Annotated in this window: 53 protein-coding genes and 1 pseudogene (2 of these 54 running past the window's edge); 21 read left to right on the plus strand and 33 right to left on the minus strand. The window is 68.3% G+C overall.

Annotation, left to right across the window (positions count from 1 at the left end):
* Positions 1-900: the 5' portion of a dTDP-glucose 4,6-dehydratase gene (gene rfbB, locus HWX76_RS04090; protein WP_176015548.1), read on the minus strand. 162 nt of this gene lie to the left of the window's left edge; the window shows 900 of its 1,062 coding nt (coding positions 1-900); its start codon is at positions 898-900; its stop codon lies off the left edge, out of view.
* Positions 901-1,238: 338 nt separating this feature from the next.
* Between rfbB and HWX76_RS04095 the strand changes: the two genes are divergently transcribed.
* Positions 1,239-2,078 (plus strand): symmetrical bis(5'-nucleosyl)-tetraphosphatase, encoded by an 840-nt coding sequence (locus tag HWX76_RS04095; RefSeq protein WP_176015549.1) that lies wholly within the window; start codon positions 1,239-1,241, stop codon positions 2,076-2,078.
* Between the two features lie 31 nt (positions 2,079-2,109).
* On the opposite strand, the gene HWX76_RS04100 is transcribed toward HWX76_RS04095, so the two are convergent.
* From HWX76_RS04100 to HWX76_RS04135, 8 genes are all read right to left on the minus strand, one after another.
* Entirely contained in the window at positions 2,110-2,967 is an 858-nt protein-coding gene (locus tag HWX76_RS04100) for a lysophospholipid acyltransferase family protein (protein ID WP_176015550.1), read from the minus strand.
* A gap of 19 nt (positions 2,968-2,986) precedes the next feature.
* Positions 2,987-4,264, minus strand: a complete 1,278-nt coding sequence (locus HWX76_RS04105) for a dihydroorotase (protein WP_124593929.1) — start codon at positions 4,262-4,264, stop codon at positions 2,987-2,989.
* Between the two features lie 61 nt (positions 4,265-4,325).
* Positions 4,326-5,357, minus strand: coding sequence for an aspartate carbamoyltransferase catalytic subunit (locus HWX76_RS04110; RefSeq protein ID WP_006476735.1), 1,032 nt, complete (start codon positions 5,355-5,357; stop codon positions 4,326-4,328).
* Positions 5,358-5,430: 73 nt separating this feature from the next.
* Positions 5,431-5,943 carry a bifunctional pyr operon transcriptional regulator/uracil phosphoribosyltransferase PyrR gene (pyrR, locus tag HWX76_RS04115; protein ID WP_050011687.1) on the minus strand — a complete coding sequence of 171 codons (513 nt, stop codon included), beginning with the start codon at positions 5,941-5,943 and terminating at the stop codon, positions 5,431-5,433.
* Positions 5,930-6,379 (minus strand): Holliday junction resolvase RuvX, encoded by a 450-nt coding sequence (gene ruvX / locus HWX76_RS04120; protein ID WP_006476737.1) that lies wholly within the window; start codon positions 6,377-6,379, stop codon positions 5,930-5,932. Before ruvX ends, pyrR begins: the two co-directional genes overlap by 14 nt.
* Positions 6,376-6,954: a YqgE/AlgH family protein gene (locus HWX76_RS04125; protein ID WP_034206570.1), complete on the minus strand. Its 579-nt coding sequence runs from the start codon at positions 6,952-6,954 to the stop codon at positions 6,376-6,378. The genes ruvX and HWX76_RS04125 overlap by 4 nt, the downstream gene beginning before the upstream one ends.
* Before the next feature lie 182 nt (positions 6,955-7,136).
* Entirely contained in the window at positions 7,137-8,441 is a 1,305-nt protein-coding gene (locus HWX76_RS04130) for a hypothetical protein (RefSeq protein WP_050011688.1), read from the minus strand.
* Positions 8,442-8,545: 104 nt separating this feature from the next.
* The gene (locus HWX76_RS04135) at positions 8,546-8,716 is read right to left on the minus strand and encodes a rubredoxin (protein WP_004186709.1); all 171 of its coding nucleotides are present in this window, start codon (positions 8,714-8,716) and stop codon (positions 8,546-8,548) included.
* Between the two features lie 255 nt (positions 8,717-8,971).
* On the opposite strand from HWX76_RS04135, the gene HWX76_RS04140 reads away from it, so the two are divergent.
* The 5 genes and pseudogenes from HWX76_RS04140 (at position 8,972) to HWX76_RS04155 (ending at position 11,794) form a co-directional block, all read left to right on the plus strand.
* Entirely contained in the window at positions 8,972-9,838 is an 867-nt protein-coding gene (locus tag HWX76_RS04140; protein ID WP_050011689.1) for a hydroxymethylpyrimidine/phosphomethylpyrimidine kinase, read from the plus strand.
* Positions 9,839-10,228: 390 nt separating this feature from the next.
* Positions 10,229-10,711 (plus strand): type VI secretion system tube protein Hcp, encoded by a 483-nt coding sequence (locus HWX76_RS04145; RefSeq protein ID WP_050011690.1) that lies wholly within the window; start codon positions 10,229-10,231, stop codon positions 10,709-10,711.
* Between the two features lie 96 nt (positions 10,712-10,807).
* Positions 10,808-10,963: pseudogene (locus HWX76_RS36910) on the plus strand (N-acetylmuramoyl-L-alanine amidase); the annotation flags it as partial.
* 188 nt (positions 10,964-11,151) lie between these two features.
* On the plus strand, positions 11,152-11,340 hold the full coding sequence (locus tag HWX76_RS36915; RefSeq protein ID WP_235590023.1) for a hypothetical protein: 189 nt from the start codon (positions 11,152-11,154) through the stop codon (positions 11,338-11,340).
* Between the two features lie 43 nt (positions 11,341-11,383).
* Entirely contained in the window at positions 11,384-11,794 is a 411-nt protein-coding gene (locus tag HWX76_RS04155; protein ID WP_150123291.1) for a hypothetical protein, read from the plus strand.
* A gap of 110 nt (positions 11,795-11,904) precedes the next feature.
* Here HWX76_RS04155 and groL read toward each other — a convergent pair whose 3' ends face one another.
* The 10 genes from groL to HWX76_RS04205 form a co-directional block, all read right to left on the minus strand.
* Complete coding sequence (gene groL, locus HWX76_RS04160; protein ID WP_006476740.1) at positions 11,905-13,545, minus strand: chaperonin GroEL; 1,641 nt, start codon at positions 13,543-13,545, stop codon at positions 11,905-11,907.
* A gap of 46 nt (positions 13,546-13,591) precedes the next feature.
* Positions 13,592-13,885 carry a co-chaperone GroES gene (gene groES / locus HWX76_RS04165; protein ID WP_004186661.1) on the minus strand — a complete coding sequence of 98 codons (294 nt, stop codon included), beginning with the start codon at positions 13,883-13,885 and terminating at the stop codon, positions 13,592-13,594.
* 392 nt (positions 13,886-14,277) lie between these two features.
* Positions 14,278-14,790: an SRPBCC family protein gene (locus tag HWX76_RS04170; protein ID WP_050011692.1), complete on the minus strand. Its 513-nt coding sequence runs from the start codon at positions 14,788-14,790 to the stop codon at positions 14,278-14,280.
* Between the two features lie 44 nt (positions 14,791-14,834).
* Positions 14,835-15,467 (minus strand): hypothetical protein, encoded by a 633-nt coding sequence (locus HWX76_RS04175; protein WP_050011693.1) that lies wholly within the window; start codon positions 15,465-15,467, stop codon positions 14,835-14,837.
* The gene (locus HWX76_RS04180; RefSeq protein ID WP_050011694.1) at positions 15,464-15,883 is read right to left on the minus strand and encodes a quinol oxidase; all 420 of its coding nucleotides are present in this window, start codon (positions 15,881-15,883) and stop codon (positions 15,464-15,466) included. Before HWX76_RS04180 ends, HWX76_RS04175 begins: the two co-directional genes overlap by 4 nt.
* Positions 15,884-15,909: 26 nt before the next feature.
* Entirely contained in the window at positions 15,910-16,692 is a 783-nt protein-coding gene (locus tag HWX76_RS04185) for an anti-sigma factor (protein ID WP_124555700.1), read from the minus strand.
* The gene (locus HWX76_RS04190; RefSeq protein WP_124630622.1) at positions 16,689-17,204 is read right to left on the minus strand and encodes a sigma-70 family RNA polymerase sigma factor; all 516 of its coding nucleotides are present in this window, start codon (positions 17,202-17,204) and stop codon (positions 16,689-16,691) included. Before HWX76_RS04190 ends, HWX76_RS04185 begins: the two co-directional genes overlap by 4 nt.
* 33 nt (positions 17,205-17,237) lie before the next feature.
* On the minus strand, positions 17,238-17,597 hold the full coding sequence (locus HWX76_RS04195) for a hypothetical protein (protein ID WP_124630621.1): 360 nt from the start codon (positions 17,595-17,597) through the stop codon (positions 17,238-17,240).
* 333 nt (positions 17,598-17,930) lie between these two features.
* Entirely contained in the window at positions 17,931-19,175 is a 1,245-nt protein-coding gene (locus HWX76_RS04200) for an FAD-binding oxidoreductase (protein WP_050011696.1), read from the minus strand.
* A 67-nt stretch (positions 19,176-19,242) separates the two neighbouring features.
* Complete coding sequence (locus HWX76_RS04205) at positions 19,243-20,022, minus strand: ABC transporter substrate-binding protein (RefSeq protein WP_050011697.1); 780 nt, start codon at positions 20,020-20,022, stop codon at positions 19,243-19,245.
* Positions 20,023-20,403: 381 nt separating this feature from the next.
* Here HWX76_RS04205 and HWX76_RS04210 point away from each other — a divergent pair, with 381 nt between their 5' ends.
* The 5 genes from HWX76_RS04210 (at position 20,404) to HWX76_RS04230 (ending at position 25,736) form a co-directional block, all read left to right on the plus strand.
* Entirely contained in the window at positions 20,404-21,366 is a 963-nt protein-coding gene (locus HWX76_RS04210; protein WP_050011698.1) for an ornithine cyclodeaminase family protein, read from the plus strand.
* On the plus strand, positions 21,363-22,154 hold the full coding sequence (locus HWX76_RS04215) for a PAS domain-containing protein (RefSeq protein ID WP_124630619.1): 792 nt from the start codon (positions 21,363-21,365) through the stop codon (positions 22,152-22,154). Before HWX76_RS04210 ends, HWX76_RS04215 begins: the two co-directional genes overlap by 4 nt.
* Before the next feature lie 178 nt (positions 22,155-22,332).
* Positions 22,333-23,064: a DsbA family oxidoreductase gene (locus HWX76_RS04220; RefSeq protein WP_050011700.1), complete on the plus strand. Its 732-nt coding sequence runs from the start codon at positions 22,333-22,335 to the stop codon at positions 23,062-23,064.
* Positions 23,065-23,198: 134 nt separating this feature from the next.
* Positions 23,199-24,638, plus strand: coding sequence for a DHA2 family efflux MFS transporter permease subunit (locus HWX76_RS04225; RefSeq protein ID WP_089488200.1), 1,440 nt, complete (start codon positions 23,199-23,201; stop codon positions 24,636-24,638).
* A 309-nt stretch (positions 24,639-24,947) separates the two neighbouring features.
* On the plus strand, positions 24,948-25,736 hold the full coding sequence (locus HWX76_RS04230; protein ID WP_050011702.1) for a sulfite exporter TauE/SafE family protein: 789 nt from the start codon (positions 24,948-24,950) through the stop codon (positions 25,734-25,736).
* Between the two features lie 276 nt (positions 25,737-26,012).
* On the opposite strand, the gene HWX76_RS04235 is transcribed toward HWX76_RS04230, so the two are convergent.
* From HWX76_RS04235 to HWX76_RS04245, 3 genes are all read right to left on the minus strand, one after another.
* The gene (locus tag HWX76_RS04235; protein ID WP_050011703.1) at positions 26,013-27,848 is read right to left on the minus strand and encodes a peptidase S1; all 1,836 of its coding nucleotides are present in this window, start codon (positions 27,846-27,848) and stop codon (positions 26,013-26,015) included.
* Between the two features lie 611 nt (positions 27,849-28,459).
* Positions 28,460-30,550 carry a D-(-)-3-hydroxybutyrate oligomer hydrolase gene (locus HWX76_RS04240; RefSeq protein ID WP_050011704.1) on the minus strand — a complete coding sequence of 697 codons (2,091 nt, stop codon included), beginning with the start codon at positions 30,548-30,550 and terminating at the stop codon, positions 28,460-28,462.
* 138 nt (positions 30,551-30,688) lie between these two features.
* On the minus strand, positions 30,689-31,054 hold the full coding sequence (locus HWX76_RS04245) for a BON domain-containing protein (RefSeq protein WP_050011705.1): 366 nt from the start codon (positions 31,052-31,054) through the stop codon (positions 30,689-30,691).
* A 432-nt stretch (positions 31,055-31,486) separates the two neighbouring features.
* Here HWX76_RS04245 and HWX76_RS04250 point away from each other — a divergent pair, with 432 nt between their 5' ends.
* The 3 genes from HWX76_RS04250 (at position 31,487) to HWX76_RS04260 (ending at position 34,691) form a co-directional block, all read left to right on the plus strand.
* The gene (locus tag HWX76_RS04250) at positions 31,487-32,929 is read left to right on the plus strand and encodes a TAXI family TRAP transporter solute-binding subunit (protein ID WP_124555691.1); all 1,443 of its coding nucleotides are present in this window, start codon (positions 31,487-31,489) and stop codon (positions 32,927-32,929) included.
* Positions 32,930-33,023: 94 nt separating this feature from the next.
* Positions 33,024-33,662: a 2-hydroxychromene-2-carboxylate isomerase gene (locus HWX76_RS04255; protein ID WP_050011707.1), complete on the plus strand. Its 639-nt coding sequence runs from the start codon at positions 33,024-33,026 to the stop codon at positions 33,660-33,662.
* A gap of 81 nt (positions 33,663-33,743) precedes the next feature.
* Entirely contained in the window at positions 33,744-34,691 is a 948-nt protein-coding gene (locus HWX76_RS04260) for a LysR family transcriptional regulator (RefSeq protein WP_050011708.1), read from the plus strand.
* A gap of 45 nt (positions 34,692-34,736) precedes the next feature.
* Here HWX76_RS04260 and HWX76_RS04265 read toward each other — a convergent pair whose 3' ends face one another.
* From HWX76_RS04265 to xdhA, 4 genes are all read right to left on the minus strand, one after another.
* Positions 34,737-35,138, minus strand: coding sequence for a nuclear transport factor 2 family protein (locus HWX76_RS04265; protein ID WP_176015551.1), 402 nt, complete (start codon positions 35,136-35,138; stop codon positions 34,737-34,739).
* A 113-nt stretch (positions 35,139-35,251) separates the two neighbouring features.
* Positions 35,252-35,920 (minus strand): xanthine dehydrogenase accessory protein XdhC, encoded by a 669-nt coding sequence (xdhC, locus tag HWX76_RS04270; RefSeq protein WP_176015552.1) that lies wholly within the window; start codon positions 35,918-35,920, stop codon positions 35,252-35,254.
* A 69-nt stretch (positions 35,921-35,989) separates the two neighbouring features.
* Entirely contained in the window at positions 35,990-38,353 is a 2,364-nt protein-coding gene (gene xdhB / locus HWX76_RS04275) for a xanthine dehydrogenase molybdopterin binding subunit (RefSeq protein WP_050011711.1), read from the minus strand.
* A gap of 18 nt (positions 38,354-38,371) precedes the next feature.
* On the minus strand, positions 38,372-39,958 hold the full coding sequence (xdhA, locus tag HWX76_RS04280; protein WP_176015553.1) for a xanthine dehydrogenase small subunit: 1,587 nt from the start codon (positions 39,956-39,958) through the stop codon (positions 38,372-38,374).
* A 333-nt stretch (positions 39,959-40,291) separates the two neighbouring features.
* Here xdhA and HWX76_RS04285 point away from each other — a divergent pair, with 333 nt between their 5' ends.
* Entirely contained in the window at positions 40,292-41,506 is a 1,215-nt protein-coding gene (locus tag HWX76_RS04285; RefSeq protein WP_050011713.1) for an MFS transporter, read from the plus strand.
* A gap of 42 nt (positions 41,507-41,548) precedes the next feature.
* Here HWX76_RS04285 and HWX76_RS04290 read toward each other — a convergent pair whose 3' ends face one another.
* The 3 genes from HWX76_RS04290 to HWX76_RS04300 form a co-directional block, all read right to left on the minus strand.
* Positions 41,549-42,100, minus strand: coding sequence for an RES family NAD+ phosphorylase (locus HWX76_RS04290; protein WP_239468925.1), 552 nt, complete (start codon positions 42,098-42,100; stop codon positions 41,549-41,551).
* Positions 42,101-42,151: 51 nt separating this feature from the next.
* Positions 42,152-42,805, minus strand: coding sequence for a hypothetical protein (locus tag HWX76_RS04295; protein WP_244137945.1), 654 nt, complete (start codon positions 42,803-42,805; stop codon positions 42,152-42,154).
* A gap of 122 nt (positions 42,806-42,927) precedes the next feature.
* Positions 42,928-43,818: an EamA family transporter gene (locus HWX76_RS04300; protein WP_050011715.1), complete on the minus strand. Its 891-nt coding sequence runs from the start codon at positions 43,816-43,818 to the stop codon at positions 42,928-42,930.
* 134 nt (positions 43,819-43,952) lie between these two features.
* Between HWX76_RS04300 and HWX76_RS04305 the strand changes: the two genes are divergently transcribed.
* Positions 43,953-44,888: an AraC family transcriptional regulator gene (locus HWX76_RS04305; RefSeq protein WP_050011716.1), complete on the plus strand. Its 936-nt coding sequence runs from the start codon at positions 43,953-43,955 to the stop codon at positions 44,886-44,888.
* A gap of 36 nt (positions 44,889-44,924) precedes the next feature.
* Here the strand turns inward: HWX76_RS04305 and HWX76_RS04310 are convergent, their stop codons facing one another.
* A complete protein-coding gene (locus tag HWX76_RS04310) occupies positions 44,925-46,136 on the minus strand; it encodes an alanine--glyoxylate aminotransferase family protein (protein ID WP_050011717.1) in 1,212 nt (403 codons plus the stop codon).
* A 747-nt stretch (positions 46,137-46,883) separates the two neighbouring features.
* Between HWX76_RS04310 and HWX76_RS04315 the strand changes: the two genes are divergently transcribed.
* From HWX76_RS04315 to HWX76_RS04335, 5 genes are all read left to right on the plus strand, one after another.
* Complete coding sequence (locus HWX76_RS04315) at positions 46,884-47,867, plus strand: LysR family transcriptional regulator (protein WP_050011718.1); 984 nt, start codon at positions 46,884-46,886, stop codon at positions 47,865-47,867.
* A gap of 30 nt (positions 47,868-47,897) precedes the next feature.
* Positions 47,898-48,896 carry a 2-hydroxyacid dehydrogenase gene (locus tag HWX76_RS04320; protein WP_050011719.1) on the plus strand — a complete coding sequence of 333 codons (999 nt, stop codon included), beginning with the start codon at positions 47,898-47,900 and terminating at the stop codon, positions 48,894-48,896.
* Positions 48,897-49,068: 172 nt separating this feature from the next.
* Positions 49,069-49,806, plus strand: a complete 738-nt coding sequence (bluB, locus tag HWX76_RS04325) for a 5,6-dimethylbenzimidazole synthase (protein ID WP_124555684.1) — start codon at positions 49,069-49,071, stop codon at positions 49,804-49,806.
* 222 nt (positions 49,807-50,028) lie between these two features.
* Entirely contained in the window at positions 50,029-51,198 is a 1,170-nt protein-coding gene (locus tag HWX76_RS04330) for an MFS transporter (RefSeq protein ID WP_050011721.1), read from the plus strand.
* Positions 51,199-51,291: 93 nt separating this feature from the next.
* Positions 51,292-52,452, plus strand: coding sequence for an MFS transporter (locus HWX76_RS04335; protein ID WP_050011722.1), 1,161 nt, complete (start codon positions 51,292-51,294; stop codon positions 52,450-52,452).
* Between the two features lie 179 nt (positions 52,453-52,631).
* Here HWX76_RS04335 and fahA read toward each other — a convergent pair whose 3' ends face one another.
* The 3 genes in view from fahA to HWX76_RS04350 are tightly spaced (at most 16 nt apart) and all read right to left on the minus strand, a layout consistent with a single transcriptional unit that may run on beyond the window.
* A complete protein-coding gene (gene fahA / locus HWX76_RS04340; RefSeq protein ID WP_176015554.1) occupies positions 52,632-53,936 on the minus strand; it encodes a fumarylacetoacetase in 1,305 nt (434 codons plus the stop codon).
* A complete protein-coding gene (hmgA, locus tag HWX76_RS04345; protein WP_124555680.1) occupies positions 53,933-55,267 on the minus strand; it encodes a homogentisate 1,2-dioxygenase in 1,335 nt (444 codons plus the stop codon). The genes fahA and hmgA overlap by 4 nt, the downstream gene beginning before the upstream one ends.
* A 16-nt stretch (positions 55,268-55,283) precedes the next feature.
* Positions 55,284-56,241, minus strand: the 3' portion of a protein-coding gene (locus HWX76_RS04350) for an aromatic acid/H+ symport family MFS transporter (RefSeq protein ID WP_050011725.1). 401 nt of this gene lie beyond the right edge of the window; the window shows 958 of its 1,359 coding nt (coding positions 402-1,359); its start codon lies off the right edge, out of view; the stop codon is at positions 55,284-55,286.

A 56,241-nucleotide genomic window follows, 5' to 3' on the forward strand; every position in this document is an offset into this window, starting at 1 on the left:
CGCATCGATCGCGTAGCGGCGATCGTGACCGGGCCGGTCGGTCACATAGGTGATTTGGTCGCGATACGACCCTGCTGCCTTCGGCCGCGCCTTGTCGAGCAGGTCGCACAGCGTATGCACGACTTCGAGATTCTTCTTTTCGTTCCAGCCGCCGACGTTGTACGTCTCGCCCGGCACGCCGCGCGCGAGCACCTCACGGATCGCGCTGCAGTGGTCGCCGACATACAGCCAGTCGCGCACGTTCTGACCGTCGCCATACACCGGCAGCGGCTTGCCCGCGAGCGCGTTCGCGATCATCAGCGGGATCAGCTTTTCCGGGAACTGGTACGGGCCGTAGTTGTTCGAACAGTTCGTCGTCAGTACCGGCAGACCGTACGTATGGTGGTACGCGCGCACGAGGTGGTCGGAGCCCGCCTTCGTCGCGGAATACGGGCTGTTCGGCGCGTACGGCGTCGTCTCGGAAAATTGCGGGTCGGTGGCCGACAGTGAACCGAACACCTCGTCGGTCGACACGTGCAGGAAGCGGAACGCCGCCTTGTCGGCGTCGTTCAGGCCGTTCCAGTACTGGCGGGTAGCCTCGAGCAGCGTGAACGTGCCGACGACGTTGGTCTGCACAAAGTCCGCGGGACCGTGGATCGAGCGATCGACGTGGCTTTCGGCGGCGAAATGCAGTACCGCGCGCGGCTTGTGTTCGGCCAGGAGTGCATCGAGCGCGTCACGGTCACAGATGTCGACGCGCGCAAACACGTGCTTCGGGTTGCCGTCCAGCGACTGCAGCGTGCGCAAGTTCCCTGCGTACGTCAGCTTGTCGACGTTGAGCACGGCTTCGTCGGATGCGCGCAGCCAGTCGAGTACAAAATTGGCACCGATAAAACCCGCGCCGCCCGTAACCAGGATCATGAGGCTCCCTCAAGTAATGCGCGGCAGGCACCGCAAAGTGCCTGCCGCATCAGATTCGTAGCGAATCGATATGACCGCCGTGTCCAACCGGGAATTTTAACCGGTCGACATGGCCTCCAAAGTCATGAAATGCTAATTTTATCGGGGAAGGCGACAATTATAGAGAGCCGGGGGGCGCAAAGGCCATGCCGCTAACAAGTTGATACAGCGCTACGGCCCCGGCTTGCGATGAAATTTCATGCTACATCTATGCCAAGTAGGGGAATCGGCATTTCACAATCCGAGAGAAATGCGGTTTTCCTCCCCTTTCATCCAAACCTTGCGATATTCGCCTCTTCATGACCTCTCCCCCCCTCGCCATCGGCGACATCCAAGGCTGCCATTCCGCTTTCCAGTCGCTGCTCGACCAGCTCGCGCCCCCCGCCGACACGCCCCTCTGGATCGCCGGCGACGTCGTCAACCGCGGCCCGGGCTCCCTCGCCGCGCTGCGCGCGGTCGTCGATCTCGGCCCACGCGCGACCGTCGTGCTCGGCAACCACGACCTGCACCTGCTCGCGGTCTCCGCCGGCCTGCGCACCGAACGCCCGGGCGACACCATCGGCGAGATCCTCGACGCGCCCGACGCCGACGCGCTGCTCGACTGGGTGCGCCACCGCCCGTTCGTGCATGTCGAAGACGGAAAGCTGCTTGTCCACGCGGGCGTGCTACCGCAATGGGACTCCACGCTCGCGCTCGAACTCGCGGACGAACTCCAGCGCGCACTCCGCGCCCCCGACTGGCGCGACACGCTGCAAGGCCTGTACGGCAACGAACCCAACCAATGGAACCCGAACCTGAAAAAGCGCGACCGGATGCGTGTCGCGTTCAACGCGTTCACGCGCCTGCGCTTCTGCACGCCCGACGGCGCGATGGAGTTCAAGGCGAACGGCGGCCCCGACAGCGCGCCGCCCGGCTACCTGCCGTGGTTCGACGTGCCGGGGCGCCGCACCGCGGACGTGACGGTCGTGTTCGGACACTGGGCCGCGCTCGGCCTGATGCTGCGCGACAACGTCGTCGCGCTCGATTCGGGATGCGTATGGGGAAACCAGTTGTCGGCCGTACGGCTGACGGCCGATCCGGCACAGCGCACGGTCACGCAGGTGCAGTGCGAAGCGTGCCGCTCGCCGGGCGGCGAGTGACGGCAGGCTGATTCACGCGCCCGCCGGTGCATCAGCCCTCGCGCCCCGGCACGGGTGCGTCGGCTGCAGCATCGCCCGCCGCGTCTGCGCCGAGCTCAGTCGCCGGATACGCATGCTTCTGCAGCACGGCGAGCGACTCGGCCGTCGGCTTGCCGACCTTCTCCTGCAGCGTCGCCAGCGCAGCCGCGATCGCATCGCGCGCCGCGGCGGACGTCGCCCGCCGGTCGCCGCCCGGCGCGATCGGCTCGCACACGTACAGATGCGCGACGAGCGGCCCGCCGCGCAGCACCATGTCGAGCGACTTGCCGAGCGACAACTCGCCCGTATAGGCCGGCGCGACCGACTGCCGCCCGTGCGCGTCCTCGTACATCAGGCAGATCGGCTGCACCGCGCAGCCGGCCGATACGGCAGCCTGGAACAGGTTCGCATGAAATGGCAGCAGATCCTGGCCGTCGGACGTCGTCCCTTCCGGAAACACGCACATCACACCGCCGGTGCGCAGGCGCTCGGCCATCTCGTGCATGATCCGCATCGCCTCGGTGCGCTTCTCGCGCTGCAGGAACACGGTGTCGAGCTTCTCGGCGAGCCAGCCGACGACCGGCCACTGCCGCACCTCCGCCTTCGACACGAACGGCGTCGGCCGCCACGCGTTGACCGCATAGATGTCGAGCCACGACACGTGATTGCCCACGACGAGCGCGCTCGCGTCGAGCCGCGCGCCGTCGTTGTGGACGACGAGGCGCATCCCGCAGATGCGCAGCATCTTGACCGACCAGCGGCGTATCAGCTCCGCGCGGCGCGCGGGCGTGACGTGCGAAAAACGCAGCGCGACGATCGCCATGCCGCGCAGCAGATGAAAGACGAGACGCAGCTTGCGAAGAGCGGTCATGGCGAGGATCCGGCGTGGTTCAGTGGCGCTCGAACGCGACCTGCCCGGCCACGAGCGTCGCGCGCACGGTGGCCGGCAGTTCGTAGCCGAGGAACGGCGAGTTGTGGCCCTGGCTCTTCAGCGCTCGCGGCTCGACGCGCCAGTGCGCGCGCGGATCGAACACGCACAGGTCGGCCGCACTGCCTTCGGCGAGGCGCCCCGCCGGCAGTTGCAGCACGTCGGCCGGCGCGGACGTGATGCGGCGCAGCGCCTGCGCGAGCGGCGTGCGCGTCTCGTCCGCCCACTTCAGCGTCAGCGACAGCAGCAGCTCGAGCCCCGTCGCGCCCGGCGTCGCTTCGCCGAACGGCAGCAGCTTCTCGTCGTCGTCGACCGGCGTGTGGTCGGAGCAAATCGCGTCGATCGTGCCGTCGGCGAGCGCCACGCGGATCGCTTCGCGGTCGCGCTCGCTGCGCAGCGGCGGATCGAGCCGGAACTGCGAATCGAAGTAGCCGATATCGACGTCGATCAGGTGGACGTGGTTCACGCCGACGTCGCAGGTCACGGGCAGCCCCTCGGCCTTCGCTTCACGTACGAGCGCAAGCCCGGCCGCCGACGACAGCCGCGCGAGGTGCACGCGCGCGCCCGTCACGCGCATCAGTTCGAAAATCGTGTGCAGCGCGATCGTCTCGGCCGCGACCGGCACGCCGGACAGCCCGAGCCGCGACGCGAGCGCGCCGCTCGCGGCCACGCCGCCGCGGCCGATGAACGCGTCGAGCGGACGCAGCCACGTCGTGTAGCCGTAAGTACTTGCGTACTGCAGCGCGCGCAGCAGCACCTGCGTGTCGCGCACCGGCACGTTCGCATGCGTGAAGCCGACGCAGCCGGATTCGGTCAGCGCGACCATCTCGGTGATCACTTCACCCTTGAGGCCGACCGTCAGCGCGCCGAGCGGATGCACGTTCGCCTGGTGCAGGTTGCGCGCGCGGAACTTGAGCATCTCGACGAGGCCCGGCTCGTCGAGCACGGGATCGGTGTCCGGCGGGCACACGAGGGTCGTGACGCCGCCCGCGACGGCCGCGGCCATCTCGGACGCGAGCGTCGCCTTGTGCTCGTAGCCGGGCTCGCGCAGCCGCGCGCACAGGTCGACGAGGCCGGGCGCGACGATCAGGCCCGATGCGTCGATCGTCTTGTCCGCGTTGAAACCGGCCGGCGCGCTGCCCAGCGCGGCGATCTTGCCGTCCGCGACGAATACGTCGGCCTGCCGTTCGGTGCCGGCGACCGGGTCGATCAGCGTGCCGCCTTGGATATGAATCTTCATGCGCTGTCTGTGAATACGTTGATTGCGTTGAATGCCTGAATGAGGACGCGCGAAAGCGGGCTCAGTCGCTGTTGCCGGCGACGATGCCCATCACCGCCATCCGCACGGCGATGCCGAACGTGACCTGGTTGAGGATCACCGACTGCGGGCCGTCTGCGACCTGCGAATCGATCTCGACGCCCCGGTTCATCGGGCCCGGGTGCATCACGATCGCGTCGGGCGCGGCGAGCGCGAGGCGCTCGGGCGTCAGGCCCCACGTCTTGAAGTACTCCTGCGCGGACGGCAGCAGCGCGCCGCTCATTCGTTCGTTCTGCAGGCGCAGCATGATGATCACGTCGACGCCCTTCAGCCCCTCGTCGAGGTTGTGGAACACCTTCACGCCCATCTGCTCGAGGCCGCCCGGCAGCAGCGTACGCGGGCCGATCGCGCGCACTTCCGGCACGCCAAGCGTGGTGAGCGCGTGGATGTCGGAGCGCGCGACGCGCGAATGCAGGATGTCGCCGACGATCGCCACGCGCAGCTTCGTGAAGTCGCGCTTGTAGTGACGGATCGTGTACATGTCGAGCAGGCCCTGCGTCGGATGCGCATGGCGGCCGTCGCCGGCGTTGATCACGTGCACGTGCGGCGCACAGTGCTCGGCGATCAGGTACGGCGCGCCGCTCGATGCGTGACGCACGACGAACAGGTCGGCATGCATCGCCGACAGGTTGTTGATCGTGTCGAGCAGCGATTCGCCCTTGCTCGTCGACGACGCATTGATGTTCAGGTTCAGCACGTCGGCCGACAGGCGCGTCGCGGCGATCTCGAAGGTCGTGCGCGTGCGCGTCGAGTTCTCGAAGAACAGGTTGAACACGGACTTGCCGCGCAGCAGCGGTACCTTCTTCACTTCACGGTCCGTCACGCTGACGAACTGCTCGGCCGTATCGAGGATGTGATTGACGATCGAGCGCGGCAGGCCCTCGATCGACAGCAGGTGCTTCAGCTCGCCGTTTTTCGTGAGCTGCGGGTTGCCCTTCAGGAAACCGTAGCGGAACCGGTCGGGGCTCGCGGCCGCCGCGGGATTGCCGGTGCGGCCAGTGGTGTCGGTGGTCATGGTGTGCGTGATTCCAACTATGCAAACGGGCCGCGGTGCAAACCGGCGGCCCGGGATACGGTTCGCGTGTCGTTCAGGCGCCGTGCGATTCGACGCGCAGCGTGAAGCCCGCATCGTCGCGCGCGAGCACGAGCGTCGCGTCGGCCGGCACGTCGAGCGTGCCGCCCGCGAAGCGTGCGGCGACCGGCAGCTCGCGGCCGCCGCGATCGGCGAGCACCGCGAGCTCGACCGCGGCCGGACGGCCGTAGTCGAACAACTCGTTGAGCGCCGCGCGCACGGTGCGCCCGGTGTACAGCACGTCGTCGACGAGCACGATGCGCGCGCCGTCGATCTCGAACGGCAGCGACGTCGGGCTGGCCTGGCTGTGCAGCCCCTTCTTCGCGTAGTCGTCGCGGTGCAGCGCGACGTTGACGACGCCGAACGCCTGAGCGCCGAGATCGCGCGCGAGGCGCTCGGCGAGCCACGCGCCGCCGCTGTAAATGCCGGCGAGCCGCGGGCCGCCCGGTTCGGCGAACGCCGTGCCGTAGGCTGCGCGGATCTGGTCGAGCAGGACGCGGTAAAGCGCCTCGGCGTCAATGGTGCTCATGGTCGGACAATTGATCGAGATACTGTTGAAGGATGACGCGCGCGGCTTCGGCATCGAGCATGTCGGTGCGGGCGCGGCCGCGCACGTTGCGCTCGCGCAGCCCGGCCTCGGCCTCGACCGACGAATAGCGCTCGTCGACCCACGTGACGGGCAGCCCGAAGCGGCCGTTCAGCTGGTTGCCGAAACGCTTCGCCTGCTGCGTCATGTCGTGCGGCGTGCCGTCCGGATGCATCGGCAGGCCCACGACGAGCGCGTCCGGCCGCCATTCGGCCAGCAAGTCGCCGACCGCCTTGAAGCGGTGTTCGCGGTTCAGGTTCTGGATCACGACGAGAGCACGGGCCGAGCGCGTCAGCGCGTTGCCGATCGCGACGCCGATCCGTTTTTCGCCGTAGTCGAACGCCAGGAGCGTCGCATCGCGCGCGCTCGCGCCACTCATGCGTGCCCTGCTTCGCCGGACAGCATCGACGAGCTGACGCCGAGCAGGCCCAGTGCGGCTTCGAAGCGCTCTTCGGCCGGCGTGTCGAACACGATGCGCGGATCGGCGGCGACCGTCAGCCAGCCGTTGCGGGAAATTTCTTCCTCGAGCTGGCCGGCGCCCCAGCCTGCATGGCCGAGCGTCAGCAGGAAGCGTTTCGGGCCGGTGCCCGTCGCGACCGCCTCGAGCACGTCCTTCGACGTCGTCATCTCGAGCCCGCCGTCGACGGACATCGACGAGTTGTAGCTCGCGCCCTCGACCGGCTCGTGCAGCACGAAGCCGCGCTCGGTCTGGACGGGGCCGCCGAAGTACACGGGAATGTGCAGCAGCGGCTCGATGTCGAGCTTCAGGTCGATGCGGTTGAACAGCGATTCGAGGTCGATGTCGGTAGGACGATTGATGACGAGGCCGAGCGCACCGCGCTCGCTGTGATCGCAAAGATAGATCACCGTTCCCGAGAACGTCGGATCGGCCATGTTCGGCATGGCGATCAGGAACTGGTTGGTGAGATTGATGCGATCGGAAGGCTTTGACATGGTTTGAATTTTAGCAAAGACGCCGCGACCTGACCGGGCCGCGATCAACAAGCAACGCCGCGCCGCGCTGGCAACGGCGCACGCGGATCACACGGCACTCTAACACGCGCGCGGGCGCTGTCGGCAGCGTGTTGCAGGCCCGTGCGACAAGGGCTGCCGTCGCGTGTTCGTCCCCTTGTTCGTCAGGTCCGGCCGAGGGCCGTGCCGAGCGCTTCGGACGCCGCCGTGAGATCCGGCGGCGCGACGCCGGCCGCGATCTTCAGGAGCGCCGCACGCAGCATGTCGGACGCGTGGCGGTGCGCATCGAGGCCGCCGTCGGCGAGCGGCACGCCGTGGGCTGCACGGCGCCACGCGAGGCCCAGCGTGTCGGCCAGCAGCGCCGCGTGGCCGAGCCCGAGCGCGCACGCGGCCGTGCCGACCCGGTAGGCGGCGGCGGACGCGTGCCATGCGGCGCCGGCGTCGGCGGTGACCGGGTTGGCCGCCAGGTCGGCCATCGACGCATCGGCGGTCTGCAGGAAATCCTCATAGGCATGCGCGTTGACGGTCACGACGCCGAGCGCACGGGTGGGCGCGGCGGCGGCGACCGCATCGTGCTCGGCCCGCGCCGCATCGGCCTCCCACAATGCTTCGGAGGCGGGCGTGCCGGCGACGTGCCAGTCGACCGTCAATCCGTAGTCGTGCAGCACGTCGACGAGCGCGACGTCCTCGGCGGCGGCGCCGAACAGCGCGAAATCGCGCCACAGCAGCGCCACCGTCTCGCGCACCAGCCCGGGCGGCGCGCTGCGCCGGCCCTGCGCGTGTTCGCCGAGCAGCAGGTTGATCCGCGCGAGAAAGCGCTTCAGCTCGGGTGCGCCGCTTGCGCGCAGCGTGCGCACGCACGCGGCCGCGAGCCGCCAGAAATCGTACGGCCCGTCGTCGGTGAGCGCGGCCAGCATCGCGTCGACTTCGTCGAGCGCCGCGCCCGGCACGCCGTGCTCGGCACGCAGCACGTCGAGCAGCGCCTGCTCGTAGCGGGCGCGAATCCGGGGCGCGAAGGCGTCGGGTAGCGCACGCAGCGTGGCAGGCGGCACCGCCCGGCCGACCAGCGCGAGCGCATCGAGCGGCGTGTTCGCGCGCAGGTCGGCGGCGCTTTGCGCACGTAACGCACGGAAATGCTCGAAGAGAACCGGCGAGCACGCGAGCTCGCGCAGGTTGTGGCGCCCGACGGCCGCACGAAAATCGTGCAGCGCCGCGCGCCAGCCGGCCGAAGTCGGCTCGGTGGCGACGAGCGGCACGGCGGCCGACAGTTGCCCGGCAAAACGCGCGGCCGGCAGCCAGCCGGCTTCCGCGAGCACGGCCGCGGCCGCCGCCAGCGGTGCCGCGGCGGCGTCGCGCCGCTCGAATGCGTCGGCGGCCGCCGCCAGCCACGCGTCGGCCGCGCGTACGGCGCCGCCGCGCGGGTTGGGCAATGCGTCAGGGTGGGGAACGTTCGCCGGATCGGACGTCATGGACACGCGCGCCTGTCATCGTCAAGTCGCTCGCGCGAACCGCGGCGCGCAAGCGCCGGGCCGGTGCGAGGCCTGAGCGGGGTGTCCGTGGGCCAGCGGTCCGATCAGATCTGGACCATCTCGAAGTCTTCCTTGCGGGCGCCGCATTCGGGACACGTCCAGTTGATCGGGACGTCTTCCCAGCGCGTGCCCGGGGCAATGCCCTCTTCCGGCAGCCCGGCTTCTTCGTCGTAAATCCAGCCACAAATCAGGCACATCCAACTCTTGTATTCCATCTTAAGCCGCGTCGGGGAAAAGTCGGTAAATTCGGGAGCCATGATGGTACCGTGTCGGGGCCGGACTGCCTAGCAATCGCGCTGGAGGACGGCAACTACGTTGCGCTGCGCTAAAAAATCCGTCGTACCGGCCGGATTCCACCGCATAATGGTTGAAAAGTGCGGCCTGCCGGGCAACACAGGGCCAAACAAGCCCATTCGCCTCGCCGTCCGCATCTCCGTCGCTTGTCCGTTTTTCTCTTGCCCCATTTTTACATGTCCAGCAACGCCCCTCCGATCGTCCTCACCTTCGGCCTGTCCGATCCCACCGGCGGCTCCGGCCTCCAAGCCGATCTGATGACCCTGGCGAGCATGGGCTGTCACGGCGTGTCCGTCCTGACCGGCTATACCGTGCGCGACTCGGCCGCCTGCGATGAAGTCACGGGCCTCGATCCCGACGTCGTCGCCGCGCAGGCGCGCATGCTGCTCGAGGACATGCCGGTTGCCGCGTTCAAGATCGGCGCGGCGACGCGTGCGGAAGTCGTGAGCGCGATCGCCGAAGTCGTCGCCGACTACGACGGCGTGCCGCTCGTGCTCGCACCGGACTTCACGCTCGACGACGAACACGTCCTCGCCGCCGACGACCTGCGCGAGTCGATCGCCGACCTGCTGGCACCGCAAACCACGTTATTGGTGGCCGACCACGCGACACTGATCGCGCTCGCGCAGCCGGACGGCGATGCCGAGGCGCCGAATCTCGACGCGGCCGTGTCGCACCTGCTGTCGCAGGGCTGCGAATACATCCTGTCGTCGGAAACGGGCTCGCACCGGCTCGTCAATACGCTGTACGGCGAGGAAGGCCAGCTTCGCGAAGACATGTGGGATCGCTCGCCGCACCGGCTGATGGGCATCACCGATACGCTCGGCGCGGCCATCGCGGCGCTGCTCGCGAACGGCCAGGAGCCGCCGGAAGCCGTGCGCGAGGCGCAGGAATACCTGTACCAGGCCGTGCGCGACGCGTTCCGGCCCGGCATGGGCGCGTACCTGCCCGACCGGTTCTTCTGGGCGCGCAGCAACGACGAGTCGGACACGCCGCCGGCCGTGAAGGCCGACCTGGTGCCGAGGACATCGCATCGGCATTGAGTCGCGACGCGGCGGGCCGGCGTTTGAGCGATCGAACGCCGGCCCGCCCTCTTGTCATCTGGGCAGTACCCACCCGGCATCGGCGAATCGACGCTGAGGCCCGTAATACCTCAACAGCGGCCGCTGCGCGGCGCCCCCTCCCACCCTTCCGGTTCCCGCCCTGCGCAGCCCAATCCGATTCATCGGCCCGCGCAATCCCGTCCATTCCGTCATCGCGGCCGAATCCGCGTTCGCGCCGCCCTGCTCGCATCGATTCTGGCTCACTGTTGAATCGATGTCGTACTTTTCAACTCCCAGGCTCGCCGAAAATCGAACCAGTCCAATAGATCGGCCGCCAAGCGCGATGCTAGGGTCCATTTCACTCAATGTGACGATGCAAAGGAGCATGCGATGGCGCAGGACATTTTCCTGAAACTGACCGGTATACGAGGCGAATCTCGAGATGCCTCACATCCAGACGAGATCGAGGTATTGGCGTGGGAATGGTCCGCCGACCAGCCATCTGCCACGCGCTCAGGGGCAGGCAGCATGACAGGCAAGTGCGCGGCCAACGATCTGACCATCGAGCATTATGTCGATCGAGCATCGCCGATGCTCATGCTGCATTGCCTCAAAGGAAATCACATCGAGAACGCCGTTCTGGTAGCCCGCAATGCCGGCGGCATGCCGCTCGAATACCTGAAGATCACGCTGCACGATGTACTGATCACACGAATCAATTCGATCGCCAATGTGAACATGGCACGGCGGCGCGAAGAGGTCCAACTCTCATTCGCCCGTGTCCGGCAGAAATATGTCGCTCAGAACGCGCAAGGCGGAAGTGGCGGAACGATCGCGGCAGGATACGACCTTAAAACCGGCAAAGCGACCTGAGAATCGGAGGCAGTCATGCTTTTCATTTCAAAGCAGGGTCATGTCGATGCCGAACGCGTGATCGTAAAAATATATCCGTCCATCGAACGAGGGCCGATGGAACATGTGAACGGAATCGTCGTCCATCAAACCGGAGCCTCCACCGCCTCGAGCACGTTCAATAGCTATCGCAACACTGCACACGTACCGAACGGCGCGCACTTCCTGATCGACAAGGATGGCACAATCTATCAGACGGCCTCCTTGAACAGAATCACCAATCACGTCGGTAAATTGCAGTCACGGTGCATCACCACACTTCAGTGCTCCACCGCGGACCTCCGGGCGGCAAGGCAAGCGTACCGGGCCAGCCCGGCGGCATTCCACCGCCATGAATTCGGAAAGCGTTTCCTGATCGCTACCCGTCCAACTCGGACGCGATCGGAGTCGAGCTTGTCGGCATGTACTACCCCGACGAGAAAACTGCGGAACCGGTCTATGAAAGCATCACGGCCGAACAAAATGCCTCTCTCAAATGGCTGGTTCGCGAATTGTCCGAGACACTGAACGTCGAGATGACAGAGGTGTATCGGCACCCCGAGGTCGGGCGCAAGAACGCCACCGAAGCGAGCACGGCACGATGGGCGTGATGCGATGGATCTAGCCAGATACATTGGCGCGGTTATATTGTGCGTGCCGATCACCCTCTGCCAGGCCAGAGGGGTGAGCGCCGTGACAATCGAGCAATCCGGCCAGACGTCGAACCCGGACGATCCGCTGACAAGGGACGCATGCGGGAACTTCACGCCGACTGCCGCCCAGCTGGAACGGTTCTTTTCCAGAGCAGCGCCGATTGACGGCAGGTTCGTGGCACACGATTACTACTCGCCCTGCCATTCGAGCGGCACCGTATCGTTCCCGGACGGCAGTTCGGGAAGGTGGCGTGTTTACTCCAGCGGCACCGCGTCACTGACATGGGCATCGAACGGCAACACGGTCTATCTCTACAACGGTCGCCATAACGGCTGGCACGACCCGTTCGCATGCAGCTACGGCCTTCACGATGAAGACGACGACGCTTCGTGCTATCTGCCGGGCTTCTGATTCCAATCGCGCCGACGCGCACATATAAAAAAAGACCCGCATCGCTGCGGGTCTTTTCTTTTGGCTGGAACGCGCATCGCTGCGCGCTCCGGACAATCGACCGAAGTCGATTACATGTCCATGCCCATGCCGCCCATGCCGCCCGGCATACCGCCCGGCATCGGTGCATCTTCCTTCGGCAGTTCTGCGACAGCTGCGTCCGTCGTCAGCAGCAGGCCTGCAACCGAAGCTGCGTTCTGCAGTGCGGTGCGCGTGACCTTGGTCGGGTCGACGACGCCGGCTTCGACCATGTCGACGTACTCGCCCGTTGCTGCGTTGTAGCCGTAGTTGCCCTTGCCTGCAGCAACCGCCGCCACGACGACGCTGGCTTCTTCGCCGCCGTTCGTGACGATCTGGCGCAGCGGCTCTTCCATTGCGCGCAGCACGATCTTGATGCCGGCGTTCTGGTCGGCGTTCGCGCCGGTCAGGCCTGCGATCGCGGTGCGTGCGCGAATCAGCGCAACGCCGCCACCTGCAACGATGCCTTCTTCCACAGCTGCGCGCGTCGCGTGCAGTGCGTCTTCGACACGTGCCTTCTTTTCCTTCATTTCGACTTCGGTCGCAGCACCGACCTTGATCACCGCAACGCCGCCTGCCAGCTTGGCCACGCGCTCTTGCAGCTTTTCACGGTCGTAGTCCGACGTCGCTTCTTCGATTTGCGCGCGCACTTGCTTCACGCGTGCTTCGATGTTCACGGCTTCGCCTGCGCCGTCGATGATCGTCGTGTTTTCCTTGCCCACTTCGATGCGCTTCGCCTGGCCCAGTTCTGCCAGCGTTGCCTTCTCGAGCGTCAGGCCGGTTTCTTCCGCGACGACTTGACCGCCGGTCAGGATCGCGATGTCTTCCAGCATTGCCTTGCGACGATCGCCGAAGCCCGGCGCCTTGACCGCAACGGTCTTCAGGATGCCGCGGATGTTGTTGACGACCAGCGTGGCCAGTGCCTCGCCTTCGACGTCTTCAGCGATGATCAGCAGCGGACGGCCAGCCTTCGCGACTTGCTCGAGCACCGGCAGCAGATCACGGATGTTCGACACCTTCTTGTCGTGCAGCAGCACGAACGGGTTGTCGAGGACGGCGACTTGCTTGTCCGGGTTGTTGATGAAGTACGGCGACAGGTAGCCGCGGTCGAATTGCATGCCTTCGACGACGTCGAGCTCGTCGGCCAGCGACTTGCCGTCTTCGACGGTGATCACGCCTTCCTTGCCGACCTTGTCCATCGCTTCAGCGATGCGATCGCCGATCGACGAGTCGCTGTTCGCCGAGATCGAGCCGACCTGCGCGATTTCCTTGTTGGTCGTGCACGGCTTGCTGATCTTCTTCAGCTCTTCGACAGCCGCTGCGACTGCCTTGTCGATGCCGCGCTTCAGGTCCATCGGGTTCATGCCCGATGCGACGTACTTCATGCCTTCGCGAACGATCGATTGCGCGAGGACGGTTGCCGTCGTCGTGCCGTCGCCTGCGTTGTCGCTGGTCTTGGAAGCGACTTCCTTGACCATTTGCGCGCCCATGTTCTGGAGCTTGTCCTTCAGCTCGATTTCCTTCGCGACCGACACACCGTCCTTGGTGACCGTCGGGCCGCCGAAGCTGCGCTCGAGCACGACGTTGCGGCCCTTCGGACCCAGCGTGACCTTGACTGCGTTGGCGAGAATGTTCACGCCTTCGACCATCTTCGAACGGGCGGAATCGCCGAATACGACGTCTTTAGCTGCCATCTTCTAACTCCTTGAATTCTTGGGAATATGTACCGTCGGAGGACGCTTACTTGGCGTTGACCACGGCCATGATGTCTTCTTCGCGCATGACCAGCAGTTCCTGGCCGTCGACCTTCACGGTCTGACCTGCGTACTTGCCGAACAGGACACGATCGCCGACCTTCACGTCGAGCGCGATCGGGGCGCCCTTGTCGTCGCGCTTGCCCGGGCCGATGGCCAGGACTTCGCCCTGATCCGGCTTTTCAGCAGCGGCGTCGGGGATCACGATGCCCGAGGCGGTCTTGGTTTCCTGATCCAGGCGCTTGACGATCACGCGATCGTGCAAAGGACGAAGGTTCATATTCACTCCTCTCTTGACTGAGATTGAAGAACGCTTAGGGAAACTGCCCGGCGTGGCGCCCGGCAGAGAATTGTTAGCACTCTCGTGCAGCGAGTGCTAATTATATGGACGGGTTTTGACAAATTCAAGAAGGGAAACCGGAGGAATTTTCGGGGCGGCGACGCGGCGGGAAAAACCCACGAAAACAACAAAAACCCCTTTTAAAACAATGCCATATCGAATGCAACCGACCCGACAGGCGGGCCCATGCGGCCCGCTGATCCCATCCAGCCCCGTTTGGACACCGGGTAAGCCCGGAGTTCCCGGGACCGGTGACATCGCATCGAAAAAACCGCGCGACGCCGATTTCGTCTGCCGCGCCGTGCTCGCTCGCCGGCGTCGCCGGGCCGATTTCACGCGTCGGCGCAGTCCGCGCCGGACAACGGCCGGAAGGTCCGGCCGTCCGTCTCGACGGTCGCGCCCAGCCGCCGCGCGAGCCCCTTCGCGCCTTCGCGCATCACGACGTCGTGGTTCCACCGGAACAGCGGCCGCGCGAGCGGCTCCAGCCAGTTCATCCAGCCGCGCGTGCGGATGTGCCAGTCGTAGCGCACGACGGTGCGCGCGCCGTCGGCGGCGAACGACCAGCAGCCGTCGCCCTCGATCGCACCGCTCGCATGGCCTTCGAGCGCATGCGGCCGCTCGACGCGCCGCACGCGCATGTCGAAGGTCAGCCGGTACGGCAGCGCTCCCTTCCACGTATACCGGTGCAACGCGCCGACGCCGCGCGCGTCGCCAGGCTCGAGCTCGACGGTGCGCACGGCGCCCTTCCACCAGTCGGGCCAGCGATCGACCTGGTAGATCGCGTCCCAGACCGCCGCGAGCGGCGCATCCACCCGCCAGGTCGTCGAAAACCGGTACTCCGCCATGCAGCCTCCGGCATGCGCGTTCAGGAACGCAGATCGGCGCGCCGTCAGGGCGCGAAGAAACGCTCGGGAAACGCGACGTCGATCTCCACGTCGTCGAGCGTCACGGTTTCGAGCGGCACGTCGTCGTCGCCCGCATAGCTGACGACCTTCAGCGGAAAACCGTCCGCGGCGTCGAGCCACAACCGGTAGCGATGCACGCCGTCGATCGCGTGCGCGGGTGCGCCCGTGACCAGCACGCGCTGCGCGGTCCGGCCGCCGACGGCCTCCTTGCCTTCGGTCACCGTCGCACCGCCCTGCTGCAGCGCATGTACGTTGCGCAGCAGTTCGCCGACGTCCGAGCGGTCGACCCGGTGGCCGGTGCGGTCGCGCACGAGCGGATTGGACGGCGACAGCGTCAGCGCGGGCGGCGCATGCGTGCCGAACGGGCGCAGCCTGACCTTGCCGTCGCCGGGATCGTACGCGAGCACCGCGCCGCGATGCGGCGACACGAAATCCATCCGGACGAAGCCCGGTTTCAGGTACGCGTAGCGGATTTCGGTGCGCTCGCCGTCGCGCGCCGACGAGCGGATCGTCGCGCGGTACGAGCGGACGTGGTCGAAATGCGCCTGCGCGACGGTCACGGGATCGGCTGTCATGCTCGCTCCTATCAGGCTCGCGGCCAGCAACGCGGCGATCACGGCGCCGCCTCGACTTCGAGCACGCCTTCCATCCCGCGCTCGCGATGGCTGCTGAAAAACAGCAGCCGGTGCGTGCAATAGTAGGCGAATCGCCCCGGCTGCACCGGCGTGAAACGAAACGTCTTCGGCGTCGTGCCGAGCTCGGTGCGTACCGCGATGCCGGCCTGCGGCGCGTCGATCTCGAAGCTGTGCGGCACCACGCCGGGCTCGGCCGACACGGTCAGTTCGACCGGCGCGTGCGCACGGACGATCACGTGATTCGGCCGGAAGAAATAGCTGCCGCCGACGATCGTCACGCGCTGCACGCCGTCCGCGTCGATCGGCACGCGCAGGGGCGTGTCGGCATCCGCGTGCGCAAGCACCGTGCCCGCGGCGAACACCGCCAGTACGAGCCCCTTCATCGTCGCCATCTTCATCGCCTGCTCCCTGCGGGCGCCGCGCGTCAGCCCTTCCACGCGTCGGTCGGCCCGCCCAGCGCACCGCATGCGTCGATCGCGAGCTCGCGCAGACGCCGTTCGTCGCCACGGCCGGACAGCGCATAACCCATGCCGCGATCCGACCAGAAATACGTGTAGCGGCCGTTCGCCGACAGCGCGTGCGGCGCGAGACGCCGCGCATCGTATGCGGTCATGTACAGCGTCACGCGCGCACCGTCTGCGCGCTGGTACATGAGCTGCGCGGCCGGCCCCGCGTCGCCGGGCAGCAACCGGCCGCCCAGCAGCGCGTAACCGTATTCGTCGAGCGACGGCGCGCGCACCGGCCGGCCGACGCGCGCCGACAACCACGCGGCGAGACGCTCGGGATCGTTCGCGCCGACTTCCACCGGATGCTCGCGGTCGGCCGCGTACACCGCGTAGGCGACATCGGCGCGCGCGGCGAACGCCGGTTCGCGGCCGAATGCCGCCCAGCCCGCATGCAGCGCGACACCGATCAGCAGCCCGGCCGCCAGCCCCGCGAACGCATGCGCGACCGCGCGCCAGCGCGGCGCGCGGCGCTGCACGAACAACGCGGGCGCCGCGCCCGGCAACGGGAACAGCGCCTTCAGCGCATCGCGCTGCGCGCGGTAATGCGCGAATCGTTCGGCTTCCTGCGGATCGGCCTGCAGGCGCGCGAGCACCTCGCGCCGCTCGTGCCCGGACAGTTCGCCGTCCAGCAGCGCGGACAGCAGTTGCGCCGACGCATCGTCTCCCTGCTCGTTCGAAGGCTTGCGCGGATCGTCCATCATGGCTTCCCGATCACCCGTAACGTGGCCGTGCCGTGCGTCGACGGCGCGTCCGACAGCAACGCGCGCATCTGCGCGCGCGCCCGCGCGAGCCGCGACATCACCGTGCCCACCGGCACGCCGAGCACCTGCGCGGCATCGCGATAGCTCAACTCCTCCAGCGCGACCAGCAGCAGCACCTCGCGCTGTTCGACCGGCAGCCGGTACAGCGCACGCTGCACGTCGCGCAACTCCAGCCCGCCGACCTCGCCGACCGGCGCGGCCATCGTCTGCCACGGCGCCGTCGCGTCGTCGACCGCGATCTCGTGCCGCGCGCGCAACTGGTCGATGAAGCGGTGCCGCAGCAGCGTCAGTAACCATGCGCGCAGGTTGCCGCCGTCGCGCGGCGGCCGGTTCAGCGCACGCTCGAGCGTGTCCTGCACGAGATCGTCGGCCCATGCGCGCTCGCCCGTCAGCGCACGCGCATAGCGCGTGAGATGCGGAAGCCATACCAGCAGGTCCGATTCATAGCTCATCGGGGCGCCTCGCGCGTCGCCGCGCGGTCACGGTCACGGCCGCGCGACGTGCCACATGCCGCCGATTCCATCGCCGCCCGCGTCGCCGGCCTTGCGGTCCATCTTCCAGCGATACAGCGGGCGGCCGCGGTATGCCCATTGCTTTTTGCCGTCGTCGCGGGCGACGAGGCTCAGCGCACCCGACGCCCTGTCGTACGCGTCGGCGAGCGCGGGCGGCCAGTTCGCTGCGCATGTGCCGTCGCACATGCTCTTGCCCGGCGCATCGCGATCGAACACGTACAGCGTCATGTGCGCTTCGTCGACCAGTTTCCCGTCGCCGACCTGGGGCGGTTCCGCGGCCGCCGGCCGCACGATCGCCACCGTCAGCGCGGCAGCGAAGAGCATCCGTTTCATTCCCGTTCTCCTTGGCGTCGTGTCGCGACACGGTGCCGCCGAACGGGACGATCGGCTGCGTCGCGATCATTATCCCGCCGGCCGGCTGTGCCGGAACTCGGTATGTAAACGGACGGCGGCGGCCGGTTATTCCATGCGGCGGCGCGACGAGTGGTGGCGATCATTCATGCGACGAAAGCACGCGGGAAGCCTGAATGTCCTTCTTGTCGATTGGCAGATCATTTTCGACGGCGCGGATTTCGACCACCCGGGCAGCAGAACGAAAAACCGTGAAATACGCGCATTGCCATCGGCGCGTGCCGGCGACCGACGCCGCAACTGCGCGCGGCCGGTTCAACTGAAGCGTGCGGGCCGATACGGATGCGGATCGATATAGGTCGGCGCGCCCGTCATCATTTCGGCGAGCAGGCGGCCGGTCGCGGGCCCAAGCGTGAGCCCGTGATGGCAGTGGCCGAACGCGAACCACAAATGGCGATGGCGCGGCGCGGGCCCGATCACCGGACGCATGTCGGGCGTGCACGGCCGCATCCCGAGCCACGGTTCCGGATCGAGCCGCTCGCCGATGCCGAACGCGTCGCGCGCCAGCGGTTCGGCGCGCGCGAGTTGCACGCCGGTCGGCGGCGCACCACGCGGCGCGATCTCGACGCCCGTCGTCAGCCGCAGGCGGCCGCCCTCCATCGGCGCGACGACGAAACCGGCCTCGGTATCGCACACGGGCACGTTCAGCGGCGTGCGCGTCGGCCGGTAATGCATGTGATAGCCGCGCTTCGCGCGCAGCGGAATCCGGTAGCCGAGCGGCGCGAACACCTGATCGGACCACGGCCCGAGCGCGACCACGGCCGAGCGCGCCGAGATCGGCCCGTGTTCGGATCGGACCTGCCAGCCGTCATCGACCTGCACGAGCGTCGTCGCGTCGCCGTGCACGAACGAGCCGCCGTCGCGCTCGAACAGCCGCGCATAGGCCTTGGTCAGCCCGCCCGGGCTCGACACGGTCTTCGGATCCTGCCAGTGGAAGGCGCCGCAGAAGGCGTCGCCGATACCGGGCTCGCGCGCGCGCAGCGCATGCGCGTCGAGCACGGTCATCCGCAACCCGTGCGCGGCGGCGACCTGCTGCTGCGCGCGCGCTTCCGCGTCGAACAGCCCCGGTGAACGGAACGCCTCGATCCATCCGCCGTCGTGCACGAGCGGCTGCGCGTCGGTGCGTGCGAGCAGCGCATCGTGCTCGACGACGCTCGCCGCGACGAGCGGCAGCAGGTCGCGCGCGGCGGCCGCGAGCCGCTGCGGCGACGATTCGCGCCAGAAGCGCGCGAGCCAGCCCGCATACGCAGGTAGCGCGCGGTAATCCCAATAGAGATCGACCGAACGGTTGCGCGCGTAGCGCAGCAGCGTGCCGAGCCGGCGCGGAAACGCATACGGCACGACCGACGAGCGCTCGATCAGCCCCGCATTGCCGTGGCTGGTTTCCTCGCCGGGCGCGCGCCGGTCGACGAGCGCGACGCGCAGCCCGCGATCCTGCAGATGCAGCGCCGACGACACGCCGACGATGCCGGCCCCCAGAACGATGACGTCGAAATCCATGGTCCCCCGCACTGCGTCGAGATGGGATGCGCCGTGCGCCGGCCCGGCGGGCGGCACGCGGCGGCGCTTACTTCGCGATGATGTCGCGCTTGAAGTACTTCTGCGACAGCGCGCTCAGCGTGCCGTCCTTCTTCAGCGCATCGAGCGCACCGACGATCTTCGCCTGCAGCGCCTTGTCGTTCTTGCGCATCCCGAAGCCGGTGCCTTCGCCGAGCGTCGCCGGATCCTTCAGCGGCTCGCCGACGATCCGGTAGTCGCGGCCGGCCGGCTTGTCGAGGAAGCCGTCCTGCGCGGTCTGCGCTTCCTGCACGGCCGCGTCGAGACGACCCGCGACGAGATCGGCGTAGATCTGGTCCTGATCCGGGTACGACACGACGTCCACGCCCGCATTGGCCCAGTGCGCCTTCAGGAAATCCTCCTGCGACGAGCCCTGCAGCACGCCGACGTGCTTGCCGCGCAGGCTCGCGACGTCGGGCTTCAGCGGCGAGCCGTGCTTCGCGACCATCACGATCGGCACCACGTAGATCGCCGGCGTGAAGTCGATGCTTTGCTTGCGCTTCGCGGTGATGTTCATCGCCGAGTTGATCGCGTCGAACTTGCGCGCCTGCAGTGCCGGGATCAGCCCGTCGAACGCGTTCTCGACCCACACGCACTTCATGTTCAGCTTCGCGCATACCGCATTGCCGACGTCGACGTCGAAACCCTGCAGCTGACCGGCCGGCGTCTTGCTCTCGAACGGCGGATAGGCGGCTTCGATCCCGAAGCGCAACGTGGTCTGTTCCGCATGGGCCGTGACGGCCGCGCACGCGAGCGCCGCAGCGGCGCAGAGGGAAAGTTTCCAGTTCATGACGGTCCTTCTGTTCTGGAGTGAGGCGATGAAGATCGGTCGCACGACGCCCTCGGTCGGACGCCGGGTCGGGATTCGGCGCAGGCGGCCGCCGCATGGCGACGTGTCGGGCTCTGCATGCGAAATATAGACTCAAAGTCTACTATAGACTATAGGGGATACGAGGAGTTCGCCGCGTTGCTCGACGCCGAAATTTCGTCGCCCGAGCCAAAACATCGTTGATTCTGTGGCATTTTTCATGATCCCCAGCACCGCCACGACGTCTCGAAAAGAAAAATTATCCCGATTTCGTTTGTCTATATTAGACTTTTAGTCCACAACGAACCCCGCCGGATACCGTCTTTCGAGACTTTCTGTCCAGCCCGCACCGGAGATGTCCCGATGACGCAACCCCGCCCCAGCCTGCCGCTGACCGTCGACGAAGCCGCGGTGCGCGCGGCGCTGCCGTCGCTCGACGTGCTCGGCACGCTGCGCCGCATGTTCGCGTCGCTCGCCGCGGCGCGCGCGGTGCAGCCGCCGCAGACGCTCACGCCGTTTCCCGACCAGGCCGGCGACTTCATCACGTATCTCGGCGCGCTCGCCGACCAGCAGGTATTCGGCGCGAAGCTGTCGCCGTATGTCGTGACAGACGGCAAACCCATCGTCACCGCATGGACCGCATTGATGTCGATGCAAACCGGCCAGCCGCTGATGTGGTGCGACGCCGGGCTGCTGACCGTCGAACGCACGGCCGGCACGACGGCGCTCGCGGTCGACTGCCTCGCGCCGCGCAACGCGCGTCATCTGGCGATCGTCGGCGCGGGCGCGGTCGGCCTCGCGCACCTGCGGCACACGGCGGCGCTGCGCGACTGGGACACGATCCGCGTGTACTCGCCCGCGCTGGCCGGCGATACGGCACTGCAGGCGAGCCTCGCCGCGCTCGACCCGCGCGCACGCGCGGCGGCGAGCGTCGAGGCGTGCGTACGCGACGCGGACGTGGTGATGCTGTGCACGTCGTCGGGCACGCCCGTGCTCGGCGACGGGATGCTCACGCGCGCCGCGCTCGTCACGTCGATCAGCACGAACGTCGCGCGCGCACACGAAATCCCGCCCGCGTGGCTGCCGGACATGGACGTCTACTGCGACTACCGGCACACGACGCCCGCGAGCGCCGGCGAGATGCAGATCGCGGCGGCCGAGCACGGCTGGGATGCCGGCCGGATCGCCGGCGACCTGCCCGCGCTCGTCGCCGGCACCTGCGCGGCGCCGTCGCGCACGCGTCACGCATTCTTCCGCTCGATCGGCCTCGGGCTCGAGGACATCGCGATCGCGCACGCGCTGTACACGCATCTGACGCGCGGATGAGCGCCCCGCGCGCGCGGGGCCGATACAATGGCGCAACCGCCGCGGCGGCCGCGCGCGGGCGCACGGGCATGCCGGCCGACGGTGCGCCGGCCCGCCGGCCCGACACGCTGCCCGGCTCCCGCCCACCCGAGATCGCGATACCGATGCGCAAGAAGAAATCTCCCGTCAAAGACCTGCTGCTCACCCGCTATGCGCCGATCGCCGACGGTATCGCCGCGCTGTTCTTCCCGTACGCGGAAGTCGTGATCCACGACCTGCACGACCAGACGGTGCTGTATCTGGCGAACAACCTGTCGAAGCGCGAGGTCGGCGACGATTCCGCGCTCGAGGAAATCGATCATTCGGCGCGCGAGCGCGTGATCGGCCCGTACGAGAAGCTGAACTGGGACGGCCGGCGGATGCGCTGCGTGAGCAACGTGCTGTTCGACGACGAAGGCCGCCCGGCCGGGATGATGTGCATCAACTTCAACATCGCGGTGTTCGACGAGGTGCGCGCGACGCTCGACCTGTTCATCAAGGGCGCGGGCGTCGTCGCGCAGCCCGACGAGCTGTTCCGCGACGACTGGCAGGAGCGCATCAATACGTTCCTGCACGGCTGGCTGCGCGAGCGGCAGGTCGGGCTGAACGGGCTCACGCGCGAGCACCGGCGCGAACTCGTCGAGGCGCTGTACGCGGAAGGCGCGTTTCGCGGCAAGAGCGCGGCGAACTACGTCGCGAACGTGCTCGGGATGGGGCGCGCGACGGTCTACAAGCATCTGAAGCATCTGAAGGAAACGGGCGACGCCTGAGCGCGCAGCGGCGGCCGCAATGACGATCGGACCCGGCCATCGGCATCGGACGACCGTTTCCGCGTCGAAGCTTCGCGATACGCGGGCGCGGCTGCATGCCGCACGGGCCTACGGACCACGGAGCCCGGGAGCATAAAGTGATATAGTCACAGTTACATTTTTGACCGCTCCAACCGCCATGACGACCGCTCCCGCCCCGACCGCCCGCCCGACCCTGACCGTCGAAATCTGGTCCGACCTGATCTGCCCATGGTGCTGGATCGGCAAGCGCCGTTTCGACGAGGCGCTGGCCGCGTTCGCGCACGCCGACCGCGTCGACGTCGCGCTGCGCGCGTACCGGCTGATGCCGGGCCACCCCGTCGAGCCGGTCGAGGCGATGCTCGCAGGCAAATACCGGATGGCGCCCGCGCAGGTCGACCAGATGCTGCGCCAGGTAACCGAGGCGGCCGCGAGCGTCGGGCTGCGCTACGACCTGCCCGGCACGCTCGTCGGCGACACGCTCGACGGCCACCGGCTCGTGAAGCTCGCGCACGCGTCGGGCCGCGCGCATGCGCTGACCGAGCGCCTGTATCGCGCGTATTTCTGCGAGCACGGCTCGCTGTTCGATCATGCCGCGCTGACCGAATTCGCGGTCGAAGCCGGGCTCGAGCGCTCGGCCGTCGAAGCGGTGCTGCACAGCGACGCGTACCGCGACGAAGTCGAGGCCGACATCGCGCGCGCCGCGCAGATCGGCGGGCGCGGCGTGCCGCTGTTCGTGTTCGGCGGCCGCTACGCCGTATCGGGCGCGCAGCCGGCCGACGCGTTCGCGCAAGCGCTCGACCACGCGTGGCGCGACGGCGTCGTCGAACTCGACGGCGACGACGCGGCCGCCTGCGGCCCGGACGGCTGCGAACTGCCGGCGCGCGCGTAACGCAACATCCCGCTTCACGCGCGCCGGGCCACACCCGCCGCTACGCGACGCTCCTGCCACAAACCGACAGGAAACCCGCGCCGGTGGCATCTACAATGCATCCTTCCATATAACGAATAGAAGGCTGCGAGCCCATGACCCACGGGATTCACGGCGAGAAGCGCTGGTACGCGCTGATCGTGCTCTGCCTCGGCGTGCTGATGATCGTGCTCGACAGCACGATCGTGAACGTTGCGCTGCCGTCGATCAGCACCGATCTCCACTTCACCGAAACGGCCCTCGTGTGGGTCGTCAATGCCTACCTCCTGACATTCGGCGGCTGCCTGCTGCTCGGCGGCCGGCTCGGCGACCTGTACGGCCAGCGGCGCATGTTTCTCGCGGGCCTCGTCGTGTTCACGCTCGCGTCGCTCGCCTGCGGGCTCGCGCAATCGCAGGCGATGCTGATCGCCGCGCGCGCGGTGCAGGGGCTCGGCGGCGCGGTCGTGTCGGCCGTCTCGCTGTCGCTGATCATGAACCTGTTCACCGAGCCCGGCGAACGCGCTCGCGCGATGGGCGTCTACGGCTTCGTGTGCGCGGGCGGCGGCAGCATCGGCGTGCTGCTCGGCGGGCTGCTGACGAGCTCGCTGTCGTGGCACTGGATCTTCCTCGTCAACCTGCCGATCGGCGTCGCGGTCTACGCGATGTGCGCCGCGCTGCTGCCGCGCACGCGTACGGCGGCCGGCACCGCGCGGCTCGACGTGGCGGGCGCGATCACGGTGACGGCATCGCTGATGCTGGCCGTCTACGGAATCGTCGGCGGCAACGAGGCCGGCTGGCTGTCGACGCAGACCGTCGCGTTGATCGGCGCGGCCGTCGTGCTGCTCGCGCTGTTCATCGCGATCGAGTCGCGCGCCGCGCACCCGCTGATGCCGCTTACGCTGTTCGCCGCGCGCAACGTCGCGCTCGCAAACGCGATCGCCGTGCTGTGGGCGGCCGCGATGTTCGCGTGGTTCTTCCTGTCCGCGCTGTACATGCAGCGCGTGCTCGGCTACGGGCCGCTGCAGGTCGGCCTCGCGTTCCTGCCGGCGAACCTGATCATGGCGGCGTTCTCGCTCGGGCTGTCGGCGCGGATCGTGATGCGCTTCGGGATCCGCGGCCCGATCGCCGCCGGCCTGCTGATCGCGGCGTGCGGCCTTGCGCTGTTCTCGCGCGCGCCGGTCGACGGCGGTTTCGTGTGGCACGTGCTGCCCGGCATGACGCTGCTGGGCATTGGTGCAGGCGTCGCGTTCAATCCGGTGCTGCTCGCCGCGATGAACGACGTCGATCCGGCCGATTCCGGGCTCGCGTCGGGGATCGTCAACACCGCGTTCATGATGGGCGGCGCGCTCGGGCTCGCGGTCCTCGCGAGTCTCGCCGGCGCACGCACCGATGCGCTCGCGGCAGCGCAAGCGGCGCCGCTCGACGCACTGAACGGCGGCTACCACGCGGCCTTCGCGTTCGGCGCGGCGTTTGCGGCCGTGGCCGCGCTGACCGGTTTCGCGCTGCGCATCCGGCCGCCACGCGCGGTCGAAGGTGCCGGGCCCGCGATGCACTGACCGTCGATGGGCGGCCCGGAACCGGCATCGAGTCGGGGCGCGCACTGTCGCGCCCTTTTTATGCGCGCCCGGATACACGGCGCCGGCCCCGGTTCGTCATCGCTTTCAGACCGGTCGTCATCGTCGGTCGCGCCCCATTCAAACGCCCGTTTTACGTCCCGCCGGCCGCCTGCGGTGCAGACCTTCCCGGCCGATTTTTAACGCAGTCGTACATTGACGCGCCACTTTTGCGACAATGGCGGACTTTGACGCGCGCGCAGCGCCGCGGCCGCGCGCCGCCGCCGAACGCCACCTAACCGCCTGCCTCCGATGTCGCTTCCCCATATCGATCTGCTGTACTCGCTGTCCGGCCTGTTCGTCGGCATTCTCGTCGGCCTGACGGGCGTCGGCGGCGGTTCGTTGATGACGCCGATCCTCGTGCTGCTGTTCGGCGTCCACCCGGCGACGGCCGTGGGCACGGACCTGCTGTACGCGGCCGCGACCAAGGCCACCGGCACGCTCGTCCACGGCCTGAAGGGCTCGGTCGACTGGCGCATCACGGGCCGGCTCGCGGTGGGCAGCGTACCGGCCGCGGCGCTCACGCTGTGGTGGCTGCACACGCACGGGATGAACACGCCGGGCACCGCGCGGATGATCCAGCTCGTGCTCGGGGTCGCGCTGCTGCTCACGTCGCTCGCGCTGATCTTTCGCCCTCAACTCACGGCATTCGCCGCGCGCAACCCGCTCGCGCCGAGCCCCGCGCGCACGCTGTGGTCGACCGTGCTGACGGGCGCCGTGCTGGGCGTGCTCGTGTCGATGACGTCGGTCGGCGCCGGCGCGATCGGCGTGACCGTGCTCCTGCTGCTGTATCCGCTGCTGGCGACGACCCGCATCGTCGGTTCCGACATCGCGCATGCGGTGCCGCTCACGCTGGTCGCGGGCATGGGCCACTGGCTGCTCGGCTCCGTCGACTGGTCGATGCTGCTGTCGCTGCTGCTCGGTTCGCTGCCCGGCATCGTGATCGGCAGCCTGCTGTCGGCGCGCGCGCCCGAGCGGCTGCTGCGCAACCTGCTCGCGTCGACCCTGGTGGCGGTGGGCGTGCGGCTCGTGCTGGCGTAAGCGGGCCTCGCGTCTGGTGACAGACGCCACCGTCGGCGCATGCCGATCCTCAATAGAGGGCTTTTCATCCCTGTTTTGAGGATTAAGGAAGCCATCACCTTCGACTTCCGGGGCGATACCCCCTCCGACACAAAAAGATGCCCCCGGAGTCCACGACTCTCGGGGGCATCTTGTGGAACGACAGCCACACCATCAACGCACACGACCCGCCACATCGGGACGCACGCGCGCGTGCACTTTTCCGCCGCGGCGGGCGGCGCCCGCCGCCCGCAACACTTACTGCCCCTGCTGCTGCAGTTTCTGCTGCTTCATCTGCTGCGTGCGCGCCTGCAGCTTCAGCACGCGTTGCAGCGCAGTACGGTTCGCGAGGATGCCGTCGTAGAAGTTGGCGAGATCACCCTTCAGCGCGGTCCGCGACGCGTCGTTCAGATAGATCATGTGGCCCGACGGGTAGTTCTTGATCGTCAGGTTCTGCGCCTTGAGCGTCGGATCGAGCGGCATCTGCGCGAGCGTCAGCTCCGTCTGGTGGAACGGCGTGACGGCGTCGAAATAGCCGTTCGCCGACAGCACCTTCAGGTCCGGGTTCACGCTCATCGTCGACGCCAGGTCGCCGGCCGTGTACAGCGTGTTGCCGCCCCCCTTGTTCGCGCCGGTCGGGTCCGTGTGGCTGAAGTCCCAGTTGTTGAAGACCTGGTCGTTCAGGTCCACGAACGACGACGTCGACGTGTACTTGAGATCGGTGTTGATGTAGCTGTTCCACAGCACCGTGTACGCGCCGCCGACGTTCGTGATCGACGGATCGTTGCTGCCCGAGTTCGGCAGGATGTACGGCGCGATGCCCTTGCCCGTGAAGTTCGCGCGACCGTCGTACTGGCCGATCTGCGTGCCCGGCACGAGCGTCAGGAAGAACGTGTACGGCGGGTTGTCGTCCGACGACGGCACGTTGCCGAGCGCGGCCGGGTTGCCGAAGGTCTGGATCAGCGACGTCGGGTCCGTGCCGATGTACGCGCCCATCTGCTGAGCGGTCTGCAGCTTCAGGTTCAGCCGCACGTTCACGAAGCCGCCGTCCTGCGGATTCGGCTTCTGCGCAAGCGGTGCGAGCGTGTTGTCCGCGTAGTGGCGGGCCTGCACCATGTACGCGTCGAGATCGGTCGGCGTCGGGTTGAGCGTCGTCTTCTTCCAGTAGAACGCATCGGCCGCGAGCGTCGGGAACGTGCCCGGCGCGGACAGCGCGTTCGCATAGTCGAGGATCGACGACTGCAGCGTGATCCCGTTCAGATCGATGCCGTCCTCGTGCAGCACCCACGACACGACCGCGCTGCGCGCGGTGCCGTACGACTCGCCGTACAGGAACTTCGGCGAATTCCAGCGCGAGTACTTGGTCAGGTAGCGCTGGATGAAGCGGTCGATCGAGCGCGCATCCTGGTCGGTGCCCCAGAAGTCCTTGTTCTTCGCCGGCGCGATCGCCGTCGAGTAGCCGGTGCCGACCGGGTTGATGAACACGAGGTCGGTGCGGTCGAGCAGGCTGTCCGGATTGTCGAGCAGCTTGTACGGCGCGGGCGGCGTGAAGTTCGGGAACGACGACTGCAGGCGCTTCGGCCCGTACGAGCCGAGCAGCAGGTAGACCGACGACGAGCCCGGGCCGCCGTTGTAGAAGAACGTGACCGGGCGCGGCTTCGACGGGTCGGGATTGTCCTGCGTGTACGCGACGTAGAACATCTTCGCGTTCGGCGCCGACGTGACCGGATCGATCGTCGTCAGATGGCCGGTGGTGGCCGTGTACTGGATCGTCTTGCCGCCGATCGCGACCTGGCGGTGCACGACCGCCGCGCCTTCCGTCGAATCCGTGACCGCATCGTTCGGCCCGGTGCCGTACACGTCGGTGTCGACGTACGGCTGGTCGGCCGCGGTGGCGGCCGTTGCGTCGGTGGTGGCCGACGTGCCGCCGCTGGACGTCGCGGCCGCGGTGGCGGCCGACGCAGCCGGGCTCGGCCCATCGTCGCCGCCGCACCCCGTGACGAGCAGCGCCGCGGCCGCCGCGGCGGCGAGCGGTACGCTCAAGGTCGTTCCGAATAGCGCGAAACCGTCTTTCAAGGACTTGCGTGTCGTCATTATTGCCTCTCGAACAGAACGATAAATACCGCCGGTCGCAAGGGATCATTTGCGCCGGCGCTCCGCACCGGGAATGCATTCGTTATGCGACGCACTCCGAGTTTTTTACCGGATCGGCGAATACCGATCGGCACGATTTACCCCACCTTTTTTTGCAACCGCACAATGGCATAAACTCCATTGGCAACGATAATTCGATGATTCACCGCAATACGGATTCATTCCGCGGATTCGCACGCATAACGAAAGCGACGGACAAAAGGACGCCTCGCAAAGCCCGCTCAGCAAAGCGTCTTCACTTCGACCAGACAAACGATCCCCATCGGCGAGATACCGATTAATCGCGAAACCGCGACCAATCGCGACTCGAGCCGATTGAATAAAATCGAAAGGATCGATTAACTAAATGGAAAGGAATATGCTCGCAATCCGATTTATTAAATTAAGTGAAAATACCGGCGCATAATAGGTTCCGGATTTATCGCCGTAAAGTAAGAATTTGTTACAGCGCTCGCCATTCCGATAAAAGGCAGTCCGGGACCGATTCCAGAAACGCCCATAAAAAAAGCCGGACGGCTGTCCGGCTTGCTGGAGGCGCGTGACGGGCGCCGTCAGAGCGGCACGTCGATCGTGCCGACGCCGACGGAAATCGCGTTCGCGCCCGGCGCGGCCGAGATCGGCGGCAGGTTCGCGCTCGTCAGCGCGGGCGCGGCGCCCGGCGTGCCGCCGCGCGGCACCGTGCGGATCACCTGCGACGGCGGCAGCGGCGCGCCGTTCTTCAGGCGCTTCCACATCAGGTTCAGCGCCTGCACGTTGTAGTAGTGAACCGGCACGAAGCGCGTGTCGAAGCCCGGCACCGACAGGAACGCGTCGAAGTGCTGGCCGTTCGTCACTTCGTAGAACACCAGCTGGCTGCGCCCGGCTTCGCTGATGCCGTTCTGCGCGACGTACGCGCGCGACGCGTGGTTCACGGGCACGAGCGCGTCGCTGCGGCCTTGCACGATGATCGCCGGCTTGCCGTGCAGGTTCGCGTTCACGCGCACCGCGTCGACGTTCGCGGGCATCCCGAGCATCCCGTTCGTCCACAGCTGGCGCAGGCACAGCGCGCCCGCGAAGCTCGCATCGGGCGTCGCGAGCCGGTGGTCGACGCCCGCGCCGTTGTTGAACACGAGATTGATGCCGGCCGTCGGCGGCACGCCGTTGCCGATGCCGAACACGGCCGGCATCGGCGACGCGGCGGGCGCCGCGACCGCGCCCGTCGCCGCGTTCGTCGTCGCGAAGCTGAAGTTGCACAGGTTGTCGGTGACGCGCGAGCGCGTGTACGCGTTCGCATAGGTGACCGCGATCGCGGGAATCGCCTGCGAATCCCACATCGCCGCCTGCAACAGGTCGGAATCGGCCAGATAGCCGGCCGCATGGAGCTGCGCGAGCGCGTCGGCCGCCTGGCTCTGCGTGTCGGCGCCCGCCACCAGCCCGGCCGCGGCGAGCGTTGCGCAGCGCTGCGTGCGGATCGACTGCGTGGTCGCGGACGGCAGCGCGCTCAGGTACGGCGCGCCGGCGAGCGACGCCGACGCGGCCGCGCACGGTTCCAGCAGGTTCGCGAGCGTCGCGTAATCGGCCAGCGGCCGGCCGAACGACGGCGCCGGCTGGCCGCCCGTCCGGACGACCGCATTCGGCGCCATCCGCACGTTGATTTGCGGCTCGCCGACCACGACCGCGGTAATCCAGCCGCGGCTGTCCTGCTCGGCCGCCGCGAGCGACGCGCCGCCGCCGTTGCTGACCGACGCGGCGATCGTCGTGATGTCGCCCGCGCGATAGCGCACGGCGTGATGCGTGCCGTCGATCAGCGGGCCGAACTGCTCGTTGAGCGCCCAGTATGCGAATTCGACCGCCTGCAGCGTCACGCGCCCCCAGTCCTGTTCCGGATTCTGTTGCGAATGCGCGTGCTTGAACGCATAGCGGTTCGGGAAGCGGCCGTTGAACGCGGCGAGATCGCCGCTCGTCACGTTCGCGGTGAACAGGCTCGCGGTGCCGGCCAGCACCGCGTCGGCGAGCGTGCCGTCGATCAGCGTGACGGCGTCGGAACCGAGTTCGTGCGCGCCGTTGCCGCCGCCCTTGTCGTTGTAGGCGACCGCGCAGCCGCGCTTGAGCGCCCATTCGCCGGCCGCGGAAATCGCGCCGTACACGCCGCGCGAGCCGGACGACGTCGCGGTGACGATGCAGGGCTGCGCGGGATTGAAGCTGGCAGGCACCTGCACGAGCAGCGTCACGTTCTTGGCGCCGCTGCCGTCGTCGGCATACGCGAGATATTCGGTGCCGGGGATCTTGCCTTCACCGAGCGTGTCGTTGCCGTCGAGGTCGACGTTCGGCCCCCAGAAGCGGCCGTAGCCGCCGTTCGCGCTCATGTCGACGAGCGCGCGGTAGTTCGACCAGATCGCGAGGCGGCGCAATTCGGCGCTCGTCGGCCGCGACGGGTTCGCGAAGCCCGGCGCGGTCGCCGCCGCGAGGCCCGTCTTGCCGAGGCCGGCCGTCAGCAGGTCGTCGCTCGCGCCGTCGTAGGCCGTCGTGCGCACGCTGCCGGACACGAAGCCGGGCAACCGGTTGCGCTCGGCCGACTCGTCGCCGTTGCAGGCGCCGAGCATCGCGACCGCGGCCAGCGCCGCCCCCCACACCACCCGCTTGCCCCACCCGAACTTCGTCATCGCCGCCCCCTCGATATCGTTATCGGTCCGTCGCCGCGCCGCGCGCGGCTGTCGGCCCCCTGAAGCGCAAACGGGCCCCGGCATGCCGGGGCCCGCCTGAAACGGGCGCGCGCGGCGCTCGCGCGCCGCCGCCCGGCGTTACTGCTGCTGAACCGTCAGCTTGTTCGTGACCGACGTCACACCGCTCACGCCCTTCGCCGCCTCTTCCGCCTTGTCGATCTGAGCCTGGTCGGGCACCGTGCCCTCCAGCGTGATCGCGCCGCCCTTCGAGCGCACGACGAGGTTCGCCACGTCGATGCCGCCTGCCTTCGTAATGGCCTTGCGCACCGCATAGCCGAGCTTGCGGTTCGCCTTCTTCGCGGTTTTCGCGGCGGCTTTCGGCGCGCTCGTCGCGGCCGCCGGCGCTTCCGTTGCCGCTGCGTCGCTCGACTGCGCATATACGCTGCCCGACAGACAGGCCGCCACGGCGGCGACGCCCAACGCTCTCAACACGATCGACTTCATGCTATCTCCTTATCACTCCGGAACGGCCGTGCACAGTACGGCCGGATACCCCCAAAAACAGCCGGCCCGCGCGCGAACGGGCGGGACAGCCGGTGTTTTCCACGGCGATACGAGAGAGGCGTCACGGGCCGGCGGCCGGCGCACGCAAAAGCGGGCCGGTCGGGCCGGGCAGCCGCCGGCCGGACGCGCCCGGCCTCATGACGTGCCGGGTCGCGCGCGAATCGGGCGCGGCTGCGTCGCACAATGTAATCCAGCGCCCGCCGAAGCGCAAAGCTTTTGACGCCGGGATGCCCGCCGCCGTCGCGGTGCCGCGGTGCAATACCGCCCCGACTCGCGCAGGCGCAGGGAAACCGGGTACCATCGCCGCGAGAATCCGCATCGTCCCGCGACGACCGTCACCGATGCGTCACGCCAGCGTCATCCGCCGATCCCATGAAGCCTGCCCGTCCCCGCCCGCCGCGCCGCATCCTCGCCCGCTTCGTCGCCGTGTCGTGGCGCGACCTCGCGCTGTCGATCGGCCCGACCGTGCTGCTCGCCGGCGCGGCCGTCTGGCTCGCGGTCAAGCTGATCCAGCCGGCGCCGCCGTCCACGCTCGTGATCTCGGCCGGGCCGCCCGGCAGCACGTACTGGAACGCCGCGCAGAAATACAAGACGATCCTCGCGAAAAACGGCGTCACGCTCGACGTTCAATCGTCCGAAGGTTCCGCGCAGAACCTCGCGCGGCTGTCGAACCCGAACGCGCCGGTCGACGTCGGCTTCGTGCAGAGCGGCATCGGCCCGAAGGAGCGCGACGAGCATCTGGTGTCGCTCGGCAGCATCGGCTACGTGCCGCTCGCGATCATGTACCGCGGCCCGGTCGTCGCGCGCCTGTCCGATTTCAAGGGCAAGCGGCTCGCGCTCGGCGCCGAAGGCAGCGGCGCGCGCGAACTGAGCCTCGCGCTGCTGAAGATGAACGGCATCGTGCCGGGCGGCCCGACCGAGTTGCTGCCGACCGCCGGCGAGGACGCCGCGACCGCGCTGCTCGACGGCAAGATCGACGCCGCGTTCCTGTCCGGCGACTCGACGCAGATCCCGGTGATGGCAAAGCTGTTCCGCGCGCCCGGCGTGCACGTATATTCGTTCACGCAGGCCGAGGCGTACGCGCGGCGCTTTCCGTATCTGACCGCAATCACGCTGCCGATGGGCGTCTACGATCTCGGCCGCAACCTGCCGCCGGCCGACATCCACACGGTCGCGCCGACGATCGAACTCGTCGCGCGCGACTCGCTGCACCCGGCGCTGTCCGACCTGCTGATCGAGGCCGCGCGCGAAGTGCACGGCCACGCGACGATCCTGCAGCACGCGGGCGAATTCCCGTCGTCCGTCACGCGCGGCTTTCCGCTGTCCGACGACGCCGCCCGCTACTACAAGTCGGGCAAGAGCTTCCTGTACCGGCGGCTGCCGTTCTGGGTCGCGAGCCTCGTCGACCGGCTGCTGGTCGTGGTCGTGCCGCTGATCGTCGTGCTGATCCCCGGGCTGCGGCTCGTGCCGTCGCTGTACGGCTGGCGCGTGCGCTCGCGCATCTACCGCTGGTACGGCGCGCTGATCGCGCTCGAGCGCCGCGCGCTCGGCGAACATACGGCCGAGGAGCGCGTGCAGTTGCTCGACGAGCTCGACGACATCGAGGAAGCCGTGAACCGGATGAAGATGCCGCTCGCGTACGCCGGGCAGTTCTACGTGCTGCGCGAGCACATCGGCTTCGTGCGCGAACGGCTCACCGCGCACGACCAGGATGCGCCGGCGGGCCCGCCCGGCGCCGGCAATTCGCCGGCGCGCGCGGAAACCGGCCCGCCGCCGGCCGGCGATGGCCCCCGGGCGACTCCCGGTTCCGCGTGAGCGAACGATCCGCGATCATTGCTGCATGCGCGCGCTGCCGCGTAACATGGAGGCCGCCGCCAGGCGCCGCACGCCCCCCCTTCTGGAGAACGACATGACAACCGGCCTCGATACCGCCCAACCCGCCTGGTTCTTCGACTTCGTGTCGCCGTTCTCGTATCTGCTGCTCGAGCAGCACGACAAATGGCCGGACGTGCCGTTCAACCCCGTCGCCGTATCGCTGCCCGACCTGCAGCGCCACTGGGGCCAGCGCCCGAGCGCCGACGTGCCGGCCAAGCGCGTGTTCACGTACCGTCACGCGCTGTTTCGCGCGGAACAGCTCGGCATCCGCTTCAAGATGCCGCCCGCGCATCCATTCGATTCCGACAAGGTGCTGCGCCTCGCGATCGCGCTGCGCGCCGATATCGTGACGGTGCTGGAAATGTTCCGCTTCGTCTGGCGAGAAGGCAACGATCCATCGACGCCGGACGGCTTCGCGGCGCTGTGCGAACGCGTCGGCGTGAGCCACGGCGACGAGCTGATCGAATTCGAGGAAACCGCCGCGCAGCTGGCCCGCAACACGGCCGATGCGATCGCGCTCGGCGTGTTCGGCGTGCCCACCTTCTGGATGAACAAGCAGCTGTTCTGGGGCGAGGACGCGCTGCCGATGGTGCTGTACTGCGCGCGCACGCCGAACTGGCTCGAATCGCGCGAGGTCAAGCGGATCAGCACGCTGCCGAAGGGCCGCGCGTGATGGGGTGCGTGATGGCCGGTATCACGCACGGCAACGCGCGGCTGCGGTAAGGTTACGCGTCCCCCGAATCACCCCCCACCAATGGACGACGACGACCGTACCGCCTCGCTCGACATCTGGCTCGTGCGCGTATTGCGCACGCTGTTGCTCGAGCGCAGCGTCACGCAGGCCGCGCTGCGGCTGAACCAGACCCAGCCCGCGATCAGCACCGCGCTGCGCAAGCTGCGCGAGACGCTGAACGACCCGATCCTCGTGCGCGGCAAATCCGGCATGGTGCCGACCGAATACGGCGCGTCGCTGCTCGAAGCCGCGTCGCGCGCGCTGCGCGAGGTCGACTTCATCGCGACGCCGCACGGCGACTTCGATCCGTCGTCCGCGCGGCGCACATTCCGCGTCGCCGCACCCGACTACCTGAACGATTTCTTCATGCCGACGCTGATCGAGCGCTTTCGCGACGCGGCGCCGCATGCGCATCTGGAAATCGATTCGCTGAATCCCGCGCTCGACCACGCGGGCGCGCTCCAATCGGGTGCGCTCGATCTCGTGATCGGCAACTGGCCGAAGCCCGACCCGCAGTTCGCGCGCCAGGACCTGTTCTCCGACACGATCGTGTGCCTGATGCGCGACGCGCATCCGCTCGCCCGCGAACCGCTCACGCGCGACGCGTATGCGTCGGCCGCGCACGTCGCGCCGACGCCGTACACCGGCGACAAGCGCAACGCGATCGAGATCGGCCTCGCGCGCGCACGCCTCACGCGGCGCATCGTGACGACGCTGCCGTATTTCGGGATCGTGCCGCAGGTGCTGCTGCAGTCGGACCTGATCTTCACGACGACGCGCCGCTTCGCGACGCACTATGCGCAACTGCTGCCGCTCGTCGTCGTCACGCCGCCCGTGCCGTTCCCGCGCATCAAGAGCTACCTGCTCACGCACCCGCAACCCGATCGGCCGACCGACATCGCGTGGCTGTGCGCGCTGATGCAGAGCGTGTCCGACGAACTGACGGTCGCCCGCACGCGCAAGCGCTGACGCGCGGCCAAAGCGCGGCGCGGAGTGGTCAGGCAGCGCGGCCGCTCAGGCCGTGCAGAAGGTTTCCTGCAGATGAGTCCAGCGCACGACGCCCGCCGCGTCGCGCGCGAACACGGCGGTCGCGCGGCGCGCCGGCAGTTCGCCCGCTACCGCATGCTGCGTTTCGAGATAGGTGATCACCGCATGCGCTGCATCGGCCGCGAGCACGCGGATCTCCGACAGCGCGATGTGCAGCCCCGGCTTCGCGCCGGCCAGCTTCGCGAACAGCGCGCGCATGCCGTCATGGTCGACCACGCGGCCGTCGGTCAGGATCATCGTGAAGTCGACGGAAAACGCGGCGAGCAGCGCATCGAGCGCCGCCGGCGCGGTATCGACGCCGGACAGCCAGCGCTCGATGGCGACGAGGCTCGCATCGAGCGCGTCGAGATAGACGGAGTGATCGGACATGGGGCGTGCACGGTGACGTGAAGCGCGGCCCGCTGCCGCGCGTTGTCGTGCAGTGTAGGCAAAAACGCGCGGTCGTGCGCCAACCGCGCGGCATGACCGTTTTACCGCGCGTTTTAGCGCGCGCAGGACAGGTCGTCGCGTGCGCGCCCGGCCGCGGCCGCCTTCGCATTGGCCACCGGCATGCCCGAGCGGGCCTGCAGCAGCTCCGCGCAGACGGCCACCGCGATCGCGCCCGGTGCCTTGTCGACGATGCCCGCGACGCCGATCGGGCACACCATCTCGACGAGCCGCGCCGGATCGACGCCGCGCGCGGCGAGCCGGCGCTCGAACTTCACGCGCTTGGTGCGCGAGCCGATCATTCCGAAGTACGCGTAGTCGCGCCGCCGCATGATCTGCGCGGCGAGCGCGAAGTCGAGCGCGTGGTTGTGCGTCATCACGAGGAAGTACGCGCCGGGCGGCGCCGCGTCGACGACGGCCTCCGGCGTGTCGGTCGGCTCCGGCTGCACGTTCGGCGGACATTCGTCCGGGAACAGCTCGTCGCGCGTGTCGACCCACTGCACGACGCACGGCAGCGCGCCGAGCAGCGTGACGAGCGCGTGGCCGACGTGCCCCGCGCCGAACAGCACGATGTGCATCGGCGGCGGTGCTGCGGTCACGCGGTTGCGCTGGCCGGAGCCGGGCGCGAACGGCTGTCGTTGCGACGACGCGCTGCCGCACGCGCCGTCGCATCCGGCGGCGGACGCCTGCGACGCGGCACGCGGCGAACGAGCGGGGCCGTTCATGCCGGCCTCCGTCGGGTCGTGCCGCCGTGAGCGAGCAACGAACGAAGCAAGCGCAAAGAGCGTTTCATCTCAACCTGCCCGGCTCGCGCTCGCCGCACGCACCGCGCCGATCGCGCGCAGGATCGACTCGCCCGTGGCCGGCGCGTCGAGCGGCGGATTCACCTGGTAGTCGCCGACCGCGGCCACCGCATCGCGCACCGCGAAGAACACCGAGAACGGCAGCAGCAGCGGCGGCTCGCCGACGGCCTTCGAGCGGTGGATGCTGTCCTCGACGTTGCGGTTCTGAAACAGCCGCACGTTGAACTCGGGCGGCGTGTCGTTCACCGTCGGGATCTTGTACGTGGACGGCGCATGCGTCATCAACTTGCCGCCCGCGTTCCACCACAGCTCCTCGGTCGTCAGCCAGCCCATTCCCTGGATGAACGCGCCTTCGACCTGGCCGATGTCGAGCGCCGGGTTCAGCGACGCGCCCACGTCGTGCAGCGCATCGACGCGCAGCGTGCGCATCTCGCCCGTCAGCGTGTCGACCACGACTTCCGACACGGCCGCGCCGTACGAGTAGTAGTAGAACGGCCGGCCCTGCAGCTTCGATTGATCCCAGTGCAGCTTCGGCGTCGCATAAAACCCGTCGGACCACAGCTGCACGCGCGCGAGATACGCCTTCGCGACCACCTCGCCGAACGGCACGCCATGGCCGCCGACCCACACGACGTCGTTGCCGAACTTCACGTCGGCCGCCTCGACGTTGCCGTCGCCGAACTGCTTCGCCGCGAACGCCGCGAGCCGCTCGCGCAACTGGCGCGCCGCGTCCTGCGCGGCCTTGCCGTTCAGGTCGGAGCCCGTCGACGCGGCGGTCGCGGACGTGTTCGCGACCTTGCTCGTGTCGGTCGCGGTCACGCGGATCCGGCCGAAGCGGATGCCGAGTTCGTGCGCGACGACCTGCGCGACCTTCGTGTTGAGCCCCTGCCCCATCTCCGTGCCGCCGTGGTTCACGAGCACCGAGCCGTCGGTGTAGATGTGCACGAGCGCGCCGGCCTGGTTGAAGTGCGTGACGTTGAACGCGATGCCGAATTTCACCGGCGTGAGCGCGATGCCTTTCTTCAGCACCGTGTTGCGGGCGTTGAAGGCGCGCACGCCCGCGCGCCGCGCGCGGTAGTCGCTCGTCGTCTCGAGTTCGCCGAGCAATTCGTGCAGCACGTTGTCCTCGACCGTCTGCCCGTACGGCGTCACGTTCCGTTCGGTCTTGCCGTACAGGTTCGCGTAGCGGACGTCGAGCGGATCGCGGCCGAGCGAACGTGCGATGTCGTCGAGGATGGTTTCGATCGCGAACGCGCCCTGCGGGCCGCCGAAGCCGCGGAACGCGGTGTTCGACTGCGTGTTGGTCTTGCCGCAGTAGCCGGCGATGTCGACGTCGCCGAGCCAGTACGCGTTGTCGAAGTGGCACACCGCGCGCGTCATCACCGGGCCCGACAGGTCGGCCGAGAAGCCGCAGCGCGACGTCATGTCGAGCGCGACGCCGTCGATGCGGCCGTCGTCGTCGTAGCCGACGTCGAAGCGGTAATGGAAGTCGTGCCGCTTGCCGGTGATCATCATGTCGTCGTCGCGGTCCGGACGCAGCTTCACCGGGCACAGCAGCTTCCATGCGGCGAGCGCCGCGCAGCATGCGAACAGGCCCGACTGCGATTCCTTGCCGCCGAAGCCGCCGCCCATCCGGCGGCATTCGACCAGCACGTTGTGCGACGCGACGCCGAGCACGTGCGCGACCAGGTGCTGCATCTCGCTCGGGTGCTGCGTCGAGCAGTACACGTGCATCCCGTCGTCGTCCTTCGGCACCGCGTACGCGATCTGCCCTTCCAGGTAGAACTGCTCCTGGCCGCCAAGCAGCATCTCGCCCGACTCGCGGTGCGGCGCGGCGGCGAGCCGCGCGGCCGCGTCGCCGCGCGCGAGCTTCAGCGGCGGAATCACGTAGGTTTCGGCCTTGCGCGCTTCCTGCGCGGTCAGGATCGCGGGCAGTTCCTCGTAGTCGACCTGCGCGCGCCGCGCGGCGAGCCGCGCGGTTTCATGCGACGTCGCGACGACGATGAACATCGGCTGGCCGACGAACTGCACGATGCCGTTCGCGAGCACCGGATCGTCGTGGATGATCGGGCCGCAATCGTTGACGCCCGGGATGTCGTCGGCCGTGAACACGGCGACCACGCCCGGCGTCGCGCGCACCGCGTCGAAGTTCATCGACACGATCTTCGCGTGCGGCTTCGCGGACAACCCGAGCGCCGCGTGCAGCGTGCCGGCGACGAGCGGGATGTCGTCGGTATAGGTCGCGCGGCCGCTCACGTGCAGGTGGGCGGATTCGTGCGCACGCGACACGTGCACCTGCGCGGCGTCGGCCTGCGGGTCGAGGGTGCTCAGGAACGGTTCTGCTTGCTGGTTCATGTTCGGTGTTCTCCGTCGTCAGACGCGTGCCGCGTCGTCGGCAACTTCAGCGCCTGCTTCGGCGGCCACTTCGCGCACGTTCAGCGCCTGCGGCGGCAGCGGGTCGTGCGGGCGCGTCTCCAGCCAGAATCGGAACATCAGGTTCTTCGCGGTATCGAGGCGATACGTGCTGGTTGCGCGCATGTCGGACAGCGGCTGGTAGTCGCGCTCGAGCGCCTGCATCGCGGCCTGCGCGGTGGCTTCGTGCCACTGCGCGCCGTCGAGCACGGCTTCCGTATGGGCCGCGCGCTTCGGCGTCGCGGCCATCCCGCCGAACGCGATGCGCGGCTCGCGGATCCTGTCGCCGTCCGCGATGAACGCGAACGCCGCGCACACGGCCGAGATGTCCGAATCGAACCGCTTCGACAGCTTGTACGTGCGGAACTGCAGCTTTGCACGGGCGCCGGTGCGGGTCGGCACCTTCACGCCGACGACGAATTCGTGCGGCGCCAGGTCCTTTTGTTGATAACCGGTGTACAGCGCCTCGAGCGGCAGCTCGCGCACCGTGTCGCCGCCGCGCAGCACGACGCGTGCGCCGAGCGCGATCAGGCCCGGCATCGAATCGCCGATCGGCGAGCCGTTCGCGACGTTGCCGCCGAGCGTGCCCGCGTTGCGGATCGGCAGCGACGCGAAGCGCTTCCACATCTCGGTCAGTTCCGGATAGGTTCCGGCGAGCGCCGCATAGGCCTTTTCGACCGTCACGCCCGCGCCGATCCCGATCCAGTCGTCGCCGTGCACGACCTGCTGCAGTTCGGCGATCTGGCCGACGTAGATCAGGTCGTCGAGGCGGCGCATCTGCTTGGTGACCCACAGGCCGATGTCGGTGCTGCCCGCGAGAATGCGCGCGTCGGGACGCTCGGCCTTCAGCGCGGCCAGCGCGTCGAGCGTGCGCGGCGCCGCGAAGCGCGCGCCGTTGACCGTCGCGTAGTCGAACGTGTCGTCGCGCTTGAGCGATGCGAGCGTGCGGGCGAGCGCGGCCGTGTCGACCGGCGCGGCCGGCTGCGGCGCGGCTTCGCCGGTCGCGCCTTCGCCGCTCGCATCGAACATCCGCACCGCCGCATCGACGATCGGGCGATAGCCGGTACAGCGGCACAGGTTGCCCGTCAGCGCATCGGCGATCTCGGTGCGCGTCGGCACGTCCTTCGCCTTCGCGCACGCGCTGCCGCAGCCTTCGTGGCCGTGCTTCTCGTACAGCGCCCACATCGACATCACGAAGCCGGGCGTGCAGAAGCCGCACTGCGACCCGTGGCAATCGACCATCGCCTGCTGCACCGGGTGCAGCGAACCGTCCGGCCGGCGCAGGTCCTCGACCGTGAGCAGCGCCTTGCCGTCGAGCGTCGGCAGGAACTGGATGCATGCGTTGACGGCCTTGAACTCGACCGCGCCGGCGTCGGTCAGCTCGCCGACGACGACCGTGCACGCGCCGCAGTCGCCTTCCGCGCAGCCTTCCTTGGTGCCGGTGCAATGCGCGTCCTCGCGCAGGTATTGCAGCACGGTGCGGGTCACGTCCGCGCCGCTGACTTCGCGGATCGCGTGACGATGGTAGAAGCGGATCGGCTCACTCATGTCTCGGTGTTTCTTCAAATGGGGGGCAAGGCGGCCTGCGCGGAGCGCTCGACCGACGTTTTTCCGACAGTTTGCACGCTATCACCGTCAAATTCCGCAACCCATAGCCCATCACGCATGCGGCTCATATAACTGCCGCGATATGCGCGCCCGGCCGGCTGACGCCCTTGCCGGACGGGGCGCTCCGTCCATCCCTGCCCCCGTGACCGGCGGTCCTCTCTACGAACGGGGCGCAGTTAACTAAGCGGTACCTGCGTGAAAACCGGTTCCATGGGAAAATCCCGATTCCCTTTTCCGCCGTTTTCCGTTGGCTCCGCCATTCGTTCCGACCCCATGTCATCCGATTCCGCCACACCGCCGCGCAGCGGGTTTGCGGTCACGCTGCAAATCGTGTCCGTCGTCTGCTTCACGTTCATCTGCTACCTGACCATCGGCCTGCCGCTCGCGGTGCTGCCCGGCTTCGTCCACGACGACCTCGGCTTTTCCGCGATCGTCGCGGGCGGGGCGATCAGCGTCCAGTATTTCGCGACGCTCGCGTCGCGGCCGCTCGCCGGGCGCCTCGCCGATACGCTCGGGCCGAAGCAGACGGTGCTGCGCGGGCTGGTCGGCTGCGGCGTGTCGGGCGTGCTGCTGCTGGTCGCGCTGCTGCTCGCGCACTGGCCGGTCGCGAGCCTCGTGCTGCTGGTCGCGAGCCGGCTCGTGCTCGGCGTCGGCGAAAGCCTGTGCGGCACCGGCGCGATCCTGTGGGGCATCGGCCGGGTCGGCGTCGCGCACAACGCGAAGGTGATCTCGTGGAACGGCATCGCGACCTACGGCGCGCTCGCGCTCGGCGCGCCGGTCGGCGTCGCGATCGCGCATACGCTGAATCCGGCACTGATCGGCGTGATCGTGATCGCGCTGGCCGCGCTCGGCTTCACCCTCGCTCGCCCGATCGCGCCGGTGCCGCTCGTGCACGGCGAACGGATGTCGTATGCGAGCGTGTTCACGCGCGTGCTGCCGCACGGCCTCGGCCTCGCGCTCGGTTCGGCCGGCTTCGGCTCGATCGCGACGTTCGTCACGCTGTACTACGCGGCGCGCCACTGGCCGAACGCCGCGCTGTCGCTGACCGTGTTCGGCACGCTGTTCATCGGCGCGCGCTTGCTGTTCGCGAACACGATCAAGACCTACGGCGGCTTCCGCGTCGCGATCGTGTCGTTCGCGTTCGAATCCGCGGGCCTTTTGCTGCTGTGGCTCGCGCCGGTGCCGCACGTCGCGCTCGTCGGCGCCGCGCTGACGGGCTTCGGCTTCGCGCTGATCTTCCCGGCGCTCGGCGTCGAGGCCGTCGCGCTGGTGCCGCCCGCGAGCCGCGGCGCGGCGCTGTCCGCGTATTCGGTGTTCCTCGACCTGTCGCTCGGCATCACCGGCCCGCTCGCCGGCTATGTGGCCGGTGCGTTCGGCTATCCGCAGGTGTTCCTGTTCGCGGCGGTGGCCGCGGCCGCGGGCGTCGCGCTGTCGATGGTGCTGTACCAGCGGCAGGCGCGCGTGGCGGGGAGCGGCGCGGCGGCGTGAGAGGGATGCGCGCGTTGGCGCGTGGGTCACGCGCCACACGCGTCAACGCAGCAGTACGTTGAAGTCCCGCAATACGCGGGCCGCATCGGGATGACGCCTGAACGGAACGGCGCGCCCGAGCGAGAGCTTCGGTTCGGCACGATCGAACAGCACGAGCGCTTCCGACGTGTTGAGATGGCGCGACATGTATAAAAACCCGTCGACGCGACGGGGATGCCGGTGGACGGCAAGCGACCACTGTTGCGGAACGTCGTACGGTGCGATGGTCGACAACGCGCCGTCACCCCCGAGATTCTTCAGTGGCAAGCCGTGCAGGACGGCGACGGTCAGCGGCGCGCCGCCAAACGAAAGGACGTAGCGATCGAGTTCGGTCGTCACGAGCGGGAAACCGCCCAGCGCCAGATCGGCGACTTCGTCGTGCAGCACCGTCTCGGCGAATGCGCAATGCAGATCGAAGCCGAAATAGCTGGTGCCGTACCGCCGTCGCTTGCGTGGATCGTCGAAGCGGTTGCCGCCCGACTTGCCGAAGTACGGCTCGCCCGTCGCGAATCGCGAGATGCGCAGCAGCGCCGTCGGCGCAACTTCGCGAGTCACCAGTGTCGCGCTCGCGAAATGTGCTCCTGGCGCCGTCAGCAAACGGGCCGCCTAGCGCTCGGCGAACGCCGTGGCGGCGCGCTCGACTTCACCCACCTTCCCGCGCGACAGCGCGACGAGCGGCGTGACGTTGCCCAGCGATGCCTTCGGCGTCGTGAAGAACTGCCATTTGCTCCATCCCGGCAAACCGCCCAGACATTGGGTCACCCGGCCCAACGTCTTCCGATCGATATCTCCCGCCAGGTAGAAGGCCGGGTAGTACTGTGCGGCGCCGACATCGACCGTGAAGATCCGGCCGGACGCCACGGCCTTGCTGAGCGCCTGCCGCGTCATGCCGAGGCCGACCCATGTCTGCGCGGCGGGCAGCAGCTTGCCGTCGGCGACCAGCATGCGCCGTTCGGCCTGCACCTGCCGCTCCGGATCGGCGGCGGCGACTGCCGCCGCCCGCTTCTTCCCGCGGGCCGGCCTGTCGCGCGTCGCCGCAGCGGCGATGCCGAACGTGATCGTGCCGGCCAGATCGATGACCTGCGCGATGCCGACCTTGAACAGGTGCCCCAATTGCTCGTCGGACAGGCTGAGCAGCGCCCGCGCGCGATCGGGGCCGAGCATGGTCGCCGCGCCGACGGCGCTGCGCAGCGCTTCCTCCGTCTCGACATCAAGAACGACGGCCGTTCCTTCCAGCGTATGAGCCCGCGCAATCATCATCACCTCCCGTCACTACCGGAATGATCGAGCGTAGCCTTGAATCGAAACAAAGTCAACCGTGTCAACCAAATCAACCGTTCGCCGGTTTCCTCGATCGCGGGTTCGCGCAGCCGCGAACGCCGTCACGCCGTCCGCAGAAACAACCGCCGCGTGAGGTCGAACGCGACGAGATTGCCGGCCACCACGAGCAGCAGCCCGATCACCGCGAGGGGCGACCACTGGTAGCCCTCGAACACCGTCGACACGGCCAGCGCGACGATCGGGAACAGCACCGTGCAGTACGCGGCGCGCTCCGGCCCGATCCGGCCGACGAGCGTCAGGTACGCGGTGAAACCGATCACCGAGCCCGGCACGGCGAGGTACGCGAGCGCGCCGAGATAGCGCGGGCTCGTGTCGAGCGTGAACGGCATCCCGGCCACCGCGGCGCCGACGGTCAGGATCGCCGCGCCGATCAGCATCGCCCAGCCGTTGGTCGCGAGCGGGTGCAGCCCCATCGACTGCATCCGGCTCGACAGCAGGTTGCCTGCCGAGAAGCACATCGTGCCGGCGAACGCGATCGCGAGCCCCGTCCACGTCGCGTGGTCGTCGAGATGGCCAGCCATCTGCTGCCAGAACAGGCACGCGATGCCGGTCAGGCCGAGCAGCGCGCCGGCGATCGCCGACGGCCGCAGCGGGCGGCCCATGAACAGCCGGCCGTTGATCGAGTTCAGCAGCGGCGCGGTCGAGAAGATCACCGCGACGAGCCCGCTCGGCACGACCTGCTCCGCATAGTAGAAACACAGGAAATTCAGGCAGAACAGCGCGAAGCCCTGCGCGACGAGAAAGCGCCACGCTTCGCGCGGGGGGCGCACCGGGCGGCGCATCACGCGCAGCAGCGCGAACAGCACGGCGGCCGCGAGCCAGAAGCGCCACGCGATCGACACGGGCGGCGGCACCGAGCCGAGCTGCCACTTGATCGCGATCCAGGTGGTGCCCCAGATCAGCACGGTGACGAAATAAAGCGACAGGTTCATGGCGGCGTTCCTGACAATCGGGTGAATCGGGATCCCGACTATGCCGTCGCCCCGCGCGCGCCGATTGTCCGGAATTGCGGTCTTTTTCGGGACGCCGCACGCGGCGCCGCGCGCCCGCTTATACTCGGCCCATCATGAGTCTCTCCCTCTGCGCCCCGCCCGTCGACCGCACCACCGCCCTGGCTGGCGGCGATCTGCCGTTCGGCCTGCAGTCGGTGTGCCGCACGCTCGCCGACGCGAACGCGACGCTCGAGCGCTTCGCGTGGCTCGGCGACCACCTCGCGATCGCCGAATGGACGCGGATCACCGACGAAAGCGAGACGGTCTACGAGCAGCCCGGCCACCACACGCTGTCGTGCTACCTCGACGGCGGCTACCGGACCGAGCGCCAGCGCGTGCCGCGCTACGGCGCGCCGAGCCTGCTGTGCGCGTTGCCGGGTGACCACGAATCGCGCTGGTGGGTGCGCGGCGAAATGCATTTCATCCACCTGTATTTCCTGCCCGAGCACTTCACGCAGCGCGCGATCCGCGAGCTCGATCGCGAACCGCGCGAGCTGAAGCTCGCCGATCGCACCTATTTCGAGGATGCGCGCGTCGCGGCGCTGCTGCGCTCGCTCGCGCTCGACGGCTGGGACGATGCGGACGACCGGCTGCGCGTGAACGAGACCGCGCACGACGTGCTGAGCCTGCTGCTGCGCGGGCAGAGCACGACGCGCACCGACACGTCGTTCCGCGGCGGGCTCGCGCCGGCCGTGCGCCGCCGCGTGCGCGACTACATCGACACGTATCTCACGCAGCCGCTGACGCTCGGCGAACTCGCCGAGGTTGCCGCGCTGTCCGAATACCATTTCTCGCGGATGTTCCGGCTGTCGTTCGGCCGCGCGCCGCACGCATGGGTGGCCGAGCAACGGCTTGCCCGCGCCCGCGAGCTGCTGCGCACGACGGCGCTGCCGCTCGCGCAGATCGCGGCCGACTGCGGCTACGCGAACGCCGGCCACTTCAGCCATCGCTTTCGCGACGCGCACGGCACGACGCCGAATACGTACCGGCGCGCGATGCAGGGCCGCTGAGCGCGGCCCGCTTCCTCGTTTCCTCGCTGCTCCCGCTTACGCGCCGCGCCGCGACAGTTCCTGTTCGAGCGCCGCGACGCCGGCCGGCAGGTCGACCGGCACCTTCAGGTCGACCATCGTGCGGCCGAACGCATGCAGCGTGCGGAACAGGTTGTGTTCGCGGCACTGCTCGCCCATCTGCCCGATCCGCACGATCGGCAAGCCGAACGAGCCGGAGATCTCGACCTGGTACTGCTTCGAGATATGGCCGCAGACCATCCCGGGCGTGAGCCCCTCGGGCGTCTCGATCCCGACCACCGAATTGAGCCGGCAGTCCTTCGGCGCATAGAGCTTGAGCCCCATCGATTCGACGCCCGCCTGCAGCGCCAGCGAGCAGCGCAGGTGGCGCGCGAAGCGGCTTTCGAGCGTCTCCGCGCAGACGAGCCGCAGCGCCTCGTGCAGCGCGAGCACGCCCGACACGGGCGCCGTGTAGTGATAGCCGGCGTTGTGCCAGAAGTTCTCCGCGAGCGCCATGTCGAGGCACCAGTGCGCGTTCGGCTCGGGGCGATGCTTCATGCGGTCCCACGCGGCATCGGAGAACGCGATCAGCGACACGCCGGGGATCGACGACAGCCCCTTCTGGCCGCCGGTGATCACCGCGTCGATGCCCCACGCATCCATCTCGAGCGGCATCGTCGACAGCGTGCACACCGCGTCGACGACCACCAGCGCGCCGGCCGCCTTCGCGAGCGCGGCGATGTCGCGCAGGTCGCGGTTCCAGACGGTGTTCGACGTCTCGCCCTGCACGATCGTGACGATTTCGGGCTGCTCGCGGGCGATCGCGTCGGCGATCTCGTCGAGGCTCGCGACCGCGCGGTCGGCCACTTCGAGCGTCGCGACGTCGGCGCCGACGCGCGTGGCCATCTCGGCCATCCGCGCGCTGAAGAAGCCGTTGCGGATCGACAGCACGCGCGTGCCGCGCCAGGCGAGGTTCGAGATCGCCATTTCCATCGCGGCCGAGCCCGGGCCCGCGACGCCGAGCACCCACTTCGTGCGGGTCTGGAACACGTAGCGCGCCATCTCCTTCACCTGCTCGATGATCTTCGCCATCGTCGCGCCGAGGTGGTTGATCACGATCGTGTTCGCCTTGGCCACCGCGGCCGGGATCGGCACCGGGCCGGCTCCCATCATCAGCAGCGGTTCTTCGGGCAGGATCGCGTCGAGCGGCACGACGACGGGACAGGGAATCGGCGAATAATCGATGGACATGGCTGGAAAAGGATGAGGAAAGGAAGTGCCCGGACGCCCGTAGCACGGCGCGGCCAACTCATCGATCATTCCGTGTTCCGCCGCCTCGCGCAAGAGGCGCGCACGTCCGGACAGCGCGACGGTGGCCCGGTCGCCGGACCGGGCCAGCCGGCCGCACACCGCGCCCGCGATGGCTGGCCGGATTGAAAAGGGATTGCCTGCCGGCCGCGAAACGGTTCCACTCGGGGTTCCGAACGCACGATTTTCTCCGCCAATATCGAGATGATTCGTCGAAAACGGCAGTTCAGCCTCATTCGCGGATGGAACGAAATGTACCGACCACCTGATACAAATCGCGGAACGAATGCGATACACAAAATCCGAACGTGGAAAAAACATCCACTATTGCAGCATGTATTGGGGAACGACGCCGAAAGCGCTGCGCCACGGGCTGCCAAAATTTCTCCCAACATACTGATTAAAAAAGATATTTTTCAAGAAACCGCGCATACTCCAATACCATGCCGGTTTTGCCGCCCCGCGCTTGCTGCATTGCAGCGTTAAACGGGTACTCGCGATTTCGATTTTACGCAAGCCGCCCGTTTTCTCAGGTTGACGGATATCTGTTCTTTATTTAACAATCATCTGCGGAATCGAAAATTCTATTTTCGAGACGAGGGAGAGCTGGGGCCGCGCGATGCGCTTTCGACGTTGCGCGGCGATAAATCACAACCAAAATCAATCAACCGGGCCAGAAATACGCAAGCCATGAACCAGATTCAGACCATGCGTGTATTCGTCTGCGTCGCCGAGCAGCAAAGCTTCCGGCGCGCGGCGCACCATCTCGGCGTGTCCAATGCGCTCGTCACGCGTTCGATCGCGATGCTCGAGGGCCACCTGAACACACGGCTGATCCATCGCACCACGCGCAACCTGTCGCTTACCGAGGCCGGCGTGCGCTACCTCGACGGTTGCCGTGCGTTGCTCGAGGAATTCGACCACCTCGAATCGTCCGTCGCGCATGCCGTGCGCGAACCGGCCGGCACGCTGCGCGTCGTCGCGTCGGGGCTGCTGTCGCCGCTCGCGCTGACGCCGCTCGTCAGCAGCTTCCGGCACCGCTACCCGGAGCTGCGCGTGCAGCTGACCGTCGCCGAAGGGCCGCTCGACGTGCTCGATTCGGGCTACGACGTCGGCATCGTCACGGGCACCCGGCTCGACGGCAACCCGTCGCTGATCGGCCATGCGCTCGCGCCGAACCCGTTCGTCGCGTGCGCGGCGCCCGCGTATCTCGACCGCCGCGGCGAGCCGCGCGTGCCCGACGACCTGCCGGGCCACGACTGGGTCACGCTCGCGGCGCACCAGCACGCGCCGACGTGGCAACTCGTCGGTCACGACGGCGTCGCCCATACGGTCACGGTGCGCCCGGCCTGCACGGTCAATCAGCTCGCGCTCGTGCAGGCGGCGGCCGTGGCCGGTGCCGGCATCGCGGTGCTGCCCGAGCCGTGCGTGGCCGACGCGCTCAACCACGGCACGCTCGTGCGGCTGATGGCCGGCTACCGGATCGACGATCCCGACGCGCAGTTGTCGCTCGTCTATCCGAACCGCCAGTACGTGCCGGCCCGGACGCGCAGCTTCGTCGAGCACGCGCTCGAGCACTTCGGCGCGCCGGCCGCCCGCGGGCAGACGGACTACGACTTCCTGCGGCCGGTGCGCGGCCCCGAACGCTCCGACATCGTCACGGGCCTGCAGTAAACTGCGCGCGTCAGCCATCGGAGGTGCAGCGTGCGCGTGATCCTGTTCAGCAGCCGGCAGTACGACGACGATTCGTTCACCGCCGCCAACCGGCAGTTCGGCTATCGGCTGCACTTCCAGCCGTCGCACCTCGACGCGGAAACGGCGATCCTCGCGCACGGCTATGACGTCGTCTGCCCGTTCGTCAACGACACCGTCGACGCGGCCGTGCTCGAACGGCTCGCCGACGGCGGCACGCGGCTGATCGCGCTGCGCTCGGCGGGCTTCAACCACGTCGACCTCGCCGCCGCCGAACGGCTCGGCATCACGGTCGTGCGCGTGCCCGCGTATTCGCCGCACGCGGTGGCCGAGCACGCGGTCGCGCTGATCCTCGCGCTCAACCGCCGCCTGCCGCGCGCGGTCGCGCGCACGCGCGAAGGCGATTTCTCGCTGAACGGCCTGCTCGGCTTCGACCTCCACGGCAAGACCGTCGGCGTGATCGGCACCGGCATCATCGGCAGCGTGTTCGCGAAGATCATGATGGGCTTCGGGATGCACGTGCTCGCGCACTCGGTGCCGCCGTACGACGACGAGCTGATCGCGTTCGGCGCGCGCTACGTCGAACTCGACGAGCTGCTGCATCACGCCGACATCGTCAGCCTGCATTGCCCGCTGCTGCCGTCGACGCACCACCTGATCAACGAACGCACGCTCGCGCGGATGAAGCACGGCGCGATGCTGATCAACACGGGGCGCGGCGGCCTCGTCGATGCGCAGGCGCTGATCGACGCGCTCAAGAGCGGCCAGCTCGGCCATCTCGGGCTGGACGTGTACGAGGAGGAAAGCGGGCTGTTCTTCGAGGATCACTCGGACCTGCCGCTGCAGGACGACGTGCTCGCGCGCCTGCTGACGTTCCCGAACGTGATCGTCACGTCGCACCAGGCGTTCTTCACGCGCGAGGCGCTGGCCGAGATCGCGCACACGACGCTGCTGAACATCGAGGCGTGGCATGCGCGGACGCCGCAGAACGTCGTAATTGCAAATCGCTGAAAAACCGCCCATTTGAGGGCTTGCGGCGCATTCGCAATCGTTTGCTTACGCCTCGCGCCGCGAAGCGCACTCACATTCGTCCACAATTCAGCGCATTGTTTCGGTTGAAGTAACGTTTCGAGCGCGCGGTCTGCTATCGTTGCGCCGACGTCCTTCCCTGCCTTGTCCGCTCATGCGTTTCGACGACTCCGACCTCGCCGCTGTCTACCGCGCCATCTTCGAACGGCGCGACATGCGTCACTTCACGCCGGCGCCCGTCGATCCGGCCGTGCTCGCGCGGCTGCTGCGCGCGGCGCACCACGCGCCGAGCGTGGGCTTCATGCAGCCGTGGCGCTTCATCCGCATCACCGATCCCGCCTTGCGCACCGCCATTCATGCGCTGGTCGACGCCGAGCGCCGCGCGACCGCCGACGCACTCGGCGAGCGCCAGGACGAATTCATGCGGCTGAAGGTCGAAGGTGTGCGCGAATGCGGCGAGTTGCTGGTCGTCGCGCTCGCCGACGGCCGCGAACGCCACGTGTTCGGCCGCCGCACGCTGCCGGAGATGGATCTGGCCTCCGCCGCGTGCGCGATCCAGAACATGTGGCTCGCGGCGCGCGCCGAAGGGCTCGGGATGGGCTGGGTGTCGTTGTTCGACGTCGATGCGCTGCGCACGCTGCTGCGGATGCCCGACGGCGCGAAGCCGATCGCCGTGCTCTGCGTCGGGCACGTCGACGCGTTCTACGCGAAGCCGATGCTCGAAGAAGAACGCTGGGCCGCGCGGATGCCGATCGAAGCATGCCTGTTCGAGAACGGCTGGGACGAGCCGGCGGCGATCGACGGGGCCGGATCGGCGGCGGCGCCAGTCGAGACTGAAAAGAAAAAACCATCGGATGCGATGGCCGACGGGTCGCCCGAACGCATCGCCTGATCCACATTCGGTCGCAGCCGTCGCCTCGCTGCTGAATCGCCGTCGATCCCACACTGTGAGCACCCTGCGCGCCGCCCCGTCGCACGCCGGCAACACCCATTTTGGCCCCAAGCATCAGGGTTTTCACTGAAGTAGAATCGCGGCTGACTCTCGCCTCATCGACCGCCCGTCCCGCGCATCCCGCGCCCGGCTCGAGCGGCATCCTTTCCCGAGCCTACCGCGATGCCCCTGCCTCTTTTCGCCCTTGCCGTCGCCGCATTTGGAATCGGTACCACCGAATTCGTGATCATGGGGCTGCTGCCCAATGTCGCGCGCGACCTCGGCGTGTCGATCCCGGCCGCCGGGATGCTCGTGTCGGGCTACGCGCTCGGCGTGACGATCGGCGCGCCGATCCTCGCGATCGTCACCGCGAAGATGCCGCGCAAGCGTGCGCTGATGGGGCTGATCGGACTGTTCATCGCCGGCAACCTGTTCTGCGCGATCGCGCCCGGCTACGCGGTGCTGATGGCCGCGCGCGTCGTCACCGCGTTTTGCCACGGGGCGTTCTTCGGCATCGGTTCGGTGGTCGCGAGCAACCTCGTCGCGCCGAACCGCCGCGCGCAGGCGATCGCGCTGATGTTCACCGGCCTCACGCTCGCGAACGTGCTCGGCGTGCCGCTCGGCACCGCGCTCGGCCAGGCGTTCGGCTGGCGCGCGACGTTCTGGGCCGTCACCGGCATCGGCATCGCCGCGGCCGCCGTGCTCGCGGTGTGCCTGCCGAAAAACCTCGCGATGCCCGACACCAGCATCACGCGCGAATTCAGCGTGCTGAAGCACCCGCAGGTGCTGATGGTGCTCGGCATCAGCGTGCTCGCGTCCGCGAGCCTGTTCAGCGTGTTCACGTACATCGCGCCGATCCTCGAGGACGTGACCGGCTTCTCGCCGCATCAGGTCACCTACGTGCTGCTGCTGTTCGGACTCGGCCTGACGGTCGGCGGCACGCTCGGCGGCAAGCTCGCCGACTGGCGCCGGATGCCGTCGCTGATCGCGACGCTCGCGCTGATCGGCATCGTCCTCGCGCTGTTCGCCGGCACGATGCATCTGCCGTTCGCCGCGCTCGCGACGGTTTTCGTGTGGGGCATCCTCGCGTTCGCGATCGTGCCGCCGCTGCAGATCATGATCGTCGATCGCGCGAGCGACGCGCCGAACCTCGCGTCGACGCTGAACCAGGGCGCGTTCAACCTCGGCAACGCGACCGGCGCATGGCTCGGCGGGATGGCGATCGGCTCCGGCGTGTCGCTCGTGAGCCTGCCGTGGGTCGGCGTCGCGATGGCCGTCGCGGCGCTCGCGCTCACGCTGTGGTCGGCGTCGCTCGAACGCCGGCCGGTGGTCGTGCCGACCGAATACGTGTGACGCAACCCTGCTGAGATCGTTGCGGACACAACGCCATCCGAACCTGACGGCCTTCATGGACCTTTCACCGGTCGCGGTGTAGCATCGCGGCCGATGAAAGCCATTCTCAATCGCGATTTCCTCGCGCTGATCCTGAGCGTCGCGGTCGTCGGCCTCGGCACCGGCGCCACACTGCCGCTCACCGCACTTGCACTGACCGAAGCCGGGCACGGCACCCACGTCGTCGGCATGCTGACCGCCGCGCAGGCCCTCGGCGGCCTCGCGGTCGTCCCGTTCGTCACCGCGCTCGCGCGGCACATCGGTGCGCGCCGCGCGATCGTCGTGTCGGTCGTGCTGCTCGCGGCCGCCACCGCGCTGATGCAGTTCACGTCGAACCTGATCCTGTGGGGCGTGCTGCGCGTGCTGTGCGGCGCCGCGCTGATGCTGCTGTTCACGATCGGCGAAGCGTGGGTCAACCAGCTCGCCGAGGATTCGACGCGCGGCCGCGTGGTCGCGATCTACGCGACCAATTTCACGCTGTTCCAGATGGCCGGCCCCGTGCTCGTCAGCCAGATCGCCGGCGCGACGAGCCTCCGCTTCGCGCTGTGCGGCGCGCTGTTCCTGCTTGCGCTGCCGACGCTCGCGACGATCCGCCGTGCGCCGCTCGCCGGCGACGACGCGCATCACGAAGCGCACGGCCGCTGGCTCGACGTGCTGCCGCGCATGCCCGCGCTGATCATCGGCACCGGCTTCTTCGCGCTGTTCGACACGCTCGCGCTGTCGCTGCTGCCGCTCTATGCGATGGATCACGGCGTCGCGAGCGCGACCGCCGTGCTGCTCGCGTCGATCATGCTGTTCGGCGATACCGCGATGCAGTTCCCGATTGGCTGGCTCGCGGACAAGCTCGGCCGCGAACGCGTGCACCTCGGCGCGGGCTGGATCGTGCTGGCCGGCCTGCCGCTACTGCCGTTCGTGATCGCGAATCCGTGGCTGTGCTGGCCGCTGCTGTTCGTGCTCGGCGCGGCGGCCGGCAGCATCTACACGCTGTCGCTCGTCGCGTGCGGCGAGCGTTTCCGCGGGGCGGCGCTCGTCACCGCGAGCTCGCTCGTGTCGGCGTCGTGGAGCGCCGCGAGCTTCGGCGGCCCGCTGGTGGCCGGCGCGTTGATGGAGCAACTGGGCAGCAACGCGCTGGTCGGCGTGCTGGTCGCGTGCGTGGCCGCGTTCGTTGCGGCCGCGTTGTGGGAGGGACGCGCAGCGGTGCAGCGCGCGGTCTGATGCAAATTGGCGTTGGCGTTGGCGTTGGCGTTGGCGTTGGCGCGCAGCACCATGCACCGATACGCCTCGGCCCGCTCGTGCCCGTCCCGCGGTCAACGAAAAACGGCCCGCGCAACGCGGGCCGCCCTGTCCTTCCGGACGACGCGTAGCCTACACGTAACGTCCGGCGCTGCGATCCGTCACGCGCCGCGCGCCGGCAAAATCCTGCCTACACACGCGCCGAAGCCGACGCGATAGCCGTCGCCCTGGCACCAGCCGGCGAGCGTAAGCTCATCGCCGTCCTCGATGAACGTGCGGCTGCCGCCGCCGTTCAGCGCGACCGGCTCCTTGCCGTTCCATGTCAGTTCGAGCAGGCTGCCGAACGAATCCTTGGTCGGCCCGCTGATCGTGCCCGAACCCATCAGGTCACCCACGCGCGTGTTGCAGCCGGCGACCGTGTGATGCGCAAGCTGCTGCGCCATCGTCCAGTACATGTGCCTGAAGTTCGTGCGGCAGATCGACGTCGCGTCGGCCGCGCCCTCCGCCCGCAGCGTCACTTCCAGCGCGATATCGAACGCATGCTTGCCCGCATGCCGCAAATACGCGAGCGGCTGCGGCGACTGTTCCGGCTGCGCGACGCGGAACGGTTCGAGCGCGTCGAGCGTGACGATCCATGGTGAGATCGTCGTCGCGAACCCCTTCGAGTTGAACGGGCCGAGCGGCACGTATTCCCACTGCTGAATGTCACGCGCGCTCCAGTCGTTCAGCAGCACCATCCCGAAGATATGCGCTTCCGCGTCCTCGCACGCGATCGGCTCGCCGAGCGCGTTGCCCTTGCCGACGATGAAGCCCGTTTCCAGTTCGATGTCGAGCTTGCGGCACGCGCCGAACACCGGACGCTCCTGGTCGGGCAGCTTCAGTTGCCCGTTCGGGCGCCGCACCGGCGTGCCGCTCACGACCACCGACGACGCGCGGCCGTTGTAGCCGATCGGCATCTCCGACCAGTTCGGCAGCAGCGCGTTCTTCGGATCGCGGAACATCGAGCCGACGTTGGTCGCATGCTCCTTCGACGAATAGAAATCGGTGTAGCCGGGGATGTCGACCGGCAGATGCAGCGTCGCGTCGCGCTGCGCGACGAGCACCTGCGCGCGCAGCGCCACATCGTCACGCAGCGTCGCGTTGTCGCGCGAGAACAGCGCCGACAGCTGCACGCGCACGCTGCGCCACGCGTCGCGGCCGAGCGCGATGAACGCGTTGAGCGTCGGCGCGGCAAATACATCGGCGCCGGCCGGCAGCGTCACGAGGCCCGCACGCGCGAGCGCCGCGAGATCGACGATCTGGTCGCCGAGCGCGACGCCCGCACGGCGCGCTCCCTGCTTCGCATCGCTGAAGATCCCGAACGGCAGGTTCTGGATCGGGAAATCGCAGGCGGGATCGTTCGCGGTATCGATCCAGCTCTTGCGAGCCGGGTCGAGCGTCGCGCGCCAGTCTTGGGTATCGCTCACTTTTGCTCCGGATTGAAGTGTTTCTTGATGCCTTGCCAGCATTCGAAGTAGTCGGCCTGCAGCTGCGCGGTGTCGAGCGCGTAGCGCGTCGGCCGGATCAGCGTGCGGGTTTCGAACATGAACGCCATCGTCGCGTCGACCTTGTGCGGCTTCGTCGTGTCGCTCGCCGACGCCTTCTCGAACGTGTCCGCATCGGGCCCGTGGCCCGACATGCAGTTGTGCAGGCTCGCGCCGCCCGGCACGAAGCCCTCGGCCTTCGCGTCGTACGCGCCGTGCACGAGCCCCATGAACTCGCTCGCGACGTTGCGGTGGAACCAGGGCGGGCGGAACGTATCCTCGGCCGCGAGCCAGCGCGGCGGGAAGATCACGAAATCGATCGTGTCGACGCCCGGCGTGTCGCTCTGTGACTGCAGCACGAGGAAGATCGACGGATCGGGATGGTCGAAGCTGATCGAGCCGATCGTGTTGAACAGGCGCAGGTCGTATTTATACGGCGCGTAGTTGCCGTGCCACGCGACGACGTCGAGCGGCGAATGGCCGATGTCCGCGCGCCACAACCGGCCGTTCAGCTTCGCGATCAACTCGAACGCGCCTTCGCGATCCTCGTACGCGGCCTGCGGCGTCAGGAAGTCGCGCGGGTTCGCGAGCCCGTTCGAGCCGATCGGGCCGAGATCCGGGAGGCGCAGCAGCGCGCCGAAGTTTTCGCAGATGTAGCCGCGCGCGTCGCCATCCGGCAGCGCGACGGCAAAACGCACGCCGCGCGGAATCACCGCGATCTCGAACGGCTCGACGTCGAGCCGGCCGAACTCGGTCGCGATGAAGAGCCGCCCCTGCTGCGGCACGATCAGCAGCTCGCCGTCCGCGCTGTAGAAGAAGCGGTCCTGCATCGACCGGTTGGCCGCATACAGGTGGATCGCGCAGCCGTTCATCGCCGCGGCCGACCCGTTGCCGGCCATCGTCACGAGGCCATCGACGAAATCGGTCGGCTCGACCGGCATCGGCAGCGGATCCCAGCGCAGCTGGTTTGGCGGCGTCGGCGGCACGTCGGTCGAATCGCCGAATTCCGACACGAGCCGCTGCGTGCCCGCGTACGGCTCGAACGGTCGGTGCACGGCGGCCGGACGGATCCGGTACAGCCACGAACGGCGGTTGTGGCCGCGCGGCGCGGTGAACGCGGTGCCCGACAGTTGCTCCGCGTACAGCCCGTACGGCGCGCGCTGCGGCGAGTTGCGGCCGTGCGGCAGCGCGCCGGGCAGCGCCTCGGTCGCGAATTCGTTCGCGAAACCGCTCAGGTAGCCGGCGGTCGCCGGTTTCGACAGGTCAAGCGTCATCGTTTTCCTTTCTCCATCAATTCATCGCGGCGTTCGGCGCCAGCGCGCCGTTGCGCCGCGTCACACCGGCCAGGCCCAGCACGAACAGCGCCGAGCACAGCACCGGCACCGCGGCCGCGTGGAACAGCGCGCCGTTGGACCAGTTGAGCGCAATCAGTTGTCCGCCGACGAGCGGCCCGAGCACCGAGCCGATCCGGCCGATGCCGAGGCTCCAGCCGATGCCCGTCGAGCGCAGCGACGTCGGGTAATACTGGCCCGCGAGCGCGTTCACGGCCGGCTGTCCGCCGACCACGCAGAAGCCGCCCGCGAACACGACCACCAGCAGCCACGGCAACGCATGCGCGACCGAGCCGATCAGTCCCACCGACACGGCCGCGCACGCGAAGCAGGCGAACAGCACGCGCACGAAGCCGTAACGTTCGATGAACCAGCCGAGCGACAGCGTGCCGATCACGCCGCCCGTCTGCAGCACCGTGCCGACGATCACCGCCGTGCCCGGCGAATAGCCGGCTTCGCGCATCACGGTCGGCAGCCAGTTCGACAGGAAGTACAGGTCGATCAGGTTCATGAAGCTGATCGACCACAGCAGCAGCGTGACCGGCAGGCGGCCATGGCGGAACAGCTCGGCCACCGGCGCGCCGCTCGCCGCACGTTCACGCACGACGAGCCGCGTATTCGCATCGATGCCGGCTTGCGGCGCGAACCGTGCGAGCCAGTCGCGCGCCTGCGCGACGCGCCCTTTCAGCACCAGGAACTGCAGCGATTCGGGCAGCCGCGCGACCATCGCGATCGTCAGCACGAGCGGCACCGCGCCGCCGACGAAAAACACCGAACGCCAGCCGAGCGCCGGAATCAGCGCCGCGCTGATGAAGCCGCCGATCGCCGCGCCGAGCGTGAAGCCGCACGACACGATCATCATCCGCTTCACGCGATGCGTGGCGGGGCTGAACTCGCCGACCAGCGCCATCGCGTTC

The sequence above is a fragment of the Burkholderia sp. BCC0398 genome (assembly GCF_902833245.1).
Taxonomy (GTDB): domain Bacteria; phylum Pseudomonadota; class Gammaproteobacteria; order Burkholderiales; family Burkholderiaceae; genus Burkholderia; species Burkholderia sola.

Coding starts and splice junctions, on each gene's coding strand:
- HWX76_RS04095 (WP_176015549.1), top strand. CDS start 1,239: ATGACCTCTCCCCCCCTCGCCATCGGCGACATCCAAGGCTGCCATTCC.
- HWX76_RS04100 (WP_176015550.1), bottom strand. CDS start 2,967: ATGACCGCTCTTCGCAAGCTGCGTCTCGTCTTTCATCTGCTGCGCGGC.
- HWX76_RS04105 (WP_124593929.1), bottom strand. CDS start 4,264: ATGAAGATTCATATCCAAGGCGGCACGCTGATCGACCCGGTCGCCGGC.
- HWX76_RS04110 (WP_006476735.1), bottom strand. CDS start 5,357: ATGACCACCGACACCACTGGCCGCACCGGCAATCCCGCGGCGGCCGCG.
- pyrR (WP_050011687.1), bottom strand. CDS start 5,943: ATGAGCACCATTGACGCCGAGGCGCTTTACCGCGTCCTGCTCGACCAG.
- ruvX (WP_006476737.1), bottom strand. CDS start 6,379: ATGAGTGGCGCGAGCGCGCGCGATGCGACGCTCCTGGCGTTCGACTAC.
- HWX76_RS04125 (WP_034206570.1), bottom strand. CDS start 6,954: ATGTCAAAGCCTTCCGATCGCATCAATCTCACCAACCAGTTCCTGATC.
- HWX76_RS04130 (WP_050011688.1), bottom strand. CDS start 8,441: ATGACGTCCGATCCGGCGAACGTTCCCCACCCTGACGCATTGCCCAAC.
- HWX76_RS04135 (WP_004186709.1), bottom strand. CDS start 8,716: ATGGAATACAAGAGTTGGATGTGCCTGATTTGTGGCTGGATTTACGAC.
- HWX76_RS04140 (WP_050011689.1), top strand. CDS start 8,972: ATGTCCAGCAACGCCCCTCCGATCGTCCTCACCTTCGGCCTGTCCGAT.
- HWX76_RS04145 (WP_050011690.1), top strand. CDS start 10,229: ATGGCGCAGGACATTTTCCTGAAACTGACCGGTATACGAGGCGAATCT.
- HWX76_RS36915 (WP_235590023.1), top strand. CDS start 11,152: ATGTACTACCCCGACGAGAAAACTGCGGAACCGGTCTATGAAAGCATC.
- groL (WP_006476740.1), bottom strand. CDS start 13,545: ATGGCAGCTAAAGACGTCGTATTCGGCGATTCCGCCCGTTCGAAGATG.
- groES (WP_004186661.1), bottom strand. CDS start 13,885: ATGAACCTTCGTCCTTTGCACGATCGCGTGATCGTCAAGCGCCTGGAT.
- HWX76_RS04170 (WP_050011692.1), bottom strand. CDS start 14,790: ATGGCGGAGTACCGGTTTTCGACGACCTGGCGGGTGGATGCGCCGCTC.
- HWX76_RS04180 (WP_050011694.1), bottom strand. CDS start 15,883: ATGAAGATGGCGACGATGAAGGGGCTCGTACTGGCGGTGTTCGCCGCG.
- HWX76_RS04185 (WP_124555700.1), bottom strand. CDS start 16,692: ATGATGGACGATCCGCGCAAGCCTTCGAACGAGCAGGGAGACGATGCG.
- HWX76_RS04190 (WP_124630622.1), bottom strand. CDS start 17,204: ATGAGCTATGAATCGGACCTGCTGGTATGGCTTCCGCATCTCACGCGC.
- HWX76_RS04195 (WP_124630621.1), bottom strand. CDS start 17,597: ATGAAACGGATGCTCTTCGCTGCCGCGCTGACGGTGGCGATCGTGCGG.
- HWX76_RS04200 (WP_050011696.1), bottom strand. CDS start 19,175: ATGGATTTCGACGTCATCGTTCTGGGGGCCGGCATCGTCGGCGTGTCG.
- HWX76_RS04205 (WP_050011697.1), bottom strand. CDS start 20,022: ATGAACTGGAAACTTTCCCTCTGCGCCGCTGCGGCGCTCGCGTGCGCG.
- HWX76_RS04210 (WP_050011698.1), top strand. CDS start 20,404: ATGACGCAACCCCGCCCCAGCCTGCCGCTGACCGTCGACGAAGCCGCG.
- HWX76_RS04215 (WP_124630619.1), top strand. CDS start 21,363: ATGAGCGCCCCGCGCGCGCGGGGCCGATACAATGGCGCAACCGCCGCG.
- HWX76_RS04220 (WP_050011700.1), top strand. CDS start 22,333: ATGACGACCGCTCCCGCCCCGACCGCCCGCCCGACCCTGACCGTCGAA.
- HWX76_RS04225 (WP_089488200.1), top strand. CDS start 23,199: ATGACCCACGGGATTCACGGCGAGAAGCGCTGGTACGCGCTGATCGTG.
- HWX76_RS04230 (WP_050011702.1), top strand. CDS start 24,948: ATGTCGCTTCCCCATATCGATCTGCTGTACTCGCTGTCCGGCCTGTTC.
- HWX76_RS04235 (WP_050011703.1), bottom strand. CDS start 27,848: ATGACGACACGCAAGTCCTTGAAAGACGGTTTCGCGCTATTCGGAACG.
- HWX76_RS04240 (WP_050011704.1), bottom strand. CDS start 30,550: ATGACGAAGTTCGGGTGGGGCAAGCGGGTGGTGTGGGGGGCGGCGCTG.
- HWX76_RS04245 (WP_050011705.1), bottom strand. CDS start 31,054: ATGAAGTCGATCGTGTTGAGAGCGTTGGGCGTCGCCGCCGTGGCGGCC.
- HWX76_RS04250 (WP_124555691.1), top strand. CDS start 31,487: ATGAAGCCTGCCCGTCCCCGCCCGCCGCGCCGCATCCTCGCCCGCTTC.
- HWX76_RS04255 (WP_050011707.1), top strand. CDS start 33,024: ATGACAACCGGCCTCGATACCGCCCAACCCGCCTGGTTCTTCGACTTC.
- HWX76_RS04260 (WP_050011708.1), top strand. CDS start 33,744: ATGGACGACGACGACCGTACCGCCTCGCTCGACATCTGGCTCGTGCGC.
- HWX76_RS04265 (WP_176015551.1), bottom strand. CDS start 35,138: ATGTCCGATCACTCCGTCTATCTCGACGCGCTCGATGCGAGCCTCGTC.
- xdhC (WP_176015552.1), bottom strand. CDS start 35,920: ATGAACGGCCCCGCTCGTTCGCCGCGTGCCGCGTCGCAGGCGTCCGCC.
- xdhB (WP_050011711.1), bottom strand. CDS start 38,353: ATGAACCAGCAAGCAGAACCGTTCCTGAGCACCCTCGACCCGCAGGCC.
- xdhA (WP_176015553.1), bottom strand. CDS start 39,958: ATGAGTGAGCCGATCCGCTTCTACCATCGTCACGCGATCCGCGAAGTC.
- HWX76_RS04285 (WP_050011713.1), top strand. CDS start 40,292: ATGTCATCCGATTCCGCCACACCGCCGCGCAGCGGGTTTGCGGTCACG.
- HWX76_RS04295 (WP_244137945.1), bottom strand. CDS start 42,805: ATGATGATTGCGCGGGCTCATACGCTGGAAGGAACGGCCGTCGTTCTT.
- HWX76_RS04300 (WP_050011715.1), bottom strand. CDS start 43,818: ATGAACCTGTCGCTTTATTTCGTCACCGTGCTGATCTGGGGCACCACC.
- HWX76_RS04305 (WP_050011716.1), top strand. CDS start 43,953: ATGAGTCTCTCCCTCTGCGCCCCGCCCGTCGACCGCACCACCGCCCTG.
- HWX76_RS04310 (WP_050011717.1), bottom strand. CDS start 46,136: ATGTCCATCGATTATTCGCCGATTCCCTGTCCCGTCGTCGTGCCGCTC.
- HWX76_RS04315 (WP_050011718.1), top strand. CDS start 46,884: ATGAACCAGATTCAGACCATGCGTGTATTCGTCTGCGTCGCCGAGCAG.
- bluB (WP_124555684.1), top strand. CDS start 49,069: ATGCGTTTCGACGACTCCGACCTCGCCGCTGTCTACCGCGCCATCTTC.
- HWX76_RS04330 (WP_050011721.1), top strand. CDS start 50,029: ATGCCCCTGCCTCTTTTCGCCCTTGCCGTCGCCGCATTTGGAATCGGT.
- HWX76_RS04335 (WP_050011722.1), top strand. CDS start 51,292: ATGAAAGCCATTCTCAATCGCGATTTCCTCGCGCTGATCCTGAGCGTC.
- hmgA (WP_124555680.1), bottom strand. CDS start 55,267: ATGACGCTTGACCTGTCGAAACCGGCGACCGCCGGCTACCTGAGCGGT.